This is a genomic window from Citrobacter sp. wls757, assembly GCF_005280935.1.
In the GTDB taxonomy this organism is placed as follows: domain Bacteria; phylum Pseudomonadota; class Gammaproteobacteria; order Enterobacterales; family Enterobacteriaceae; genus Citrobacter; species Citrobacter portucalensis.
On the sequence record NZ_SZWU01000034.1, the window covers coordinates 251747 to 295132 of the forward strand.

Annotated in this window: 40 protein-coding genes and 1 riboswitch; of the genes, 18 read left to right on the forward strand and 22 right to left on the reverse strand. The window is 51.5% G+C overall.

Going from position 1 to position 43386, the window contains the following annotated elements; translation table 11 throughout:
- A partial coding sequence (gene metG / locus FDW94_RS09630; protein WP_170974231.1) for a methionine--tRNA ligase occupies positions 1 to 2027 on the reverse strand: 2027 nt, incomplete at its 3' end.
- A gap of 164 nt (positions 2028 to 2191) precedes the next feature.
- On the opposite strand from metG, the gene apbC reads away from it, so the two are divergent.
- The 6 genes from apbC (at position 2192) to FDW94_RS09660 (ending at position 8950) form a co-directional block, all read left to right on the forward strand.
- The gene (gene apbC / locus FDW94_RS09635) at positions 2192 to 3301 is read left to right on the forward strand and encodes an iron-sulfur cluster carrier protein ApbC (RefSeq protein ID WP_003027343.1); all 1110 of its coding nucleotides are present in this window, start codon (positions 2192 to 2194) and stop codon (positions 3299 to 3301) included.
- Between the two features lie 265 nt (positions 3302 to 3566).
- The gene (locus FDW94_RS09640; protein WP_103285542.1) at positions 3567 to 3848 is read left to right on the forward strand and encodes a DUF2574 family protein; all 282 of its coding nucleotides are present in this window, start codon (positions 3567 to 3569) and stop codon (positions 3846 to 3848) included.
- Between the two features lie 284 nt (positions 3849 to 4132).
- A complete protein-coding gene (gene yehD, locus FDW94_RS09645; RefSeq protein WP_137377494.1) occupies positions 4133 to 4672 on the forward strand; it encodes a fimbrial protein YehD in 540 nt (179 codons plus the stop codon).
- A gap of 63 nt (positions 4673 to 4735) precedes the next feature.
- Positions 4736 to 5416: a fimbrial assembly chaperone gene (locus FDW94_RS09650; protein WP_137377495.1), complete on the forward strand. Its 681-nt coding sequence runs from the start codon at positions 4736 to 4738 to the stop codon at positions 5414 to 5416.
- A gap of 13 nt (positions 5417 to 5429) precedes the next feature.
- Entirely contained in the window at positions 5430 to 7916 is a 2487-nt protein-coding gene (locus FDW94_RS09655) for a fimbrial biogenesis outer membrane usher protein (RefSeq protein ID WP_137377496.1), read from the forward strand.
- Between the two features lie 11 nt (positions 7917 to 7927).
- Positions 7928 to 8950, forward strand: coding sequence for a fimbrial protein (locus FDW94_RS09660; RefSeq protein ID WP_137377497.1), 1023 nt, complete (start codon positions 7928 to 7930; stop codon positions 8948 to 8950).
- 50 nt (positions 8951 to 9000) lie between these two features.
- Here FDW94_RS09660 and FDW94_RS09665 read toward each other — a convergent pair whose 3' ends face one another.
- Positions 9001 to 9333: an RcnB family protein gene (locus FDW94_RS09665; protein WP_003834436.1), complete on the reverse strand. Its 333-nt coding sequence runs from the start codon at positions 9331 to 9333 to the stop codon at positions 9001 to 9003.
- Positions 9334 to 9567: 234 nt separating this feature from the next.
- Positions 9568 to 9664: riboswitch (TPP riboswitch) on the forward strand.
- Between the two features lie 31 nt (positions 9665 to 9695).
- Between FDW94_RS09665 and thiM the strand changes: the two genes are divergently transcribed.
- The 3 genes from thiM to FDW94_RS09680 are packed head-to-tail and all read left to right on the forward strand — an operon-like array spanning position 9696 to position 12070.
- On the forward strand, positions 9696 to 10484 hold the full coding sequence (thiM, locus tag FDW94_RS09670; protein WP_137377498.1) for a hydroxyethylthiazole kinase: 789 nt from the start codon (positions 9696 to 9698) through the stop codon (positions 10482 to 10484).
- Complete coding sequence (gene thiD / locus FDW94_RS09675) at positions 10481 to 11281, forward strand: bifunctional hydroxymethylpyrimidine kinase/phosphomethylpyrimidine kinase (RefSeq protein ID WP_048234945.1); 801 nt, start codon at positions 10481 to 10483, stop codon at positions 11279 to 11281. Before thiM ends, thiD begins: the two co-directional genes overlap by 4 nt.
- 42 nt (positions 11282 to 11323) lie before the next feature.
- Positions 11324 to 12070 carry a GntR family transcriptional regulator gene (locus FDW94_RS09680; protein ID WP_008785236.1) on the forward strand — a complete coding sequence of 249 codons (747 nt, stop codon included), beginning with the start codon at positions 11324 to 11326 and terminating at the stop codon, positions 12068 to 12070.
- On the opposite strand, the gene FDW94_RS09685 is transcribed toward FDW94_RS09680, so the two are convergent.
- Genes FDW94_RS09685 through FDW94_RS09695 form a run of 3 tightly spaced genes read right to left on the reverse strand, consistent with a single transcriptional unit; the run spans position 12044 to position 15284 of the window.
- Positions 12044 to 13009 (reverse strand): PfkB family carbohydrate kinase, encoded by a 966-nt coding sequence (locus FDW94_RS09685; protein ID WP_137377499.1) that lies wholly within the window; start codon positions 13007 to 13009, stop codon positions 12044 to 12046. The two genes, FDW94_RS09680 and FDW94_RS09685, sit on opposite strands and share 27 nt — an antisense overlap.
- Positions 13006 to 14010 (reverse strand): ADP-ribosylglycohydrolase family protein, encoded by a 1005-nt coding sequence (locus FDW94_RS09690; protein WP_137377500.1) that lies wholly within the window; start codon positions 14008 to 14010, stop codon positions 13006 to 13008. Before FDW94_RS09690 ends, FDW94_RS09685 begins: the two co-directional genes overlap by 4 nt.
- Complete coding sequence (locus FDW94_RS09695) at positions 14007 to 15284, reverse strand: nucleoside permease (RefSeq protein ID WP_071444791.1); 1278 nt, start codon at positions 15282 to 15284, stop codon at positions 14007 to 14009. Before FDW94_RS09695 ends, FDW94_RS09690 begins: the two co-directional genes overlap by 4 nt.
- Positions 15285 to 15536: 252 nt before the next feature.
- Here FDW94_RS09695 and fbaB point away from each other — a divergent pair, with 252 nt between their 5' ends.
- Positions 15537 to 16589 (forward strand): class I fructose-bisphosphate aldolase, encoded by a 1053-nt coding sequence (gene fbaB / locus FDW94_RS09700; RefSeq protein ID WP_137377501.1) that lies wholly within the window; start codon positions 15537 to 15539, stop codon positions 16587 to 16589.
- A 20-nt stretch (positions 16590 to 16609) separates the two neighbouring features.
- Here the strand turns inward: fbaB and yegS are convergent, their stop codons facing one another.
- The 7 genes from yegS to FDW94_RS09735 form a co-directional block, all read right to left on the reverse strand.
- On the reverse strand, positions 16610 to 17509 hold the full coding sequence (gene yegS, locus FDW94_RS09705; RefSeq protein WP_048215937.1) for a lipid kinase YegS: 900 nt from the start codon (positions 17507 to 17509) through the stop codon (positions 16610 to 16612).
- Between the two features lie 131 nt (positions 17510 to 17640).
- Positions 17641 to 18372 carry an arginine ABC transporter substrate-binding protein ArtJ gene (artJ, locus tag FDW94_RS09710; protein ID WP_003027308.1) on the reverse strand — a complete coding sequence of 244 codons (732 nt, stop codon included), beginning with the start codon at positions 18370 to 18372 and terminating at the stop codon, positions 17641 to 17643.
- Positions 18373 to 18633: 261 nt separating this feature from the next.
- Positions 18634 to 19302 carry an arginine ABC transporter permease ArtM gene (artM, locus tag FDW94_RS09715; protein ID WP_003840185.1) on the reverse strand — a complete coding sequence of 223 codons (669 nt, stop codon included), beginning with the start codon at positions 19300 to 19302 and terminating at the stop codon, positions 18634 to 18636.
- Positions 19302 to 20018 carry an arginine ABC transporter permease ArtQ gene (artQ, locus tag FDW94_RS09720; RefSeq protein ID WP_137377502.1) on the reverse strand — a complete coding sequence of 239 codons (717 nt, stop codon included), beginning with the start codon at positions 20016 to 20018 and terminating at the stop codon, positions 19302 to 19304. Before artQ ends, artM begins: the two co-directional genes overlap by 1 nt.
- A 6-nt stretch (positions 20019 to 20024) precedes the next feature.
- Positions 20025 to 20756, reverse strand: coding sequence for an arginine ABC transporter substrate-binding protein ArtI (gene artI, locus FDW94_RS09725; protein ID WP_003027298.1), 732 nt, complete (start codon positions 20754 to 20756; stop codon positions 20025 to 20027).
- 16 nt (positions 20757 to 20772) lie between these two features.
- Positions 20773 to 21501 carry an arginine ABC transporter ATP-binding protein ArtP gene (artP, locus tag FDW94_RS09730; RefSeq protein ID WP_003027295.1) on the reverse strand — a complete coding sequence of 243 codons (729 nt, stop codon included), beginning with the start codon at positions 21499 to 21501 and terminating at the stop codon, positions 20773 to 20775.
- A gap of 225 nt (positions 21502 to 21726) precedes the next feature.
- Positions 21727 to 22242: a lipoprotein gene (locus tag FDW94_RS09735; RefSeq protein ID WP_003834409.1), complete on the reverse strand. Its 516-nt coding sequence runs from the start codon at positions 22240 to 22242 to the stop codon at positions 21727 to 21729.
- A gap of 520 nt (positions 22243 to 22762) precedes the next feature.
- Between FDW94_RS09735 and FDW94_RS09740 the strand changes: the two genes are divergently transcribed.
- From FDW94_RS09740 to FDW94_RS09755, 4 genes are all read left to right on the forward strand, one after another.
- Positions 22763 to 22975 carry a cold shock domain-containing protein gene (locus tag FDW94_RS09740; protein WP_137377503.1) on the forward strand — a complete coding sequence of 71 codons (213 nt, stop codon included), beginning with the start codon at positions 22763 to 22765 and terminating at the stop codon, positions 22973 to 22975.
- 10 nt (positions 22976 to 22985) lie between these two features.
- A complete protein-coding gene (locus FDW94_RS09745; RefSeq protein WP_071692589.1) occupies positions 22986 to 23174 on the forward strand; it encodes a cold-shock protein in 189 nt (62 codons plus the stop codon).
- Between the two features lie 204 nt (positions 23175 to 23378).
- On the forward strand, positions 23379 to 23702 hold the full coding sequence (locus FDW94_RS09750; protein WP_137377504.1) for a heavy metal-binding domain-containing protein: 324 nt from the start codon (positions 23379 to 23381) through the stop codon (positions 23700 to 23702).
- Positions 23699 to 24529 carry an N-acetylmuramoyl-L-alanine amidase gene (locus FDW94_RS09755; protein WP_032943958.1) on the forward strand — a complete coding sequence of 277 codons (831 nt, stop codon included), beginning with the start codon at positions 23699 to 23701 and terminating at the stop codon, positions 24527 to 24529. The genes FDW94_RS09750 and FDW94_RS09755 overlap by 4 nt, the downstream gene beginning before the upstream one ends.
- A 100-nt stretch (positions 24530 to 24629) precedes the next feature.
- On the opposite strand, the gene FDW94_RS09760 is transcribed toward FDW94_RS09755, so the two are convergent.
- The 4 genes from FDW94_RS09760 to poxB all read right to left on the reverse strand — a co-directional run bounded on the left by FDW94_RS09760 (position 24630) and on the right by poxB (position 30057).
- A complete protein-coding gene (locus FDW94_RS09760; protein ID WP_003834312.1) occupies positions 24630 to 25643 on the reverse strand; it encodes an NAD(P)-dependent oxidoreductase in 1014 nt (337 codons plus the stop codon).
- Positions 25644 to 25740: 97 nt separating this feature from the next.
- The gene (locus tag FDW94_RS09765) at positions 25741 to 27171 is read right to left on the reverse strand and encodes an SDR family oxidoreductase (RefSeq protein ID WP_048216410.1); all 1431 of its coding nucleotides are present in this window, start codon (positions 27169 to 27171) and stop codon (positions 25741 to 25743) included.
- 10 nt (positions 27172 to 27181) lie between these two features.
- Entirely contained in the window at positions 27182 to 28183 is a 1002-nt protein-coding gene (ltaE, locus tag FDW94_RS09770; RefSeq protein WP_048234951.1) for a low-specificity L-threonine aldolase, read from the reverse strand.
- A gap of 155 nt (positions 28184 to 28338) precedes the next feature.
- The gene (gene poxB, locus FDW94_RS09775) at positions 28339 to 30057 is read right to left on the reverse strand and encodes a ubiquinone-dependent pyruvate dehydrogenase (RefSeq protein ID WP_071444787.1); all 1719 of its coding nucleotides are present in this window, start codon (positions 30055 to 30057) and stop codon (positions 28339 to 28341) included.
- 153 nt (positions 30058 to 30210) lie between these two features.
- On the opposite strand from poxB, the gene FDW94_RS09780 reads away from it, so the two are divergent.
- The gene (locus FDW94_RS09780; RefSeq protein ID WP_003834302.1) at positions 30211 to 30645 is read left to right on the forward strand and encodes a DoxX family protein; all 435 of its coding nucleotides are present in this window, start codon (positions 30211 to 30213) and stop codon (positions 30643 to 30645) included.
- A gap of 74 nt (positions 30646 to 30719) precedes the next feature.
- Here the strand turns inward: FDW94_RS09780 and FDW94_RS09785 are convergent, their stop codons facing one another.
- The 5 genes from FDW94_RS09785 to aqpZ form a co-directional block, all read right to left on the reverse strand.
- On the reverse strand, positions 30720 to 32333 hold the full coding sequence (locus FDW94_RS09785) for an FAD-NAD(P)-binding protein (protein WP_137377505.1): 1614 nt from the start codon (positions 32331 to 32333) through the stop codon (positions 30720 to 30722).
- Between the two features lie 179 nt (positions 32334 to 32512).
- Positions 32513 to 33481 carry an NADH oxidoreductase gene (gene hcr, locus FDW94_RS09790; RefSeq protein WP_003027256.1) on the reverse strand — a complete coding sequence of 323 codons (969 nt, stop codon included), beginning with the start codon at positions 33479 to 33481 and terminating at the stop codon, positions 32513 to 32515.
- Positions 33482 to 33491: 10 nt separating this feature from the next.
- On the reverse strand, positions 33492 to 35144 hold the full coding sequence (gene hcp / locus FDW94_RS09795; protein ID WP_008785224.1) for a hydroxylamine reductase: 1653 nt from the start codon (positions 35142 to 35144) through the stop codon (positions 33492 to 33494).
- A gap of 155 nt (positions 35145 to 35299) precedes the next feature.
- Positions 35300 to 36199, reverse strand: coding sequence for a lysine exporter LysO family protein (locus FDW94_RS09800; protein ID WP_103014216.1), 900 nt, complete (start codon positions 36197 to 36199; stop codon positions 35300 to 35302).
- A 268-nt stretch (positions 36200 to 36467) separates the two neighbouring features.
- A complete protein-coding gene (gene aqpZ / locus FDW94_RS09805; RefSeq protein ID WP_003840208.1) occupies positions 36468 to 37163 on the reverse strand; it encodes an aquaporin Z in 696 nt (231 codons plus the stop codon).
- 371 nt (positions 37164 to 37534) lie between these two features.
- Here aqpZ and FDW94_RS09810 point away from each other — a divergent pair, with 371 nt between their 5' ends.
- Positions 37535 to 39193, forward strand: a complete 1659-nt coding sequence (locus FDW94_RS09810; protein ID WP_003834292.1) for an ATP-dependent endonuclease — start codon at positions 37535 to 37537, stop codon at positions 39191 to 39193.
- Here the strand turns inward: FDW94_RS09810 and FDW94_RS09815 are convergent.
- Entirely contained in the window at positions 39190 to 40137 is a 948-nt protein-coding gene (locus tag FDW94_RS09815) for a VirK/YbjX family protein (protein ID WP_137377506.1), read from the reverse strand. The two genes, FDW94_RS09810 and FDW94_RS09815, sit on opposite strands and share 4 nt — an antisense overlap.
- Before the next feature lie 159 nt (positions 40138 to 40296).
- Here FDW94_RS09815 and macA point away from each other — a divergent pair, with 159 nt between their 5' ends.
- The gene (gene macA, locus FDW94_RS09820; RefSeq protein ID WP_008785219.1) at positions 40297 to 41412 is read left to right on the forward strand and encodes a macrolide transporter subunit MacA; all 1116 of its coding nucleotides are present in this window, start codon (positions 40297 to 40299) and stop codon (positions 41410 to 41412) included.
- Positions 41409 to 43355: a macrolide ABC transporter ATP-binding protein/permease MacB gene (macB, locus tag FDW94_RS09825; protein ID WP_048215946.1), complete on the forward strand. Its 1947-nt coding sequence runs from the start codon at positions 41409 to 41411 to the stop codon at positions 43353 to 43355. Before macA ends, macB begins: the two co-directional genes overlap by 4 nt.
- The last annotated feature ends 31 nt before the right edge of the window (positions 43356 to 43386 follow it).

Here is a 43386-nt window from a genome sequence, read left to right on the forward strand (position 1 = left end):
ACCTGTTGGCCTGGTTTTGCACCTTCGTCCGGGCTTAACAGGAAGATATCTTTCCCGCCAGGACCTGCAGCCATCACCATCCCTTCGGAAATGCCGAAGCGCATCTTACGTGGTGCCAGGTTGGCAACCATAATGGTCTGGCGGCCAATCAGGACCTGCGGATCTGGATACGCAGAACGAATACCAGAGAAGACGTTACGTTTCTCACCACCGAGATCCAGCGTCAGACGCAGCAGTTTGTCGGAACCTTCCACGAATTCGGCGTTTTCAATCAGCGCTACACGCAGGTCAACTTTGGCGAAATCGTCAAAGGTGATGGTTTCCTGAATCGGGTCATCAGCCAGCGGGCCGGTAACCGGTGCTGCAGCTGCTTTCACTTCTTCTTTCGACGCCTCAACCAGCGCTTCAACTTGTTTCATGTCGATGCGATTGTACAGCGCTTTAAAGGTGTTGACCTTGTGGCCGAGCAGTGGCTGTTCAATGGCATCCCAGCTCAGTTCGCTGTTCAGGAAAACTTCAACACGTTCAGCAAGCGTTGGCAGAACCGGTTTCAGGTAAGTCATCAGCACGCGGAACAGGTTGATACCCATGGAGCAGATCGCCTGCAGGTCGGCATCGCGGCCTTCCTGTTTAGCCACGACCCACGGTGCCTGTTCGTCAACGTAGCGGTTTGCCACGTCGGCCAGCGCCATGATTTCACGGATAGCTTTACCAAATTCACGGCTTTCCCATGCTTCGCCAATCACCACTGCGGCGTCGGTGAAGGTTTTATACAGCGCCGGGTCGGCCAGTTCATTCGCCAGAACGCCGTCAAAACGCTTAGCAATAAAGCCGGCGTTACGGGATGCCAGGTTGACTACTTTGTTGACGATATCGGCGTTAACGCGCTGGACAAAGTCTTCCAGGTTCAGGTCGATGTCATCAATACGTGAAGAAAGCTTCGCGGTGTAGTAATAGCGCAGGCTGTCGGCATCGAAGTGCTTCAGCCAGGTGCTGGCCTTAATGAAGGTGCCGCGAGATTTGGACATCTTCGCGCCGTTCACCGTCACATAACCGTGTACAAACAGGTTGGTCGGCTTACGGAAGTTGCTGCCTTCCAGCATGGCAGGCCAGAACAGGCTGTGGAAGTAAACGATATCCTTACCGATGAAGTGATACAACTCGGCGTCAGAATCTTTCTTCCAGTACTCGTCAAAACTGGTGGTGTCACCGCGCTTATCGCACAGGTTTTTGAATGAACCCATATAGCCAATTGGCGCGTCCAGCCAGACATAGAAGTACTTGCCAGGCGCATTCGGGATTTCAAAACCGAAGTACGGGGAATCGCGAGAGATATCCCACTGTTGCAGGCCGGATTCGAACCATTCCTGCATTTTGTTGGCGACCTGCTCCTGTAACGCGCCGCTGCGCGTCCACGCCTGCAGCATTTCGCTAAATGACGGCAGATCAAAGAAGAAGTGTTCGGAGTCACGCATCACCGGCGTTGCGCCAGACACGACGGATTTCGGCTCGATAAGTTCGGTCGGGCTGTAGGTTGCGCCGCAGACTTCACAGTTATCGCCGTACTGATCCGGAGACTTACATTTCGGGCAGGTGCCTTTAACGAAACGGTCCGGCAGGAACATGCCTTTTTCCGGATCGTAAAGCTGGGAGATTGTACGGTTCTTAATAAAACCGTTCTCCTTCAGGCGAGTATAAATCAGCTCAGACAACTCACGGTTCTCTTCGCTGTGCGTTGAGTGGTAGTTGTCATAGCTGATGTCAAAACCTGCAAAATCAGTCTGATGCTCCTGACTCATTTCACCGATCATCTGCTCTGGCGTGATCCCAAGCTGCTGTGCTTTCAGCATGATTGGCGTACCGTGTGCGTCGTCCGCGCAGATGAAGTTAACCTGGTGGCCGCGCATTCGCTGGTAACGGACCCAGACATCAGCCTGGATGTGCTCCAGCATATGGCCGAGGTGGATTGAGCCGTTGGCGTACGGCAGCGCGCACGTTACCAGAATTTTCTTCGCGACTTGAGTCATAGTGGGCAATTACTTCTTTTGTAGTGAAAAGGGCTTTGATAGTACCAAAATGGTAATTACTGCGCCAAGCGATAAGGGCATTTATCCGTAAATGAATAATTGTTGCGGTTGGAGTAAACTACCTGGTGACTATTGTATATTCAGAACAACAAAAAGGAGTCGGGATGAACGCACAATCCCAGGCCAAATCACCAGAGACCCTGCGCGCCATGGTTGCCGGGACGCTGGCGAATTTTCAGCATTCAACCCTGAAGCATAATCTGACGACGCTTAAAGCGTTGCACCACGTCGCCTGGATGGATGACACGTTGCACGTTGAGCTGGTCATGCCGTTTGTCTGGCATAGCGCGTTTGAGGACTTAAAAGAGCAATGTAGCGCCGATCTGCTGCGTATTACCGGTGCGAAAGCGATCGACTGGAAACTGTCGCATAACATCGCGACGCTGAAACGCGTGAAAAACCAGCCGGGTATTAATGGTGTGAAAAACATCATCGCCGTCAGTTCAGGTAAAGGTGGCGTGGGTAAATCCTCTACTGCCGTGAACCTGGCGCTGGCGCTGGCTGCAGAAGGGGCGAAGGTAGGGATTCTGGACGCCGATATTTATGGTCCGTCTATCCCGACAATGCTTGGCGCGGAAAACCAGCGTCCAACCTCGCCAGATGGTACCCACATGGCACCGATCATGTCTCATGGTCTGGCAACGAACTCCATTGGTTATCTGGTCACTGACGATAACGCGATGGTATGGCGCGGCCCGATGGCCAGCAAAGCGCTGCTGCAGATGTTGCAGGAAACCTTATGGCCGGATCTTGATTATCTGGTACTGGATATGCCGCCGGGCACCGGTGACATCCAGCTGACGCTGGCGCAGAACATTCCGGTAACGGGCGCAGTTGTTGTCACTACGCCGCAGGACATCGCGCTGATCGATGCGAAAAAGGGCATCGTGATGTTCGAAAAAGTCGAAGTGCCGGTACTGGGTATTGTTGAGAATATGAGTATGCATATTTGCAGCAACTGCGGTCACCATGAACCGATCTTTGGTACCGGTGGGGCACAGAAGTTGGCTGAGCAGTATCACACTCAACTGCTGGGACAGATGCCACTGCATATTTCTCTGCGTGAGGACCTCGATCGTGGTACGCCGACGGTGATTAGCCGTCCTGATAGCGAATTTACTGCTATTTACCGCGACCTGGCAGGACGAGTGGCTGCACAGCTCTACTGGCAGGGAGAGGTTATTCCGGGCGAGATTGCCTTCCGCGCGGTGTAATTTATAGCGTTACAGATATTCACCGCATCAATGTATTATTGATGCGGTGAATATATTAAATTTAAAAATCTTACGATATTGTTCACTCTGCGTTTATAATTCATGCCTTTTTCCGAATAAATCACCTCGATGCATCATTATAATTGATCAAATCTATCTCATTAATCTACAATTTCAATTGGTTCAAACAGGGTGTTATGCCCATAATCTGCTGAACAGGTCCTCTGTATGCTATTTGATGCTAACCACAGGAATAACGATTAAAATGAAAAAAAGTTTACTGATGGGAATTATAGCTCTGACTTATGGAATGAGCGCCCCTACCTTCGCTTCCGATACTGCGACCTTAACAATCAGTGGGCGAGTCGTTGAACCAACCTGTAGTGCTGACGTCGTGAATAACAACGTTCAACAGAAATGCGGTCAATCTCTTCATCTTTCAAATGTTAGTCATGTGGATCCTGTTCCAGCGAAGGGCGTCGTGACCGAGATCGTTTCTGTACCAGGGGATTCTCTGCGACAGATAGTGTTAAACCGTTACGATTAGACTAAGAATCTCAGTGTTGATATTAAGCACTCATCATTTATATGAATGATGAGTGCTTTTTTATTTCCCTAACAAATAAAAATCGACAATTAATAACGCTAATTTATTAAATGTATAAATAGTGTTTAGCTTCACTTATTTGTTGCAATTATATTGCAATTCGTAACTTGTTTTAAATCAACAAAACAACGCGTTCACATTGCGGCAACGTTTCTGATGTGCGAATTTAAATTCAAGAGTTAACCCTCTTAACAAATAGAAATTATTTTATTAAGGAAGATGCTATGAAACGTTCAATTATTTCTGCTGCTGTATTGTCTGCTGTATTTATGAGTGCCGGGGCGTTTGCTGCTGATTCTGACCAGGGTGAACTGATTATTACTGGTAAGGTGGTTGGAACAACCTGTAAATTTACGGGTGATACCACTGCAACCATCGGCATGAACCAAATTGGTGCTGACAGATTAAATAACTTAGGTGCTGGAGGTGTTTATGAAGGATATTCAAATAAGACTACTGTGCCATTAACTGTTGAATGTACGGGGGATAAAGCACCGAAAATTACTTTCTCCAGTTCTCAATTTGATAGTTCTAATAAATATATTACACGAAATACTGCCGCAAATAATGGTGCTGGCTTCTCCGTTTACTATGGTGATGACTTTACTAAACAGGTTAACCCCGATACAGGTATTGAGTTAACTAAAACTTCAGACAATAAATATACGCTCAACTTTAGCGCACGTTATGCAAGAATTGGTGCCGCCGCTGTCACCGCTGGTGACGTGGCCTCTTCGCTGACGATGACCGTTGTTACAGATTAAGATTACTATCCTGTTTGTCGGCGGCCCTTGCCGCCGATTATTCCCGCAGTAAGGATAATTATAATGAAAAAAATACTCGCATTATTGCTGGTCGGTACGGTAATGCCTGCGTGGGGGGGCATTTACATTTACGGCACCCGTGTAATTTATCCGGCACAGAAAAAAGAAATTACCGTTCAGTTAATGAATGAAGGCAACCGCAGCTCGCTTGTCCAATCCTGGATAGATGACGGAGACACCAGCCTGCCACCAGAAAAAATCCAGGTGCCATTCGTGATGACCCCTCCAGTGGCTAAGGTCAGCGGAGGTTCTGGTCAACAGCTGAAAATTAAGCTACTGGCAAACACGCTGCCGAAAGATCGTGAAAGCCTTTTTTTTCTTAATGTGCTGGATATTCCTCCTAATTCTGCGGAATTTGAAGGTAAGAATATGATTAAATTTGCTATGCAGAATCGCATCAAATTTATTTATCGTCCGCAGGGTCTTACTGGTGTGGATGAAAAAAGCTTTTCTCGCTTAAGTGTCAGGTATGTCAGTGATGGTATTAATATTAAAAATAATTCAGCCAACTGGATAACTATTCCTGAATTAGTAGGTAACTCTAAAATAAACAGTGAGACAGTGTTACTTGCTCCGTGGTCAGATAAAAAACTTATCACTACTGCTGTTGTTAATCATTACAAGGTCACTCTTATTGATGATCACGGAAACTACTTAAGTGAAAAAATAAAAATGAAAAGATAGTCAAGGACTGATTATGTCAAAGATAAATTCTATTACACTGGCAATCATGTCGGTGTTAGTCACTTCATCCGCATGGGCTGAAGAAGACACATTTGATACCCACTTTATGATCGGCGGTTTGAACGGTGAGAAAATCTCTCGCTATCAAATTGATGGTGATAAGCCAATGCCGGGCATATATGAAATGGATGTTTATCTTAACAATCAGTGGCGTGGTCGATACGATATCAATGTCAAAGCCGATCCTGATGCGACATGTTTATCCTGGGTGCAATTACAGCAAATTGGTATTCGTACCAATAACATTAAAACTGATAAAAAAGAAGATTGTGTGCCGTTACGTGAAGCAGTGCAGGGCGGCAGTATTGGTTATGATATTGGGCAATTTATTCTGAATTTAAGCGTGCCTCAGGCATTTGTGGTTGAATATGAACCGGGATATATGCCGCCTGAAACCTGGGATCGCGGGGTTAATGCTTTTTATACCTCTTATTACGCCAGTCAGTATTACAGTAGCTATAAACACGGTGGTGATGATAAAAGTAGCTATGTGAACCTGAATAGCGGGTTGAACTTGCTAGGGTGGCAGTTGCACTCAAATGCTAACTACACGAAAGGCAATGAGGGCAGCGGCAATTGGAAGAGCAATACGCTATATATGGAGCGTGGTATCCCGCAAATACTTGGCACGCTACGTACCGGGGATATGTACACCGGGTCGGATATCTTTGATGCGGTACGTTTTCGTGGTGTGCGTATCTGGCGCGATATGCAAATGTTACCGAACTCAAAACAGAACTTTACCCCTGTAGTACGTGGGATCGCCCAGAGCAACGCGCTGGTAACCATCGAACAAAACGGCTTTGTTATTTACCAGAAAGAAGTTCCACCTGGCCCATTTGCTATTGATGATCTACAGCTCGCTGGCGGCGGTGCGGATTTAGATGTGAGCGTGAAAGAAGCGGATGGTTCAATATCTCATTATCTGGTGCCATATTCATCCGTGCCAAATATGCTGCAGTCGGGCGTATCGAAATATGATTTTGCTGCAGGGCGCAGTCATATTGAGGGGGCAGGCAATCAGTATGATTTCCTACAAGGCAGCTATCAGTATGGTCTGAACAATCTGCTTACGGTTTATGGCGGCACAATGCTGTCACAAAACTATAACTCATTTGTACTCGGGACCGGTTGGAATACACCCATTGGCGCGGTATCAATAGATGCCACGCGATCGCACAGCGAGCAGGATAATGGCGATGTTTTTGATGGTCAGAGCTATCAGATTGCGTGGAACAAATATGTCACACAGACTGGAACGCAGTTCGCGCTGGCAGCTTATCGTTATTCCTCGCGGGATTATCGTACCTTTAATGACTACGTATGGGCGAATAACAAAAATCACTATGATCGTGATGAAAATGATGTTTATGACGTTGCGGACTACTATCAAAACGACTTTGGACGAAAGAACAGCTTTTCGCTAAATATCAATCAAATATTACCCGAAAACTGGGGATCCCTGGCCGTCAGCGGCCTGTGGCGAGACTATTGGCAGCGCAGTGGAACCGGCAAAGATTATCAGCTGAGCTACTCGAACGCCTGGCAGCGTGTCAGCTATACCTTGTCCGTCAGCCAGACCTATGATGAGGACAACCACGAGGATAAACGTTTTAACCTGTATATCTCCATCCCGTTCTCGTGGGGTGACGGTATTTCCACTCCTCGACGCGATCTGTTTGTCTCTAACTCAACGACGTTTGATGACGATGGTTATCAATCGAACAACACCAGCTTAAGCGGGGTGGCGGGGAATCGCGATCAATTCAGCTATGGCGCCAACCTTAGTCACCAACGGCAGGGGAATGAGACAACGGCGGGCGGTAGCCTGGTATGGCGCGCGCCGGTTGCTACTGTAGGCGGTAGTTACAGCCAATCTAATAAGTATCAACAGGTCAGCGGCAATATTCAGGGGGGTTTAGTGGTATGGTCAGATGGTGTCGCGTTAGCTCCTCGGCTTTCAGATACATTCGCCATTATCAAAGCGCCTGGATTGCAGGGGGCAGCTGTGCAGGGGCATCGTTATTTAACAACCAACAGCAAAGGTTACGCGGTTTACGACAGTTTGACGCCGTATCGTGAGAATATGCTGGTGCTGGATCTTTCCGACAGTAATAGCGATGTCGCCTTGCTTGGCAATCGCAAAGGCGCAGTGCCTTATCGTGGCGCGGTTGTGATGACGGAGTTTGAAACCGATCGGCGTAAACCCTGGTTCTTCATTGCTGAGCGTCCGGACGGATCTCCGTTATCGTTTGGTTATGAAGTGGAAGATGAACTTGGCAATAATGTTGGCCTGGTGGGCCAGGGTAGCCGGTTATTTGTTCGTACCAACGATATTCCCGCTTCGGTACGCGTTGCAGTTAATAAACAGCAGGGACAGTTCTGCACGATTACCTTTGATAAGGCGATTGATGAGAACAAAGTCTATATTTGCCGCTAAGGGATTGGTTTATGAAAAAATATATGTTTTTGCTTTTATTGGCATTCTCTTTTTGGGGTCAGGCTAAATGTACCCTAGGGACGAATACGACCGCACAGCAAACTGTAGAACTTGATATGACATCAGCAACAGTTGGTTCTGTAGTTACTGTAGCGTTCAATACTAACCTGAATGATACATTTTCATGTAATGCGTCAACTGATAAAATGTATTACGCAACGCCATTACAAGACTATATTATTGAACTTAAAGAACCCGGTGCAACAAAATCTATCTTTATGAAGTTAAAACTGACCGGAAGCGGATTCCCTGTTGCAACAGGCAATGATGGTCAATATAACTCAACGCCCAAAGAGTATAAAACACAAGAAGTTATTAACCCGAGACCATTCGTTATCGAGGCATCTTATGTCAGATCTGGTACTGCTGATCTGACGATAGCCAGTGGCAATACGATAAACCTTGGACGTCCCGCTATTAGTATATTAACTGATAATACCTGTAATAGCAGCCTATGGTCATGGATTGTCTGTTGGATTGGAGGGAAATTTAACAGCAACGTATCTTATTCACAAAATATTACGTTTACCGTCAAGCACATACCAACAACCTGCCGTTTTTCACAGGCAATATACGAAATTAAAATGCCCGATACAACGTTAAACGAAATGAATGCGGCAACTAATACTAAATCAGGTTCCACAAATCTGATACTGAATTGTGAAAGTATATATAACGTTACCACCAATCCCGTTAGTTTTAAGGTGGCGAGAGGTGACTGGGATGAAAGCGGGAAAATACTAAAAAATACGCTAACGAATGGCGCAAAAGGAGTAGGGTTCCAGATATATAACGGCACCGCGACTACTCCCCTAAAACTGGGGGATACTCTGATGAACAGAATTACTAAACTGGAAACAATCAACAATCAGTACACTTTCCCTATCACTGCGAAATATATTCGCGTAACAGGTGAATCGTTACGGCCCGGTGAGGTACAAAGTAAAGTGATATTTGCAGTATCTTATGACTAATTGCGGGTATTTCACGTACTTTCTTGCTGAAAGTACGTGTTTTTGTTTTATTACCGATGATAAAAAATCTCGCCGTCGTAGGCTTTAATGATCTTAGCATCGGCATCATTGACCAGTACATACGCGCCGCCCATGTAGGTCCAGTGGGTGCCTGCCGTCGGCGCGGGCAGGTTGCGCAGATTCCACTGTTTAATGGTGTATTCTTCGGTGAGATACAGTGGTGGAACCTTGTCACCGGGTTTGAAATGGGTGAAGTCAGCAATAAAGCTGCTCAGTTCATACTTATCGATACCGGTGGGGGCAGCTGTTGCAGCTGGTGCGGCCCAGACGACGCTGCTTGCAAGCAGAAGTGCACCCAGCAACATTTTATTCTTCATACCCATCCTCTCTACCTCTTCGGGTCATCAAAATCAGTCATGTATCATTCTTGGCATACAGGATGTCTGACAAGCACTATTTTGTGATCACTCCAGTCATTTCGTAAAAAGTGTAAATGAAAGTACAGAATTGCAGCAACCTTGACCAGTAGTTTCACTGCGGGAGTGGGGAGTGCGCCAATTTACATCGTTAAGCACAGACAGTATCCTGTTGCTGAAACCAACATATTACATTTGCGTTTCAACGACTCGGGGTGCCCTTCCTGGTGAAGGCTGAGAAATACCCGTACCACCTGATCTGGATAATGCCAGCGTAGGGAAGTCTGACACTGCTCGTGTCCCTTCTTCGCGCGGGCAGGAGCTGAACCATGCAGCCTGACCTGCACAGCCGCGCGCTCGCGGCTCACACTTTGCACCAATTTAGAACCTTATCCCCGCTCACACACTGTATGACCAATGAGGTCGTGCAAAGCTTTACTGCCAATACGTTACTGGCGCTGGGCGCATCGCCTGCGATGGTGATCGAGCCTGAGGAAGCCAGCCAATTCGCCGCTATTGCCAGTGCATTGCTGGTTAATGTCGGCACCTTAACTCGGGAACGGGCCACGGCGATGCGTGCCGCAGTTGAGCAGGTTCATCATGCTAAAACCCCGTGGACGCTCGATCCCGTTGCCGTAGGCGCGCTTGAGTTTCGCCGCCGCTTCTGCCTGGAATTATTGTCACTACAGCCTGCGGCTATTCGTGGCAACGCTTCGGAAATACTTGCTCTGGCCGGCATGAACGGTGGGGGACGCGGCGTGGATACAACCGATACGGCTGTCGCTGCGCTTCCGGCAGCGCAGGCGCTGGCTCGTCAGATTGGGACCATTGTCGTGGTTACCGGCGAAGTGGATTACGTCACCGATGGTCAGCGTACTATCCGCGTAGACGGTGGTGACCCGTTGATGACTCGTGTGGTGGGCACCGGATGCGCGCTATCAGCGGTTGTTGCGGCCAGTTGCGCTTTACGTGGTGACCGACTTGATAACGTCGCCTCCGCCTGTAGCTGGATGAAACAGGCCGGGCAAATAGCCACACAACAATCAAACGGACCGGGCAGCTTTGTCCCGGCATTTCTCGACGCCCTCTATAACCTGAACGCCCAGGAGCAAGCATGAAACGGATTAACGCATTAACGATCGCCGGAACCGATCCAAGCGGTGGCGCGGGTATTCAGGCTGATTTAAAAACCTTCTCGGCGCTGGGCGCTTACGGCTGTTCCGTTATCACGGCGTTGGTGGCGCAAAATACGCGTGGGGTGCAGTCGGTGTATCGCATTGAACCTGATTTTGTCGCCGCGCAGTTGGACTCTGTGTTCAATGATGTGCGTATTGATACGACTAAAATCGGTATGTTGGCGGAGACGGACATTGTCGAAGCTGTCGCCGAACGTTTACGTCGCCATCGGGTACAAAATGTGGTGCTGGACACGGTGATGTTGGCGAAAAGCGGCGATCCGTTGCTGTCGCCCTCGGCGGTAGAAACGTTGCGTACCCGTTTGCTGCCGCAGGTTTCGATTATCACCCCTAATTTACCCGAAGCTGCTGCACTGCTCGGGGCATCGCATGCGCAGACTGAGCAGGAGATGTTAGAGCAGGGAAGGGCGCTACGGGCGCTGGGCTGCGAGGCAGTGTTGATGAAGGGCGGTCATCTGGATGATGCACAAAGCCCCGACTGGCTCTTTACGCGCGATGGTGAGCAGCGTTTTACCGCACCAAGGGTGATGACCAAAAATACCCATGGCACCGGTTGTACGCTATCGGCGGCGTTGGCAGCCCTGCGTCCGCGCCATAACAACTGGGCCGATACCGTACAGGAAGCCAAACTGTGGCTTTCAGCGGCGTTGGCACAGGCCGACACGCTGGAAGTTGGCGAAGGAATCGGTCCGGTGCATCATTTCCACGCGTGGTGGTAATGGGTATACTGGCTGCAGAAACGGCGGCCAGGAAAAAGATAAATGGAACAAGCGCATACCCAGCTTATCGCACAACTGAATGAACGTATTTCAGCGGCGGATAACACGCCGCTGTATATGAAATTTGCGCAGACGGTGAAGAATGCTGTGCGCAGTGGGATCCTGGAGCACGGCAATATCCTGCCCGGCGAGCGCGACCTCAGCCAGTTGACCGGCGTTTCTCGGATTACGGTACGTAAGGCGATGCAGGCCCTGGAAGAAGAAGGTGTAGTAACACGTGCCCGCGGTTACGGAACGCAAATTAACAATATCTTCGAGTATTCGCTTAAAGAAGCGCGCGGTTTTTCTCAGCAGGTGGTGTTGCGCGGTAAAAAACCGGATACGTTGTGGGTTAACAAAAGAATTGTGCCTTGCCCGGAAGAGGTGGCACAGCAGTTGGCTGTTGTCGCAGGGAGTGATGTCTTCCTGCTCAAACGCATTCGTTACGTTGACGAAGACGCAGTCTCTATTGAAGAGTCCTGGGTACCCGCACATCTAATTCATGACGTGGATGCCATCGGTGTTTCGCTGTATGACTATTTTCGTAGCCAGCATATTTTCCCGCAGCGTACGCGCTCACGTGTTAGCGCCAGAATGCCTGACGCAGAGTTCCAGGCGCACATTCAAATGGATAGCAAAGTGCCGGTACTGGTGATCAAGCAGGTAGCGCTTGACCAGCAGCAACGGCCTATTGAATACAGCATCAGTTACTGTCGTAGTGATCTATACGTTTTTGTGTGCGAGGAGTAGCTCCTCGCGTGACGGGGCGCAATCGCCGCCGCGATGCCCAACTACCCAGGACGCCACCGCGTTACCTAACAGCACTGAGTCGGCCAGCGTCCAGCCAGACGCCAGCCCAGCCAGCATGCCGCCAGCGTGGCTGTCACCTGCGCCGATAGTATCAACGACCGCCGTTGCAAATGCCGGTACGCAGCCGGATGTCTGTGCGGTGAAATACCATGCGCCGTCTTTATCGTGCCGCACGACCACCGGTGCGGTGAAACGCTGCACCCATTCTGCGCCAAAACCTTCCACATCCTGACTTAATGCAAACCGCTCGGCAGCAATTTCCGCCTCCTGGCGATTGAGGGAAACCAGCGGACGACAGGCCATAATTCTTGCCAGTAAGGGCTCGGGAATGTCGCCGATGCGCGGGCCAAAATCGATAAATGGTGTCACCTCTTCCAGACCTTCCAGCCACTGCACCAGCAACTCACCGCACGGGGACGCTAGCTGATAACCCGAAAAATACACCAAGCTATGACGTGGGATATCCAGCTGTGCCAGCCAGGCGGCATTCCACTGATTCTCAACGCCGCTAAAAGACATAAAGGTACGCTCGCCATCCGGCTCCACCAGCGCCAGACACCAACCGTTATCGCCTTCGGCATTGTCGATCAGGCTATGCAGTCCCTCTTTTGTCATCCGGTTGCGGATAATGTCGGCCCACACTCCCTGACCCAGTGGTAGAGCATTGCAGGCATCGATACCTAAACGCTTAAGCGTGACGGCGATATTGAGTGCGCAGCCGCCAACGTTAACACCTTGCTGCTTGAGCTCGATGTCACAGCCGCGCCAGGGGAGGGCATACGCATCGGCAATGACATCAATCACCGCCGCACCCACCACCGTTACTGGCCGCTGTGTACGTAATTGCGAGAGAAGTTGTTGCAGATGCGTGTTGCTCATAGCGCCTCCCGCTGCTCGCGCAGTCGCATTAACCCGTTGGCGTAGTGGGTAAAGTCCAGCTGATTCACCGCGTCCAACTCCTGCTTCAATGCTGGGTTGATCGCGCTCACGCCGTGTAATGCACCACAAATGGCGGTTGCCATCGCCCCGATGGTGTCGGTATCGCCGCCGAGGTTAGCGCACAAAATGGCGCAGCGGTTAGGATCGGTCTGTGCCAGCTCAACCATAGCGATAGCGCAAGGAACGGACTCAATGGTGCTGGTTCCTGCCCCCACAACCTGATACAACTGCTCGCTGGCGGACTCGATGCCATCGGCGTTACGGACGATTTTCAGCGCCAGTTCAAGGCGTGCACAAAGCGATGCGCTAAAGGTGGTGATTCGTTTTTGCTGCGCATGCAGGGCAATGGCAGGTAGCGCGTCGACAATCTCTGACCATTTTCCTCCGTCGATGGCGCGCGATACCGCCCACGCGACGACAACGGCTCCCGCGATAGCCAGATCCGATTTATGCGTTGGGCTGGAGGCCAGTGCCACATCATCGATAAAGGCATCAAGATCGCGGGCGGGCAGCAGGCATCCCAGCGGGGAAACGCGCATTGCCGCGCCATTGGTCACGCCGTTGTTTTCAAGTTCGGCGACCGGTTTACCGTCACGAATAGCTTTCAACGCAATTTTCGAGGTCGGGCCGAGCACGTTTTTATTAAAGGCATCAAACTGCTCGGCCCAGGCCAGAATATTGCGACCAATAACGTCTGGCACAATTTCGCCGTCGCACTCAAGCAGGGCATCTGCCAGACATAGTGCCATGGACGTGTCATCAGTGAACTCCGCCTGGTTAAAATAGCAGGCGGCATTATTTTCCGCAGGGCCGGGCAAAAAACGGTCGATCCAACCGAAGTGTGCTTTTACCCGGGTTCTTGGCCACAGTTCCGACGGCATGCCCATCGCATCCCCTAACGCCTGCCCATAAAGAGCACCGAGAATACGTTCTGCTTTCATTTTACTTCCCCTTGTTTCAACGCTACATCGCGATCGTCCACCTTAATGGCGGTGATTTCTTTGTCTGATTCGCGAAAGAAAACCATAAACATCACGGCAATGACGGCAATCATGACCGCGCCAAATCCCCACATGCCAGCCCAGTTAAAGGTGAGACCATTAACCGGTTCCTGATAAGCAAACATTTTTTCCATCATTACGCCGCCCAGACGGTAACCGAGCAGGCTGCCGAACCCCTGACAGCAGAGGGTGATAAGCCCTTGAGCTGCGGTGCGCATGTGGACCGGCGCTTTTTTATCGACATAGATGTAAGCCGTGACGTAATAGAAGTCGTAACTGACGCCGTGCAGCAGAATGCCGAGAAACAGCAGGGCGTAAGTGAAATATTCTTCCGCACCGCCGTAAACGAAAAATCCGTAGCGGATCGCCGCAGTAATAAGACCAAGCAACAATACCTTTTTAATGCCAAAGCGTTTGGTGAAAAACGGTAGCGCCAGCATGAAGAAGATTTCAGAGAATTGGCCCAGTGTCATCCAGCCGGTGGCGTTTTTCATACCGACTTCTGTCAGGTAACCGTTGGCAAAGATGTAATAGAACGCCAGTGGCATCGCAAACAGGAAAGAGCAAAAGAAGAAGACGAGGAAGTTCTTATCGCGGAGCAGGATCAGCGCATCCAGACCCAGCATAACTTTGAAATCCATTTTGCCGGTACTTTTTGGCGGCGTATCCGGTAAAAAGAAGGCAAAAACGCCTAACAATGCGGAGCTTCCGGCAGTGATAAGCAGGGGAATATTGGTCGGTGAGATGTCGTTATAGCCAAGCATTTGCGGTAAGAAACCGCAGGCCAAACCGGAGGCAATCCAGCCAATGGTCCCCATCACGCGGATGCGCGGGAAATCACGTTCAACATCCGGTACGTTGGCAAAAGCAATACTGTTGGTCAGCGCAATCGTCGGCATATAGGTCAACGAATAGGCCAGTAACAGAGGGAAGAATCCGCTAAAGGTGGTTTGCTGGGCGGCGAAGTACATCAGAATAGCGCCGACGAACATCAACACCGCCAGCACTTTTTGCGCGGAGAAAAAGCGGTCAGTGATTGAACCGACCAGAATGGGCGACAGGATCGCCGCAATGGCTGTGCAGGCGTAGGACCAGCCGATCTCTCCGGCACTAAAGCCACTTTTACTCAGCCACAGCCACAGTGGTACAAACCAGGCGCCCCAGATAAACCACTCTACAAACATCATGAACGACAGCTTAACTGTAGTTTTCATCTTTAAATCCTTCATGACAGGTAAGGTACGCGCTGATAGTACCATTCAATAATACCTTTAAAATACCTTTGAGATTAAACTTTGACCGTCTTAACATTATTTTTTCCTGAATCGAGCCAGCAGAAGTTGCTGAAAAGTGCGCTAAAGATGGAAAAAAAGCGCAGTCGGTACCAGGCTTAATGCTGCCCGCAAAAAGGCGGGTCAGGACAATCCATATTCCGGTTTTAAACCGGAACTTACGGGAGCATAGCTATGACTGATATTGCGCAGTTGCTTGGCAAAGATGCCGACAGCCTTTTACAGCATCGTTGTATGACCATTCCTTCTGACCAACTTTACCTGCCTGGACATGATTACGTTGATCGCGTAATGGTGGATAACAACCGGCCGCCTGCCGTGCTGCGTAATATGCAGACGCTGTATAACACGGGGCGGCTTGCCGGGACAGGGTATCTTTCAATCCTACCGGTGGATCAGGGGGTAGAGCATTCTGCTGGGGCTTCGTTTGCCGCTAACCCGCTGTACTTTGATCCGAAGAATATTGTGGAGTTGGCTATCGAAGCAGGGTGCAACTGCGTGGCATCAACTTACGGTGTGCTGGCTTCTGTCTCCCGCCGCTACGCGCACCGTATCCCGTTCCTCGTTAAAATTAACCACAACGAAACGCTCAGCTATCCGAATACCTTTGACCAGACGCTGTATGCCAGCGTAGAGCAGGCGTTCAATATGGGTGCGGTTGCGGTAGGGGCAACTATCTATTTCGGTTCTGAGGAATCTCGCCGCCAGATTGAAGAGATTTCAGCAGCGTTTGAGCGCGCCCATGAGTTGGGTATGGTTACCGTGCTGTGGGCGTATCTGCGTAACTCCGCGTTTAAAAAAGATGGCGTGGATTACCATGTTTCCGCCGATCTTACCGGGCAGGCTAACCATCTGGCTGCCACTATCGGAGCGGATATCGTTAAGCAGAAAATGGCGGAAAATAACGGCGGGTATAAAGCTGTTAATTTTGGCTACACCGACGATCGCATCTATACCAAGTTGACCAGCGAGAATCCAATTGACCTGGTGCGTTACCAACTGGCGAACTGTTATATGGGACGTGCCGGGTTAATTAACTCTGGCGGGGCGGCCGGCGGCGACACCGACCTGAGCGATGCAGTGCGTACGGCGGTTATTAACAAACGTGCGGGTGGTATGGGGCTGATTCTGGGGCGTAAAGCGTTCAAGAAAACCATGGCCGACGGCGTTAAGTTGATTAACGCCGTACAGGACGTTTATCTGGACAGCAAAGTCACTATTGCCTGATCCCTCGGATTGTCGTTGGGTTAGCGCAATAGCGGACAACCCGGTGGCAGTCTGCAACGTAGCGCAGCGGGCAGGATTTCAATATGAAACTCTTGTCCGCTGAGTGGTTCACCATCGAGATTAAAGGTAATTTCGTGTGGGGCGCGGATATCAAACCACGACGATGCGCCGTCAATAATGTTAGGGTTGTCTTCGGATTGCGTTAACGCCGAAAGCAGTCCTGGCAGTAGTTCTTCGCCGGTAAAAATGCGCAGTTGCAGCAGGCCGTCGTTGATCAGCGCCGTCGGGCAAAGTTGTTGCCCACCACCGGCCTGGCGACCGTTACCGATACCAATCACCAGCGCCTTACCCTGCCAGTGAAAATCCTCCCCACGAATGTCACAGATGTCGGGCTTGAGCGTATCCATGCGCATTAATCCGTGAATAAAATACGATACACCGCCCAGTGCGGCCTTGAGTTTTTCCGGCGTTTCGGTGGTGATGCGAGTGCCAAACCCGCCGGTCGCCATGTTGATAAAACAGGTTTTATCGTTGACCTGCACCATATCGATTGCAGTCGCATTTGCAGCGATAGCCAGCTTTAACGCCTTATCAAGGTCATCGGGTATACCAACGCTGGTGGCAAAGTCATTCGCCGTTCCCAACGGTAAAATACCCAGCGCTGGAATATTGCCACCCTGCGACTGAATCAGCGCTGTCGAAACTTCGTTGATGGTGCCGTCACCGCCGCCGGCTATCACCGTAGCAACGCCTAGCTGACGAGCTTCATCAACGTAGCGTTGGGCATCGCCTTTTTCCCAGGTCACGCGAACATGGATTTCCACGCCTTCATCGCGAAGCTTCGCAATGGCATCACGCAGGGGGAGATTATCAGCACTTTTTCCATTGAGGATCAGTAAACTGGCAGGGAACGCTATCATCCGTTTGCCTCACTTTTTTTCGTTTTAACAAGTGTATGCCAGGAAAGCGTTAATGGCGTAAGAACTGACTGAAAGCGCAGGCGAAGAGATAAAAAAAGCCGCAGAGCGCGGCTTTTCAGATTGGGCAGACGTTACTGCGGGAACCATTGATCGCTGATTTTCTGGTACGTGCCGTCAGCTTTGATTGCCGCCAGCGCGCTGTTCAGTTTTTCCAGCAGGGCTTTGTTATCCGGGCGAACCGCGATGCCAAGGCCAGTACCGAAGTATTGCGGATCGGTTACTTTGTCAGTGGCTACGCCTAACTGCGGGTTGGTTTTCAGCCATTCGTTAACCACAGCGGTATCGCCAAATACGCCATCAATACGGCCATTTTTTAGGTCGATAATCGCATTCTGATAGCTATCGTAGGCCACGGTTTTCACCTCAGGATGTTTGTCCTGCAGGTATTTCTGATGGGTGGTGCCGTTTTCCATACCGATGCGCTTACCTTTCAGGTCGGCAAAGGTTTTATAGGTGTCTTTTTTCGCAATCACCAGCGCGGAGTTGGCATAGTAAGGCTGAGTGAACGCAACCTGTTTGCTACGCTCGGGCGTGATATCCATTCCGGAAATCACTGCATCATATTTTTTGAATTTCAGCGCGGGGATCAGGCTGTCGAAAGCGTGATTGGTGAAAGTACATTCTGCCTGCATTTGTTTGCACAGCGCCGTTGCCAGGTCGATGTCAAAACCGACAATTTTATTGCTCGCGTCCAGTGATTCAAATGGCGGATACGTGGCTGATACACCGAAACTAATTTTATCAGCAGCTGAGGCGCCAGCGGCGAAAGTAGCAAGTAATGCGGCCAGTACTAACTTTTTCATGGTGGAACTCCCGTCTGTCAATCTTATGATTATTACCGTGTCTGCGGCGTGGAGTAACAATGCCATTTAATGAATTTATATGCAATAAAAACGATTAAATATTTTTACTGGTATAAAAAAAGACGGACAATTTAGGTTGTTGTCCGTCTTTATTATTTTGCTTTATGCATATTTGTGGGATGGCGGTGCTAGCACCTTATCCGGCCTACAAAAGGTGCATGAACCGTAGGCCTGATAAGCGTAGCGCCATCAGGCATATGCTTAATTCCGGTGTTCAAACGCCAGCGCTTTACGTTCGATTAAGCGCATCATCAGCGTCAGCAAGCCGTTGACGATCAGGTAAATCACACCTGCCGCACCGAAGACCATAACGTCATAAGTACGACCGTACAGCAGCTGGCTATAGCCCATGACTTCCATCAGCGTGATAGTGTAAGCCAGTGAGGTACTTTTAAATACCAGCACCACTTCGTTGGAATACGAGGAGAGGGCGCGTTTAAAGGCGTACGGCAACAGAATCGCCAGCGTATCCTTTTTGCTCATCCCTAACGCTCCGCAGGACTGCCACTGGCCTTCCGGGATTGCACGGATAGCGCCGTAGAACAGTTGCGTAGTGTAGGCCGCACTGTTTAACGACAGCGCAATTAAGGCGCATAACCAGGGTTCAGAGAGCAGATGCCACAATACCGGATATTCTTGCAATGCCGGAAACTGTCCTGGTCCGTAGTAGATCAGGAAGATTTGCACCAGCAACGGTGTACCGGTAAACAGCGTGATATAAGCGCGAACCAGCCACACCAGCACCGGCGTTTTCAGCGTCAGGATGACGGTGAAGATCAGCGCCAGCACCAGAGCAACCACGATGGAGGCGACCGTCAGCGTCAGGCTGGTATGCAGCCCTTTCAACAATTCAGGTAAATACTCAAGCATCAGCCTGGTCTCCGCTCAAAACGTGTCGCGCGCAGGTCAATGCGTTTGAGAATGTACTGACTCACCAGCGTAATCACCAGGTAAATAGCGGCCGCCACAATGTACCAGGTAAACGGCTCCTGGGTACGGGTGGCAATACTCTTCGTTTGCAGCATCAGATCGTTCACGCTGATAAGGCTGACCAGCGCGGTATCTTTCAGCAATACCAGCCACTGGTTACCCAGTCCCGGTAAGGCATGACGCCACATCTGCGGCATCACCAGACGAAAGAAGATCGCGGCTTTAGACAAACCCAACGCCTGACCTGATTCCCATTGTCCGAGTGGCACGGCCTTCAGCGCGCCACGCAGTGTTTGTGATGCGTAAGCGGCGTACAGTAATGACAGTGCAATGACACCGCACAGGAACGGGCTGACGTCGAAGTTTTCGATCTGCATCTGAATCGGGATTTGTACAAACCCGAGATTGATCGTAAAACCATCGGCCAGCGTCAGCAGCAGTTGTGAGGAGCCGAAATAGATAAACAGAACCACCAGAATTTCTGGCAGACCGCGCAGGATGGTGACCAGGGCCGAGCCCGCCCATGCCACCGGGCGCCATTTTACTGACTCCCAGACGGCAAAAAACATGGCGAGCGCAAGGCCAATGATCAGCGCACAAACGGCAAGGCCGACGGTCATCCCGGCGGCGCTTGCTAAAGGAAAAAATTCATTCATCAAATATTACTTCTGGAACCATTTGTTGTAGATGGTCTCGTAAGTCCCATCTTTCTTCACTTTTTCCAGCGCAGCGTTAAATTTCTGCTGCAGCTCGGTATTGCCCTGGCGCACAGCAATGCCCAGACCGGTACCGAAGTAATCTTTATCCGTCACTTTGTCACCAACCGCGGCAAGCTTAGGATTGTCTTTCAGCCACTCGGTTACTACTGCGGTATCACCAAAGACGCCGTCAATACGACCATTTTGCAGATCGAGTTTGGCATTCTGGTAGCTGTCATACGGCACAGTGGTCACTTCCGGATGTTTATCCATGATGAATTTCTGGTGCGTGGTACCGTTTTGAACGCCGACTTTTTTACCTTTCAGCTGGTCGATGCTGGTGTATTTACCCTGCTGGCCCACAAACAGCGCAGAGTTGTCGTAGTAAGGGGTGGTGAACAGCACCTGTTTTTCACGCTCAGGTGTGATGTCCATACCGGCCATTACCGCGTCAAAACGACGGAACTTCAGGCTCGGAATCAGGCTGTCGAAGGCCTGATTGGTGAAGGTACAAGTAGCGTCAATCTCTTTACACAGCGCGTTTGCCAGATCAACGTCAAAACCTACGATCTTGTTATTCGCATCGATAGATTCAAATGGAGGATAAGACGCTTCGGTGGCGAAACGAATGGTTTGGGCTGCGGTAGCGGAAAGACTAAAACCTGCGATTAGCGCGGCAATCAGAACTTTTTTCATTGTATTGTCCCGAATCTTAGTGAGAAAGATAGTTTTTAAACGCTTCGGTTTGCGGGTTGGCAAAGCAGCTCGCATCCCCAAACTCGACGATATGACCGTTTTCCATATACACCACACGACTGGCCGTTTTACGTGCAACTTCCACTTCGTGGGTGACGATCACCTGAGTAATGTTGGTTTCCGCCAGTTCGCGAATGATACTGACGATTTGGGCGGTAATTTCCGGGTCAAGCGCGGCGGTCGGTTCATCAAACAGCAGCACCTGCGGCTCCATCATCAACGCGCGGGCAATGGCTACACGCTGTTGCTGGCCACCGGAAAGATGTAATGGGTAACGATCGCTGTAAGGCTTGAGGCGCAGACGTTCCAGCAGTTTCTCGGCGCGCGCCATCGCTTGCTCTTTTGTCAGACCCAGTACGCGGCAGGGCGCTTCAATCAGGTTCTGCACAACCGTGAGATGCGGCCAGAGATTATATTGCTGAAAGACCATGCCCACGTTCTGACGCAGATCCCGAATGGCTTTATCTGACGGGGTCTTCGTGAAGTCGAAACGGTTGCCCGCAATAGAGAGCGTGCCTGAGCGCGGCATCTCAAGCAGGTTGAGTACGCGCAGCAGCGAGCTTTTCCCGGCTCCACTTGGGCCAAGTAACACCAGTGTTTCACCCTGAGGGCAATCCAGCGTGATATCGAACAGCGCCTGATGTGCGCCGTAGAAGCAGTTAATGCCGTTTAATTGAATACTCATTGACACTCGATACTGGCAGTCTGATAGCTATTGAAGCCGCAGATACTACCTTTGACAGAATAGTTATGCAATATTTATGCGTTAAAAGTTAAATGCAAACCGCATTCTTCTCTAAACATAGCACAAAATAGCGGGGCCACCAGTGGGCAAGAATAAATGTCGGCATTCTATGCAGAATGCCAGACAATTTATGGGGGTTATGATTTAAGCGGGTGAATGGGGCGGTTAGCGGTTTTCGACAGACTGGCGCAGCGTCCCGGCTGGCGCGTGTACGCTGCCGCCCAGATAGCGTACATCATCAACGACCCAGCACTGACCTTCACGGATCATCAGCACTTCATCACGCCAGCTTTGGTCACCCTGTTTCAGCTCTACGCGCAGTGGAATGTTGCGTGCATCACTATTCGGAATAGTCGATGCGCTGGCGACACTGGCGCTGTCTGGTAACGTAGCGCGACTGGAGAACGGATCGCTGTTAAACAGATCGCGGTGTGCATTATCACGGCTGGCATCGGTCAGCAGTTTAGCCAGATTGTCGCTCAGGTACGGACGAAGGGCGGTAATATCATTGTTTCGATGCTGAATACGGTAATCATAGAATTGTTGAGCCACGCTGTCTGGCCCACCTTCTATGCATGAACCACTACGCGTGCCGTTATCTTTATAGACCGGCGTCACGGTCGTACAGGCGCTGAGAAGTAGTGCACATGGAACCAGCAGAGAGAGTTTCGAATAGCGCATAATGATTTCCTTATAAGCTTCCTACTAATTGTGTTCTACGATGAACAATTCGGTCTCACTAAAGATTGTATGATCGATTAACACATTGTTTTTGCTAAAGCAAATTCGCGGACACCCCACCTGAAGCATGTTGGTGGCGCTCGTTGCCAGCTTCAGCTTTAGTATATCAACCTGCAACGGGGCGTTGGCGGCCATTCATGCTTCTTATACTGTATAGACCATCTGAGCATTTGCATGTTCCATTTGCCGCGCTTTACGCCTGGCTAAACAAAATTCATGCCGTGCTGTTGGCTATAAGGGACTCCGGATGGCTAAAATAAGAGTTGCTTAATCTCGGTGCCCGTGCGTTAATGATCCGGTCGGTTTGAATAACAGACGATATACAAAGTAGTTTACTCAAGCAGTTCTCATTTTCAGGTGTAATCCGTTTATCCCCTCTTTGAGTCTCTTCATTAAGCACTACGAAGTTTCTGTCATAAAAACCAAGCTTGCCGAAAGGCTCAAATTAAGGAATAAATATATGTCTACTAAAATGACTGGTTTAGTTAAATGGTTCAATCCTGAAAAAGGTTTTGGCTTCATTACGCCTGCAGATGGCAGCAAAGATGTCTTTGTCCATTTCTCAGCGATTCAAAGTAATGAGTTTAAGGTGCTGAATGAAAACCAGAAAGTCGAATTCGGTGTGGAGCAGGGACCTAAAGGTCCATCCGCAATTAATGTTGTGGCGCTTTGAGGTAACTATTATTACTAATCATATTCACTTTCGCTGTCCATGTTGCCATGGTTCCCAATACAGAACATCAACCTTTGATGTTACTGAAGGAAATCCATTCGGGGCAAAATGTATTTTTTGTAAATCAAAAATGATTACATTTGATAACGTAGCAATGTACATTCAGTCCGGCCAGGCGCCATTAGATTTCAGAAAATAATAACTTCAGGCCCCCAAACATCTGGGGGCTTTTTTATTTCTGGCGGCTTGCCAGTCAAATAAAAATAAAAAATGCACCACCTGAAACCGCTACACATCAACAAGGATAGCAGTTTTATTTGGCGGGCTTTCCTTTGAGTGTCATAGTGTATTGGTTTGATAATGCTTTTGAGATTGTGCTCTTAGCGCAAAAAGGAGATTAACCATGCAGTTTTCGACAACCCCTACGCTGGAAGGACAGAGCATCGTGGAATACTGCGGTGTTGTTACCGGTGAAGCCATTTTAGGCGCGAATATCTTCCGCGATTTTTTTGCCGGCATTCGCGATATTGTTGGCGGTCGCTCCGGCGCGTATGAAAAAGAGCTGCGTAAAGCGCGTGAAATTGCTTTTCAGGCGCTGGGCGAACAGGCGAAAGCGCTGGGTGCTGATGCGGTGGTCGGTATCGATATCGATTACGAAACCGTAGGCAAAGACGGTAGCATGCTGATGGTGAGCGTCAGCGGTACCGCGGTGAAAACTCGCCGATGAAACGTCTGTTGTGTCTGCTGGCATTTACGCTGTTGCTGGTGGGATGTGCTGGCGAAAAAGGGATTGTCGACAAAGACGGGTATCAGTTAGATACCCGCCGTCAGGCCCAGGCTGCTTATCCGCGCATTAAAGTACTGGTTATCCATTACACGGCCGATGATTTTGACTCTTCCCTGGCTACGCTGACCGATAAAAACGTCAGTTCACACTATTTGATCCCCGCAGTGCCGCCGCTTTACCATGGTAAACCGCGTATCTGGCAACTGGTGCCGGAAAAAGATCTGGCCTGGCATGCGGGGATTAGCTTCTGGCGCGGCGCTACGCGTATTAACGATACCTCAATTGGTATTGAGCTGGAAAACCGCGGCTGGCAAAAATCAGCGGGCAGCAAGTATTTTGCGCCGTTTGAGCCCGCGCAGATTCAGGCGTTAATCCCATTGGCGAAAGATATCATCGCCCGCTACGACATAAAACCGCAAAACGTGGTGGCTCATGCAGACATTGCGCCGCAGCGTAAGGACGATCCCGGTCCGCTGTTTCCGTGGCAAGCACTGGCCGCTCAGGGCATTGGCGCATGGCCGGATGCTCAACGTGTGGCATTTTATCTCGCCGGACGAGCGCCCCATACGCCGGTAGAAACCGCGTCATTGCTCGATCTGCTGTCACGCTATGGCTATGAGGTAAAACCCGAGATGACGCCGCGTGAACAGCAGCGGGTGATTATGGCGTTCCAGATGCACTTCCGCCCGACGTTGTGGAATGGCGTGGCGGACGCTGAAACGCAGGCGATTGCTGAAGCGTTACTGGAGAAATACGGACAGGGTTAACGCAGACACCAATGCCTGATGGCGCTTCGCTTATCAGGCCTACAGTTAATTTGGCAGGTTTTTGTGGCGCTTGTGCCGCCACCCTGCAATGGCTATCAGCCTAACGCGGCAGCTTACCGTGGTCGCGCAGCCAGGCCGCGGTACGCTCAATCCCTTCATCCAGCGTCACAACGGGCTGATAACCTAACTCTTCCTGGGCGCGGCTGGTATCCAGCGTAAAGTCAAAATTCAGCTTCGAAACGCCGTAATGCGTAAGCTTTGGCTCTTTCGCCGATTTATTGCCTAAGCGCTCCATGCTGCGGGCAATCATGTCCAGCATCGGGTAGGGCACAGAGCGGATACGGCAATCAATATTCAGCTCGTCGATAAGTTTCTGCACAATACTGCGCAGGGTGCGATGTTCACCGTTGGTTATATTGTACGCGCGACCCGACGGCAGCTTATCGCAGGCTTCCTGACTCGCCAGCCACATCGCGTGAACTGCGTTCTCGTAATAGGTCATATCCACCAGCGCACTCCCGCCATGCGGCAACAGGATGCTGCCGTAGTGGTACATCATATGGGCGAGGCGGGGAATAAAGACTTTATCGTGAGGTCCGAACAAGCTTTGTGGGCGCAAGACAGTAAAGCGAGTCTGCGGGTTAGCCTGGGCGAGCAGCGCAATCACCTCTTCACCAGCCGCTTTGCTGCGGGCGAATTCGTTGGCGAAGCGATGGGGACGGAAGTCTTCTTTGATATCGCGATGATGGTGATAATCAAAATAAAGCGACGGAGAGGAGATATGAATAAAGTTACGTACGCCCCAGGCTACGGCCCACTCGCCCAGACGGCGGGTAGCACGAACGTTGGCCAGATCAAAAGCTTCCTGAGTTCCCCATGGAGAGGTGAAACTGGAGCAGTGCCACAGCGTGTCAATGCCGGCCAGCATCACTTTTGCCTGCGAAGAAACCAGCTCGGTCAAATCCGCATGCACAAATTCTGCGCCCATTTTCTCCAGCAGCTTGCCCATCGCTTCGTTGCGACCGGTGGCTCTGACGCTGACGCCTTTGCTGCATAAAAACTCAACCGCGTTTCGGCCCAAGCCGCTGGTGGCTCCGGTAACCAGTACCTTCATATCAATCCACTGTGTTTAAAAAACGTCGTGCGCATTCTTCCGTGAATTACGCCTGTATGCAATGGGAAACATGAAAGAATACAGGCTCTTTTTATCATTAGTCTGTGATTTGTTCTGCAAGTTTGGCTATACGCTTCGCCATCCCCCTGAAAATGAACAGGTGGGCGGGGATCATCAACAGCCAGTAGAAGAGGCCAGGCATACCGTGCGGATGCCACCACGCGCGTACATCAATGCGTCGGTGATCGCCTTTATCTTCCAGTGTGAAGCTCAGGCGACCCAGTCCCGGCGCTTTCATCCCAAACAGCAGCGTCAGCTGTTTCTCCGGCTCAACGATGATGACTTTCCAGCTATCAACGGTGTCGCCAACTTGCAATAGTGGGTGTTCGGGGCGACCTTTTGCCAGCTTATGGCCGACCAGCAGGTCCAACGCCGCGCGCGTCTTCCATAGAATATTGCCAAAGAAATAGCCTTCTTTGCCGCCGAGTCGATTCACAACCTGCCACAGCGCTTTTGTGCTGGCAGAGGTTTCAACGCTAAAGCCAGCTTGTTTGGCGAAATAGCCATATTCTGGACGCCAGCGGGCAAACGCCTGTGCGTCGTAACCCCAGTCGCTGGAGTTGACCAGCTTCTCTTCTTCCTTCAACGTGCTGCGCACCGCGTCATCAAAGGCAATCAGTTTTTGTGGGATCAGCGCACGTAATTCGGTGTCATCGGCCAGCAGGTCGTGTTTTAAGCCCTGGATCAGCGCTTTGGCCGTGGTTGGCGGCACTGACGTAATGACGTTCAAAAACCAGACCGAAATCCAGCGGGTAGGGAAGGGGATGGGGATGAGCAGGCGATGTTTACCGCTGACCGCCATAAAATGCTCGAACTGTTCCTGATAGCTCAACACCTGCGGCCCGGCGGCTTCGAGGACGCGGTGATGTGGTGTGGGATTTTCCAACAATGCCACCAGATAGTACATTAAATTCTCCAGCGCGATAGGCGTGGTACGCGAGCGTACCCAGCGTGGAGGGGTGAGAACCGGCAGGTTGTAAACCATATCGCGCATGACTTCAAAGGCAGCGGAACCCGCTCCCACGATAATGCCCGCGCGCAATTCCGTCATTGGCACGCCTGACTCGCGCAGGGTGTCTGCGGTTATCTGTCGCGCACGCAGATGATCGGATTGTTCATGCCGGGGAGCCTGCAATGAGCTCAGGAAAATAAGCTGTTTAACTGGCGTATTACGCAGCGCATCGCGCACGTTCATCGCGACCTGACGTTCGTGGGCGATAAAATCACCGCCTTCGCCCATACCATGAACCAGATAATAAACCGTATCAACACCCGTCAGCAGCGGGGTGAGGTTATCTGGCCAATTCAAATCGACCTTGTGGCAACTGACATTGGCCAGTTGCTGCTTTTCCAGCCGTTCAATGCGACGTGCCGCAGCCAACACCTGGTGCCCTTGCTGACTGAGCGCCTGTACCAAATGCTGACCAATGTAGCCACTGGCGCCAAGAACCAAAATCCGTTGCGGCACGCCCATCTCCTTATTGGGTTAGAAAAGCGCGCCAGTGGGCGACGACTTCAGCAAGTTGTTCACGTGATACGTCCAGGTGCATCACCAGGCGCACAATCGGGGAGGCGTTAATCAGCACACCTTGCGCTTTCATATACTCGCCCAGCGCGGTAGCGTGCTCTTCGCCAACGCGAACAAACAGCATATTGGTGTCGTGGCGCATGACGTCCGCCCCTGCTTCGCGCAGCTGCTCCGCCATCCAGGCGGCGTTGTCATGATCTTCCTGCAAACGCGCCACGTTATTTTTCAGCGCATACAGCCCGGCCGCTGCCAGAATACCGGCCTGACGCATTCCGCCGCCGGTCATTTTGCGCCAGCGAATAGCGCGTTTGATGTACTCGTGGCTGCCGACCAGCAGTGAACCAACGGGGGTGCCGAGGCCTTTGGAGAGGCAAATGGTGAACGAATCACAGTATTGCGTGACATCTTTAAGTTCACAGCCGTAGGCGACGATGGCGTTAAAAATACGTGCGCCGTCGACGTGCAGGGCAAGATTACGCTCACGGGTGAATTCCCAGGCGTCTTTCAGATACTCGCGCGGCAGCACTTTGCCGTTGTGGGTATTTTCCAGGCTGAGCAAGCGGGTGCGGGCAAAATGGATATCGTCCACTTTGATTTTTGCAGCTACTTTGTCCAGAGGCAGGGAGCCATCCGGTGCGGCGTCGATAGGTTGCGGTTGAATGCTACCGAGCACCGCTGCGCCACCTGCTTCGTAGAGATAGTTATGCGCGCCCTGGCCGGCAATGTACTCTTCGCCACGCTGACAATGGCTGAGCAGCGCCACCAGGTTAGCCTGAGTACCGGTAGGTAAGAAAATAGCGGCTTCTTTACCAGAAAGCTCTGCGGCGTATTGCTGGAGGGCGTTAACGGTAGGGTCGTCTCCATACACGTCATCCCCGACCGGGGCGGCCATCATCTCTTCCAGCATGGCGCGACTCGGCCGGGTGACGGTATCACTGCGTAAATCAATCATGGTGTCTCCTTATTACACTTCATCCTTCAGGCTGCCTCGGCGTTGGCCGCACCCTTAAACCCCAGTCACATAGTATACCTATGCTCCTGGGGATTTTCGGGCTAGCCGCCTTGATGCATCATGAATGATTTTGTGTGTGATTTAATAAGGATGTTTTACCTGAGCCAGTTCGTTTTCGCCAGTTCGATCACTTCATCACCGCGTCCACTGATGATTGCACGCAGCATATACAGGCTAAAACCTTTGGCCTGTTCGAGTTTGATCTGCGGCGGGATCGCCAGCTCTTCTTTCGCCACGACCACATCGACCAGCACCGGGCCGTCAATCGACATCGCCCTTTGTAGCGCTTCATCAACCTCTGAGGCTTTTTCCACGCGAATGCCTGTAATGCCACAGGCTTCGGCAATCCGCGCGAAGTTGGTGTCGTGCAGTTCAGTGCCGTCGGTCAGATAACCGCCCGCTTTCATCTCCATTGCGACAAATCCCAGTACGCTGTTGTTGAAGACAATAATCTTCACCGGCAGCTTCATCTGGACAACCGACAGAAAATCTCCCATCAGCATGCTAAAGCCGCCGTCACCGCACATTGCCACAACCTGGCGTCCTGGTTCGGTCGCTTGTGCACCGAGTGCCTGCGGCATAGCATTAGCCATCGACCCGTGGTTAAACGATCCGAGCAGACGACGTTTGCCGTTCATTTTCAGATAGCGTGCTGCCCACACCGTTGGCGTACCAACGTCGCAGGTAAAGATGGCATCGTCAGCGGCAAAGTGGCTGATCTGCTGCGCCAGATACTGCGGGTGAATGGCTTTATCGCTGGGTTTGGCTAAATCATCCAGCCCTTTGCGCGCCTCGTGATAGTGCTCCAGCGCTTTGTCCAGGAACTGCCGCTCGGTTTTTTCCTCCACCAGCGGCAGTAGGGCACGTAACGTAGATTTAATATCGCCTACCAGCGCCATATCAACTTTACTGTGCGCGCCAATGCTCGCCGGATTGATATCAATCTGAATAATTTTGGCGTCGGTGGGGTAGAACGGGCGATAGGGGAACTGGGTGCCAAGCAGGATCAATGTGTCGGCATTCATCATGGTATGGAAGCCGGATGAAAAGCCAATCAGCCCGGTCATACCCACATCATAGGGGTTATCGTACTCAACATGCTCTTTACCACGCAGGGCGTGAACAATCGGCGCTTTGATTTTAGCCGCAAACTCAACCAGTTCTTTATGTGCACCGGCGCAGCCACTACCGCACATCAGGGCGATATTGCTGGAGTAGCGCAGCAGTTGCGCCAGTTTTCTCAGCTCTTCTTCTTGTGGAGTCACCACCGGGAGCGGCGCATGATACCAGTGCGTGGTGGCGCTTTCAGGTGCAGGTTTTAGCGCCACGTCACCGGGTAAAACCACCACCGAGACGCCACGATTTAATACGGCTTTACGCATGGCAATGGCGAGTACCTGCGGGATCTGTTCTGGGCTGGAAACCAGCTCGCAATAGTGGCTACATTCGCGGAACAACTCTTGCGGGTGGGTCTCCTGAAAATAACCGCTGCCTATTTCACTGGAGGGAATATGCGCGGCGATTGCCAGTACCGGGACGTGGTTACGGTGACAATCAAACAGCCCGTTGATCAGGTGCAGGTTGCCTGGCCCGCACGAGCCTGCGCAGACGGCCAGTTCGCCCGTCAACTGCGCTTCAGCGCCCGCGGCGAAGGCTGCAACCTCTTCATGACGGGTTGGCATCCAGTCAATTGTTCCCATACGATTCAGACTGTCACTCAGACCATTTAGCGAGTCACCCGTTACACCCCAAATGCGTTTTACGCCAGCCTGTTCGAGTGTTTTAGCAATAAAAGCGGCAACCGTTTGTTTCATGGTTTTCCTTCTCCTCTAATGTGATACCGGTTACAAGTTTAGATGAAGATAATAGTTATGCTTCTCATTTCCCCCTTATTTCCGGCAGGTTTCATTTAACCTGTATTAAGCGTAGTTTGTTATTGGACATGGTGAAACAAGGAATAAATTCAAATGGTTATAAAACTATTAAATTCAGTTAACCGAGTACTGACTCACGAAGATTTTGGCAAGTTATTGTTACGCTTTGCCGTCGGTGGGCTGATGCTGTTTCATGGGTTGCATAAACTCTTTGCGGGTATTGATGGCATCAGCGGTATGTTGATAGCGAAAGGTTTCCCAGGCTTTATTGCGTATGGCGTTCTGTTGGGAGAGGTTGTGGCACCGTGCCTGATTATTCTTGGCATCCTGACGCGTCCGGCGGCGTTGGGGCTGGCGTTTACGATGGTTGTGGCATGGCTGATGGTCGGGATGGGTGAAACCTGGACACTGGATAAAACCGGTGCATGGGCGATTGAAAGTCTGGTTTATTTCTTTATCGGCGCGCTGGCCGTGGCGTTTTTGGGCGCGGGGCGTTACTCCGTTGCCGGGAATTCTGCCTGGCGATAGTTACCATCTGAGAGTCAATACCGAGGCGGGAAAGCGTAGCATTGCTCCGCCTCGTCGTTCAATTTTTCGCTAATCTATATGTCGTCACTGTTCCATAGTTTGTGCCGACGTCTCAGCGCTCGCTGCGTCAATGCCCTTGCCATCGCGGCGCCTATTTCAGCGCTGACCACCAGTCCCTGAATAAACGGACGATCGTGCATTAACCACGGCAGCCCGCCAAAAGCGATGCGATTGCGGGCGTTTTCCGGCGCTTGCAGCGTGTAATCTTCGCCGATATCCGGGATCTCATCGCCACAGGCCAGCAGTTGATCGCGTAGCGATGGGAACGGGATATCTTTGCTCTGCAATGCCCGTTGTCCTCGGGCGTCAATAAACACATCAAATTCGCAGCGCTGACCGTGGTGGGAAATTACCGTCATTTCCTGTTCATTCATGCGCTCATAATCTGTGCCGAGCGCGAGGATCTCAATCAGCCCGGCTTCGTGCAGCGCCAGCAGTCGGCGAACTGACTCTGACGGGATTGCCGCATAGTTATCAATAAATACCCGCGCCAGTCCGCACCTGAAACGTTTTTCGTCGCGGGTATCAAGATGAGGGACTATCTCCTCGATAACCTCGTGCAGGCGCAGCAAGGTATAGCGCCAGGCGACGGTATGTTGTTTTTGCTTGTTGCGCTCAACTTCTACCAGGTTACGTCTCGCCCAGTCAAAAGGGTCATGTCTGAGCCTGTCGGCGAAATAGACTTCGGGGAACGTGTCGGCGTTAAGCGTCGCAAGCGCCACCTGTTGGCACCAGCCTGGCGCCGCGTCTTGCAGTTGTTGCACCATAAGCTGAAAGATGCGGTCCAGTAATCCGTTTTGGCCATGGGCAATGGCATCTTCAATCGCTTCTGGCGTCGCGATATTCAGCGATTCATACGGAAGGGGGCAGTAAAAATCCGCTTCAGGCAGTACCCCGCTGCGCGACATCAGGGTCAGCTTCAGGTTTTGACTGTCGGATTTAGGTGTGAATTGCAGTGAATGGTCGGTATTGGTAGTGAAGGTGCCATGCTGACTGGCCACAGCCATCGCGGCGTCGATAGCGCTTAGCGAGGTGCCCAGAATCCCTACCCGGCAAGCACCAATCTGCGCGTCCATCAGACCGGTCCACGGACTGGGGAAAAACTTGCGCGCCTGAGCATCCGTTTCAGGCCACAGATGACCAGTGGCGATAGCGGCGAAATCCACCTCAACGGGCTGTGACGCGTGGTTGATCCACAAAGAAACCCCATTCGGGTCTGCTCGCAGGTCGGTGACTTCGCTTGATTCATGTATGCGAATCGTGAAACCGGCTTGTTGCGCTTTCTCGACAATGGCTAAAAAACGATTGCGATAATAGTCGCCGAGGATCACGCGGGGCAAAAATTGCCGCTCATGCAAAGAGGTGCGTTCAATTTGAAACTGGGCCAGATAGTCATCACTTTGATTCTGAAGCCACGTCAGATAACTGATATAGATCGGCGGGATCTCAATGCTGGCTATATTTGCCAGCATGTGGTCTGCGTTGTTGTCGCTATTGTAAGGCATGCCGACGCCCGCCTCTTCAGCTTGCTCGTAAAGCTCTATTTCCAGCGGTTCACCGCGCTCAACCAGGGCATGAAACGTATAAATCCCGGTGGGACCGACGCCGACAATGGCCACTTTTTTCATGGGGATCCTTGTAGAAAGTTCGACGTGCTAGTCATGGATTATGTTTAATCTGCGCAGGGTAAGTGTGGTCGATAATTTGCGGGGAGAGTGAAAACATCAGAATTTTGCAACGCCTGACAGCATAAAAAAAGGCCACCCGGTACAGCCAGGTGGCCTTTTGCACATCAGATACCGGCCAATTACGCCAGCACTAAATCACCCTGCGGATGACAGGAACAAGCCAGCACATAACCTTCAGCGATTTCTGCGTCGGTCAGCGTCATGGTGCTGCTGACCGTGTAGTTACCGTCAACCACTTTGGTTTTGCAGCAGCCGCAAACACCTGCACGGCATGCGGCGACAACCGGAACCTTGTTGCTTTCCAGCGCTTCCAGCAGCGTACTGCCCACTGGCGCGTAGAACTCTTTCGCCGGCTGTAGCTTGGTAAACTTCAGGCCACTGGTGGCGGCTTCGGCAACAGGTGTGAAGAACTGCTCTTTAAAGAAGCGCGTCACACCCAGCGCTTTGACTTCTTTCTCGACCAGATCCATATACGGTGCCGGGCCACAGGTCATCACGGTACGCGAGGTCAGATCCGGTACGCTTTTCAGCAGTTCAGTCGTCAGTCGGCCGGAAACAAAACCTTCTGTGGCATTGTTTTCAGCAACTAATGTCACCGGATATTCGCGCCACTCGTCGGCAAAAATGACATCTTGCGGCGAGCGAACGTTAAAGATTACCTGTACATCCGCTTGTGGGCGGTACTTTGCCAACCAGCGACGCATTGACATGATTGGCGTAACACCACAGCCGGCGGCCAGCATCAGGAACTTGTCTTCCGCTTTATCTTCACAGGTGAACTCACCCATTGCATCCGACAGCCAGATATAGTCGCCGCGCTTCACGTCGCGGGTTAGCCACTGTGAACCTGCGCCATCGTCAATCCGGCGGATGGTCAACGTGATGTACTCGCTAACGCCCGGCGTTGAAGAAATGGTGTAAGCACGCAGTGTATCCGCTGAATTACGTACGCTGACCAGTGCATATTGCCCGGCGCGGTAAGGATAATAATCGTGGCACAGCAACGAAATTGTCCATACATCCGGCGTTTCCTGATGGATGTGGTGAACCTGCATCCGCCATGGGCACTGATGAGTTGGCATTGTCATTCTTTACTCCTTACGCGCTCAGCAGTTGCTTCATGTCTTCTTCAACGGTGGTCACGGAACGCAGACCAAATTTCTCGTTGAGAACTGCCAGCAGATCCGGTGTGAAGAAACCAGGTGCAGTCGGGCCAGTGACAATGTTTTTCACGCCCAGAGACAGCAGGGTCAGCAGAATAACAATCGCTTTCTGTTCGAACCAGGAGAGCACCAGAGACAGTGGCAGATCGTTCACACCACAGCCCAGTTTCTCAGCCAGGGTTACCGCCAGGATGATGGCAGAGTAAGCATCGTTACACTGACCAGCATCCACCAGACGCGGCAGGCCTTCGATATCTCCGAACTCCAGTTTGTTGAAGCGGTATTTACCGCAAGCAAGGGTCAGGATCAGGCAGTCATCCGGCACGCTGGTGGCGAAGTCGGTGAAGTAGTTACGTTCACCACGTGCACCGTCACAACCGCCAACCAGGAAGATGTGACGCAGTTTTTCGCGGCTCACCAGGTCGATCAGGGTATCAGCAGCGCCCAGCAGGGTCTGACGACCGAAACCTACGGTGATCAGGTGCGGGATTTCGCTGTACGGGAAGCCAGCCATCTGCTGTGCCTGAGCGATAACCGGACCGAAGTTGTCGCCTTCGAGGTGGCTCACACCCGGCCAACCGACGATGCTACGGGTCCAGATACGGTCGTCGTACGCGCCAACGGTCGGGTCGATGATGCAGTTAGAGGTCATGACGATCGGTCCTGGGAAACGGGCAAACTCTACCTGCTGGTTCTGCCAGCCGCTGCCGTAGTTACCGATCAGGTGCTTGAACTTACGCAGTTCCGGGTAGCCGTGCGCCGGCAGCATTTCACCGTGGGTATAAACGTTAACACCAGTACCTTCGGTCTGCTCCAGCAGGTTGTAAAGATCTTTCAGGTCGTGACCGGAGATCAGGATGCACTTACCTTCGGTTGCTTTTACGTTGACCTGAGTCGGGGTCGGGTGGCCGTATTTGGTGGTTTCACCGGCGTCCAGAATGCTCATCACTTTGAAGTTCATCTGGCCGATTTCCATTGAACACTCCAGCAGAGCGTTCATATCGGCAGGCCAGGTACCCAGCCATGCCATGATTTTGTGGTACTGAGCGTAGATTTCGTTGTCGTACTGACCGAGAACGTGCGCGTGCTCCATGTAAGCTGCCGCACCTTTCAGGCCGTACAGACACAGCAGACGCAGGCCGAGAATGTTCTCGCCAATGGCTGCTTTGTCTTTGTTCGGGGTAAATTCAGCGGCCTGACGTTGCAGGTCGCCCAGATCGTCGCTGACCAGTTGCAGATCGGCCATCGGGTTGGTGACCGCTGCGTTCGCGTCGATGTTCAGGCATTGCGCTTTCAGGGCGTCGCGCATGGCGATAGCTTCACGGGCATAGCCAACAATACGCGGGGAATCGAAGTTAACGTTAGTCAGCGTGGAGAAGAACGCACGCGGCGCAAAGTTATCAACCTCATGGTCGATGATGCCGTATTCACGTGCTTTAACAGCCCATGCAGACAGACCTTGTAGGGAAGCAATCAGCAGATCCTGCAAATCGGAGGTCTCAGCCGTTTTACCGCACATACCCTGCGCGTAAGAGCAGCCGTTTCCTGCCGGAGTACGGATGGTTTGTTCACATTGCACACAAAACATGGTCACACCTTTTAAAGTTATATTTAATATACATGTTTAAGATTATGCCTGTGCGCGAAGGGATAAAAGGGATTTCTACTACTACTTGCAGGGAGATTGATTTAGCGCAATTTTGGCGGTAGCTGACTACCGCCAGAGAGGTATTTGTTCCGGCGTCAGGCGGAGAAAAACGCCATCAGCAGAGGCACTAACAGACTCAGAATAAAGCCGTGGACGATGGCTGCTGGGACCATTTCCAGACCGCCGCTGCGTTGTAAAACGGGCAGGGTGAAATCCATTGATGTCGCGCCGCATAATCCCAGCGCGGTAGAGCGGCTGCGGCCCACCATTCCTGGAATCAACATAATGGCGATCAGCTCACGGGCCAGGTCGTTAAAGAAGGCGGCACTACCAATTACGGGCCCGAACGATTCGGTTAACAGAATACCGGACAGGGAATACCAGCCAAAACCTGATGCCATCGCCAGCGCGGTTTTCAGCGGTAGACCGAGGATCAAGGAATTGATAACCCCCGCCAGCATCGAACTGGCGACGACGACGACGGCCACGATCATCCCCCGACGGTTCAACACAATTTGCTTTAAGGTCATGCCGCTGTTGCGCAGTTGAATCCCCACCAGGAACAGTAAAAAGATTAACGTATATTCGCTGGCTTCGGTGGCATGCTGCAGAATGGGAAGCCCAGTGAGGCCGAGCAGGAAGCCGATGACGACGACGCCGCAAAGCTGAAGCGACTCAAGCGCCATTGCAATTCGCGAGGGGAGCTTTTCTTGCTTGTGGTTGTGTCTCCAGGGCAGCGAACGCTCCAGCCAGAACAGCGCCGCAATATTACACAGTATAATGACCGTCACGCTGACCGCAGAATAATGAAGAATGGCTAACAGGTTGCTGGCGAGATTATCCAGAAACGCCAGGCTAATACCCATAAAAAAGAGAATAAGGTAGACGATCCAGCTTAACAGGCGATTGATAAGTTGTAATGCAGCCCTGTGCCGGAGCGGAATAAGGTAGCCCACAATAAGGGGAACCAGAATGATTAACAGCCCTGAAAACATGAAAATCAGATCCTTGCTGAGAAGTAAGACGAAATGCGTCACTATAACCTAAATAATTCAAGTTGCAGGAAGGCGGCAAGGGAGTGAATCCCCGGGAGCGTACATAAGTACGTGACTGGGGGGAGCGAGCGCAGTCAACACATCTGCAACTTGAAGTATAACGGGTATACACACTACTCAATGCAAAGAGGGGAGTAAAGTTGCAAATAAAAGGAAATATAGAGAGGAAAAAAAAGACCTGACTTTCGCCAGGCCTTTTTGTTAGCGATTAATCGCGTTTTTCCAGCAGGGTGCGGTAAATAAGACCGCCGAGAACCCCACCGATAATCGGCATGACCCAGAAGAACCACAATTGTTGCAATGCCCAGCCGCCCTGGAAAATGGCTACTGCGGTACTACGTGCCGGGTTCACGGAGGTGTTGGTGACCGGAATACTGATCAAGTGAATCAGTGTTAACGCCAGACCAATTGCGATAGGTGCAAAACCTGCCGGAGCATGTTTATCGGTCGCGCCGTGGATCACTAATAAGAAACCTGCGGTCAGAATAATTTCAATGACGACGGCAGAAAGCATGGAATAACCGCCTGGTGAATGTTCACCAAAGCCGTTCGAAGCAAAACCACTGGCCGTTGCATCAAAACCTGCTTTACCGCTGGCAATAAGATACAGTGCCGCAGCTGCAACAATACCGCCCACAACCTGAGCAATAACGTAACCAATAACATCTTTTGCCGGGAAACGACCGCCAGCCCATAAACCGAAGGTTACCGCCGGGTTAAAATGTCCACCTGAAATATGACCCACAGCGAATGCCATGGTTAATACTGTCAGGCCGAATGCCAGCGCGACACCGGCAAATCCAATTCCCAATTCCGGGAATGCGGCTGCCAGCACTGCACTACCGCACCCACCAAAAACGAGCCAAAACGTACCGAAGAATTCAGCTGCTAATTTCCTGAACATAACCACCTCAATTAAAAGTTCCGGGTTCGTGTTCCTTGCCCGGTAATTCATCGCTAAAAGGGACGATGATGAAAGAGCGGGTATTTTAGAAAAAAATATCATCCCTTCGCCAGTTAAATTGATGAAAAAATTTGATTTAAGGCAATATGTTGCGATTCCTTTTTGAATCTTGGGTGAATGAAGCATAGTTCAATTAGCGAAAGGACGATGATTAAGTTCTGAAATTATATTCAGGAGAAAACATAAGAAGAATATTCTTATTTTTTTTGCTTTTACGATTCACGCCAGGTTGATATCGGGTGTCCTGAGCGCCCGCTTGCCGTTATACTCCTGATAACTTGAAGGAAAAAGTTAGCATTTCCGGAGGCTATATGATTCTCGAACGCGTTGAGATTGTTGGATTTCGCGGTATTAACCGTCTGTCGTTGATGCTGGAGCAGAGCAACGTGCTGATTGGGGAGAACGCGTGGGGTAAATCCAGTCTGCTGGATGCCTTGACCCTGCTGCTGTCGCCGGAGTCAGACTTGTATCATTTTGTCCGCGAGGATTTCTGGTTCCCGCCGGGTGATATACAGGGCAGGGAACACCACCTGCACATTATCCTGACGTTTCGTGAATCCCAGCCGGGTCGTCACCGGGTGCGTCGCTATCGTCCTCTGGAAGCCAGTTGGACGCCTTGCCAGGATGGCTATCACCGCATTTTTTATCGCCTGGAAGGCGAGTGTGCGGATGACGGTAGCGTTCTGACCTTGCGCAGTTTTCTTGACGGCGACGGCCATCCATTACCTCTCGATGACATTAACGATCAGGCGCGCCACCTTGTGCGTCTGATGCCGGTACTGCGTCTGCGCGACGCGCGATTTATGCGGCGGATCCGCAACGGTACCGTGCCGGACTCGGCGGATGTCGAAGTCACCGCCCGCCAACTGGATTTTCTGGCGCGTGAACTGGCTACCCGGCCGCAAAACCTGACCGACGGGCAGATCCGCCAGGGGTTATCGGCCATGGTTCAGTTGTTGGAGCACTATTTTTCCGAGCAGGGGGCTGGCCAGTCCCGCTACCGTCTGATGCGCCGTCGCTCCAATAACGAACAACGGAGCTGGCGCTATCTGGACATTATTAACCGCATGATTGATAAACCCGGCGGACGTACGCACCGGGTTATTCTGTTGGGCCTGTTTTCGACCTTGTTGCAGGCCAAAGGCACGCTAAGGCTGGATAAAGACGCCCGACCTTTACTGCTGGTGGAAGATCCGGAAACGCGTTTACATCCCATCATGCTGTCGGTGGCCTGGCACTTGTTGAATTTACTGCCTCTGCAGCGAGTGGCGACCACCAACTCCGGTGAGCTGCTGTCCCTTACGCCTGTTGAGCATGTTGTTCGTCTGGTACGTGAATCATCCCGTGTCGCTGCCTGGCGGCTGGGGCCGGGTGGGATCAGTGCAGAAGATGGTCGGCGAATCGCATTTCATATTCGTTTTAATCGTGCGTCATCGTTGTTTGCCCGCTGCTGGCTGCTGGTGGAAGGTGAAACGGAAACCTGGGTTATTAACGAACTGGCCCGCCAGTGCGGACATCACTTTGATGCAGAAGGGATTAAAGTCATTGAATTTGCCCAGTCTGGTCTTAAGCCGCTGGTTAAATTCGCCCGCCGGATGGGGATAGAGTGGCATGTGCTGGTCGATGGCGATGAAGCCGGGAAAAAGTACGCGGCCACGGTACGTAGCTTATTGAATGACGACAGAGAGGAAGAGCGTGAGCATTTGACCATGCTCCCCGCGCTGGATATGGAACACTTTATGTATCGCCAGGGATTTGCTGACGTCTTTCACCGGGTGGCGCAAATTCCGGAGAATGTGCCTATGAATATGCGCAAAATAATCTCCAAGGCGATACATCGTTCGTCAAAACCGGATTTGGCCATTGAGGTGGCGATGGAAGCCGGGCGGCGGGGCGTTGATGCGGTGCCAACGCTGCTGCGAAAAATGTTTTCCCGCGTGCTGTGGCTGGCACGCGGCAGAGCGGATTAGTGGCGAAACATCGACGACAGCTGCGAATGGATGCTGTCCAGTAGCTGATAGCGGCGGCGGTATTCTGCGCGTTTTTTGCTCGCAATATCCGCCTCGCTTTTTCGCGCCAGCGTGCGCGGAATATGATAGTACCCGTTGCTGTCGCACTCACCGCCAACCGACTCCCAAAAAGCGTTGTAGTCAGAATGGATCACCTTGTTTTTATCGTGGTAGCGTTGACTGCGAAAGATATGCTGTTCATTGCTTACAGCCATAACTTTTTCAATATTCAACTGTTCGGCTAAACGGCAAATGGTTTCCATCACAATACGTTTTGGGAAAATTCCATGGCAGGACTTCGTTGCTTTTTGGATTGCTTCGTGTGGTAGTTGCGCATTGCCCTGCACACCGCCAATAAATAATGTCCTTTTCCCATTATATTCGCAGAACGTAAACGTCATTTTGGTTAGCACGTCTCCGTGACCATTGCGCACCTGAATGGTGGCTTCACCCTCTTTATCCAGTACCGGAAACATCATCATGGTGATGGTAAATATATCGCCGTCTTTACCTTCGGTTTGCGCCAGATGTAAGCCGTCATTGCTTAATAAGGCGTTAAATTCAGCGGGTAAGAATGCGTGGCGGATAAAATGGTAATGAAAACGCACCGCATCTAAACGCATTTTGCGGGAGAAGTTTGCCGCAAGATAAGGACGGTGCAAACGAACCGGCAGTCGGGGTTGACGGGCGAGCAGGGGGCCAAGATCCGGCCATTGGGCCAGTTCAGTCATCCATTCCTGAGTGAGACGGGGTATCAATAATGAACGCCAGATAAATTTACGACGAAAGCTCCGTTTATCCCAGCAATGTGCGGGCCGTAAATGACCGCTGCTCAGGCTGAAAAAAAGGCCAAAACGCGTGACTGGTTTGGTGGAAAGAAAAGTGCTTTCAGTTAGCTGGCTCATAATATAAATCCGATTGATACCCTTGTACTAATTTCAGCACAGCGGATCTTAACCATTCATCAATAACTCTGTTATTCTTGCGCTTTTCAACGGCGATTTATTTAACGTTGATGATTAGCACTCCACTCTGGTGGACGTATTGGGGGTATTGGGACATTTATGAAGCTCAAGGGAAAAATCAAAAAACGCTATTTTCTGTTCGCCGTCATCCTTATTGTGGCGGTAATTGCACTTTGGCGAACGCTTAATGCGCCTTTACCTCAGTATCAAACATTAATTGTTCGACCTGGCGATCTGCAACAAAGCGTGCTGGCGACCGGTAAGCTGGATGCGCTGCGTAAAGTTGACGTCGGGGCACAGGTCAGCGGGCAGTTAAAAACGCTGTCGGTTGCGATTGGCGATAAAGTGAAAAAAGATCAGTTGCTCGGTGTTATCGATCCTGAACAGGCGCAAAACCAAATCAAAGAGGTTGAAGCGACGCTGATGGAATTGCGCGCCCAGCGTTTACAAGCCGAAGCTGAGTGGAAGCTGGCGCGGGTCACTCTCTCCCGCCAACAACAGCTGGCGAAAACTCAGGCCGTTTCACAGCAGGATCTCGACACGGCGGCCACCGAAATGGCGGTCAAACAGGCGCAAATTGGCACAATTGACGCGCAAATTAAGCGTAATCAGGCCTCTCTCGATACGGCAAAAACCAACCTTGATTACACCCGCATCGTTGCGCCAATGGCTGGCGAAGTAACGCAAATTACTACCCTGCAAGGGCAAACCGTTATTGCCGCCCAGCAGGCCCCTAATATTCTGACGCTGGCGGATATGAGCACCATGCTGGTAAAAGCGCAGGTTTCTGAGGCCGATGTAATTCACCTGCATCCTGGGCAAAAGGCCTGGTTTACCGTGCTGGGCGATCCGCAAACACGCTATGAAGGTAAGCTCAAAGATGTTCTTCCGACGCCAGAGAAAGTGAATGATGCGATTTTCTACTATGCCCGCTTCGAAGTTCCCAACCCGAAAGGGATCCTGCGTCTGGATATGACCGCGCAGGTCCATATCCAGCTCACTGATGTCAAAAATGTCCTGACCATCCCGCTGTCGGCGCTGGGCGATCCTATCGGCAATAATCGTTATAACGTCAGGTTGCTGCGTAACGGCGAAACCCGCGAACGTGAAGTGGTTATCGGCGCGCGTAATGACACCGATGTGGAGATCGTGAAAGGGCTGGAAGAGGGGGATGAAGTCATTACCGGTGAGGGCAACGCTGGAGCTGCAAAATGACAGCATTGCTTGAGCTGAGCCATATCCGCCGCAGCTATCCGTCAGGCGAAGGCCAGGTTGAGGTGTTGAAGGACGTATCCTTGAGCATTCAGGCCGGGGAAATGGTGGCGATTGTCGGGGCGTCGGGTTCGGGTAAATCGACGCTGATGAACATTCTCGGCTGTCTGGATAAGCCAACCAGCGGTACGTATCGCGTTGCCGGACGTGATGTCTCTACGCTGGATAGCGATGCGCTAGCGCAACTGCGTCGTGAGCATTTTGGTTTTATCTTCCAGCGCTATCACCTGCTGTCGCATTTAACCGCCGCACAAAACGTTGAGGTACCGGCGGTCTACGCGGGCACTGAACGTAAGCAGCGCCTGGCGCGTGCGCAGGAATTACTCCAGCGGCTGGGGCTGGGTGACCGGGTTGACTATCAACCTTCCCAGCTTTCCGGTGGTCAGCAGCAGCGGGTCAGTATCGCGCGTGCGCTGATGAACGGAGGGCAGGTTATTCTTGCCGACGAACCCACCGGTGCACTGGATAGCCATTCCGGCGAAGAGGTGATGGCGATTTTGCATCAGCTGCGCGATCGCGGGCATACGGTAATTATCGTTACTCACGACAGCCAGGTCGCCGCGCAGGCCGAACGGGTCATTGAAATTCGTGACGGTGAGATTGTGCGCAATCCACCGCCACAGAAACCCTCTGGCGGACGCGATATTGCGGAGCCAACGGTGAAAACGGCATCCGGCTGGAGCCAGTTTGTCAGCGGTTTTCGTGAAGCGCTTACCATGGCCTGGCTGGCAATGGCCGCGAATAAAATGCGAACGCTACTGACCATGCTTGGGATCATTATCGGTATTGCTTCGGTGGTGTCGATCGTGGTGGTAGGCGATGCGGCTAAACAACTGGTACTGGCAGATATTCGCGCTATAGGTACTAACACCATTGATATCTATCCAGGCAAAGACTTCGGCGACGACGATCCGCAATATCAACAGGCGTTGAAGTATGACGATTTGACGGCGCTACAGAAGCAGCCCTGGGTCAGTTCAGTAACGCCTGCGGTGTCGAAGAACCTGCGGTTACGCTATGGCAATATCGACGTTGCTGCCAGTGCTAATGGCGTTAGCGGCGACTATTTCAACGTCTATGGCATGACATTTAGCGAAGGGACCACCTTTAACGCCGAGCAACTGGCGGGGCGCGCTCAGGTGGTGGTGCTCGACAGCAATACCCGTCGTCAGTTGTTCCCCAATAAAGCGAAAGTTGTTGGCGAAGTCGTGCTGGTGGGGAATATGCCTGCCACGGTGATTGGTGTTGCAGAAGAGAAACAGTCGATGTTTGGCAGTAGCAAGATCCTGCGAGTCTGGCTGCCTTATAGCACGATGTCCGGGCGCATTATGGGACAGTCGTGGCTGAACTCGATCACCGTGCGAGTGAAGGATGGTTTTGACAGTGCCCAGGCCGAACAGCAACTGACCCGACTGTTGACGTTGCGCCACGGTAAGAAGGATTTCTTCACCTGGAATATGGACGGCATCTTGAAAACCGCCGAAAAGACCACACGTACATTACAACTCTTCCTGACGCTGGTGGCGGTGATTTCGCTGGTGGTCGGTGGGATTGGCGTGATGAATATTATGCTGGTTTCAGTAACCGAACGAACGCGTGAGATTGGCATTCGTATGGCGGTTGGCGCTCGCGCTAGTGACGTGCTGCAACAGTTCTTAATTGAAGCGGTGTTAGTGTGTCTGGTTGGCGGCGCGTTGGGCATTAGCCTGTCGATGCTGATCGCTTTTACGCTACAGCTATTTCTGCCGGGCTGGGAAATTGGATTCTCACCCGTCGCGCTGTTGACGGCGTTCCTGTGTTCGACTGCAACCGGTGTGTTGTTTGGCTGGCTACCGGCGCGGAATGCGGCACGTCTGGATCCAGTAGATGCTCTGGCGCGGGAATAATGCCACAGAGATAAAAATGCCAGCCGCAAGG

What these genes read in the sequence shown, in the direction of transcription:
- FDW94_RS09685 (WP_137377499.1), bottom strand. Translation starts at nt 13,009, where the DNA reads ATGAGCAACACGCATCTGCAACAACTTCTCTCGCAATTACGTACACAG.
- artI (WP_003027298.1), bottom strand. Translation starts at nt 20,756, where the DNA reads ATGAAAAAAGTTCTGATTGCCGCGCTAATCGCAGGTTTTAGTCTTTCC.
- hcp (WP_008785224.1), bottom strand. Translation starts at nt 35,144, where the DNA reads ATGTTTTGTGTGCAATGTGAACAAACCATCCGTACTCCGGCAGGAAAC.
- FDW94_RS09650 (WP_137377495.1), top strand. Translation starts at nt 4,736, where the DNA reads ATGAAAAAAATACTCGCATTATTGCTGGTCGGTACGGTAATGCCTGCG.
- yehD (WP_137377494.1), top strand. Translation starts at nt 4,133, where the DNA reads ATGAAACGTTCAATTATTTCTGCTGCTGTATTGTCTGCTGTATTTATG.
- aqpZ (WP_003840208.1), bottom strand. Translation starts at nt 37,163, where the DNA reads ATGTTCAGGAAATTAGCAGCTGAATTCTTCGGTACGTTTTGGCTCGTT.
- artJ (WP_003027308.1), bottom strand. Translation starts at nt 18,372, where the DNA reads ATGAAAAAGTTAGTACTGGCCGCATTACTTGCTACTTTCGCCGCTGGC.
- FDW94_RS09735 (WP_003834409.1), bottom strand. Translation starts at nt 22,242, where the DNA reads ATGCGCTATTCGAAACTCTCTCTGCTGGTTCCATGTGCACTACTTCTC.
- FDW94_RS09785 (WP_137377505.1), bottom strand. Translation starts at nt 32,333, where the DNA reads ATGAAAAAAGTGGCCATTGTCGGCGTCGGTCCCACCGGGATTTATACG.
- FDW94_RS09780 (WP_003834302.1), top strand. Translation starts at nt 30,211, where the DNA reads ATGGTTATAAAACTATTAAATTCAGTTAACCGAGTACTGACTCACGAA.
- artM (WP_003840185.1), bottom strand. Translation starts at nt 19,302, where the DNA reads ATGCTTGAGTATTTACCTGAATTGTTGAAAGGGCTGCATACCAGCCTG.
- FDW94_RS09690 (WP_137377500.1), bottom strand. Translation starts at nt 14,010, where the DNA reads ATGAAAGCAGAACGTATTCTCGGTGCTCTTTATGGGCAGGCGTTAGGG.
- FDW94_RS09680 (WP_008785236.1), top strand. Translation starts at nt 11,324, where the DNA reads ATGGAACAAGCGCATACCCAGCTTATCGCACAACTGAATGAACGTATT.
- macA (WP_008785219.1), top strand. Translation starts at nt 40,297, where the DNA reads ATGAAGCTCAAGGGAAAAATCAAAAAACGCTATTTTCTGTTCGCCGTC.
- yegS (WP_048215937.1), bottom strand. Translation starts at nt 17,509, where the DNA reads ATGATAGCGTTCCCTGCCAGTTTACTGATCCTCAATGGAAAAAGTGCT.
- FDW94_RS09695 (WP_071444791.1), bottom strand. Translation starts at nt 15,284, where the DNA reads ATGAAAACTACAGTTAAGCTGTCGTTCATGATGTTTGTAGAGTGGTTT.
- thiD (WP_048234945.1), top strand. Translation starts at nt 10,481, where the DNA reads ATGAAACGGATTAACGCATTAACGATCGCCGGAACCGATCCAAGCGGT.
- artQ (WP_137377502.1), bottom strand. Translation starts at nt 20,018, where the DNA reads ATGAATGAATTTTTTCCTTTAGCAAGCGCCGCCGGGATGACCGTCGGC.
- fbaB (WP_137377501.1), top strand. Translation starts at nt 15,537, where the DNA reads ATGACTGATATTGCGCAGTTGCTTGGCAAAGATGCCGACAGCCTTTTA.
- FDW94_RS09655 (WP_137377496.1), top strand. Translation starts at nt 5,430, where the DNA reads ATGTCAAAGATAAATTCTATTACACTGGCAATCATGTCGGTGTTAGTC.
- FDW94_RS09640 (WP_103285542.1), top strand. Translation starts at nt 3,567, where the DNA reads ATGAAAAAAAGTTTACTGATGGGAATTATAGCTCTGACTTATGGAATG.
- macB (WP_048215946.1), top strand. Translation starts at nt 41,409, where the DNA reads ATGACAGCATTGCTTGAGCTGAGCCATATCCGCCGCAGCTATCCGTCA.
- FDW94_RS09665 (WP_003834436.1), bottom strand. Translation starts at nt 9,333, where the DNA reads ATGGGTATGAAGAATAAAATGTTGCTGGGTGCACTTCTGCTTGCAAGC.
- FDW94_RS09800 (WP_103014216.1), bottom strand. Translation starts at nt 36,199, where the DNA reads ATGTTTTCAGGGCTGTTAATCATTCTGGTTCCCCTTATTGTGGGCTAC.
- FDW94_RS09755 (WP_032943958.1), top strand. Translation starts at nt 23,699, where the DNA reads ATGAAACGTCTGTTGTGTCTGCTGGCATTTACGCTGTTGCTGGTGGGA.
- thiM (WP_137377498.1), top strand. Translation starts at nt 9,696, where the DNA reads ATGCAGCCTGACCTGCACAGCCGCGCGCTCGCGGCTCACACTTTGCAC.
- apbC (WP_003027343.1), top strand. Translation starts at nt 2,192, where the DNA reads ATGAACGCACAATCCCAGGCCAAATCACCAGAGACCCTGCGCGCCATG.
- ltaE (WP_048234951.1), bottom strand. Translation starts at nt 28,183, where the DNA reads ATGATTGATTTACGCAGTGATACCGTCACCCGGCCGAGTCGCGCCATG.
- hcr (WP_003027256.1), bottom strand. Translation starts at nt 33,481, where the DNA reads ATGACAATGCCAACTCATCAGTGCCCATGGCGGATGCAGGTTCACCAC.
- FDW94_RS09750 (WP_137377504.1), top strand. Translation starts at nt 23,379, where the DNA reads ATGCAGTTTTCGACAACCCCTACGCTGGAAGGACAGAGCATCGTGGAA.
- FDW94_RS09660 (WP_137377497.1), top strand. Translation starts at nt 7,928, where the DNA reads ATGAAAAAATATATGTTTTTGCTTTTATTGGCATTCTCTTTTTGGGGT.
- artP (WP_003027295.1), bottom strand. Translation starts at nt 21,501, where the DNA reads ATGAGTATTCAATTAAACGGCATTAACTGCTTCTACGGCGCACATCAG.
- FDW94_RS09760 (WP_003834312.1), bottom strand. Translation starts at nt 25,643, where the DNA reads ATGAAGGTACTGGTTACCGGAGCCACCAGCGGCTTGGGCCGAAACGCG.
- FDW94_RS09815 (WP_137377506.1), bottom strand. Translation starts at nt 40,137, where the DNA reads ATGAGCCAGCTAACTGAAAGCACTTTTCTTTCCACCAAACCAGTCACG.
- FDW94_RS09810 (WP_003834292.1), top strand. Translation starts at nt 37,535, where the DNA reads ATGATTCTCGAACGCGTTGAGATTGTTGGATTTCGCGGTATTAACCGT.
- FDW94_RS09740 (WP_137377503.1), top strand. Translation starts at nt 22,763, where the DNA reads ATGTCTACTAAAATGACTGGTTTAGTTAAATGGTTCAATCCTGAAAAA.
- poxB (WP_071444787.1), bottom strand. Translation starts at nt 30,057, where the DNA reads ATGAAACAAACGGTTGCCGCTTTTATTGCTAAAACACTCGAACAGGCT.